This is a genomic window from Caldalkalibacillus thermarum (genome assembly GCF_014644735.1).
Classification (GTDB): Bacteria; Bacillota; Bacilli; order Caldalkalibacillales; family Caldalkalibacillaceae; genus Caldalkalibacillus; species Caldalkalibacillus thermarum.
In genome coordinates this window covers 1-45250 of record NZ_BMKZ01000025.1, presented here as the reverse complement: position 1 = coordinate 45250, position 45250 = coordinate 1, and the positions used below count along the sequence as shown (strand labels likewise).

Here is a 45250-nt window from a genome sequence, read left to right as displayed (position 1 = left end):
CAGGGTATCTAATCCTGTTTGCTCCCCACGCTTTCGCGCCTCAGCGTCAGTTACAGGCCAGGAAGCCGCCTTCGCCACTGGTGTTCCTCCCGATATCTACGCATTTCACCGCTACACCGGGAATTCCACTTCCCTCTCCTGCACTCAAGCCTCCCAGTTTCCAGTGCATCTCCACGGTTGAGCCGCGGGCTTTCACACCAGACTTAAGAGGCCGCCTGCGCGCGCTTTACGCCCAGTGATTCCGGACAACGCTCGCCCCCTACGTATTACCGCGGCTGCTGGCACGTAGTTAGCCGGGGCTTTCTCGTCAGGTACCGTCAAGGTACCGCCCTTGTCGAACGGTACTTGTTCTTCCCTGACAACAGAGCTTTACGACCCGAAGGCCTTCCTCGCTCACGCGGCATCGCTCCGTCAGGCTTGCGCCCATTGCGGAAGATTCCCTACTGCTGCCTCCCGTAGGAGTCTGGGCCGTGTCTCAGTCCCAGTGTGGCCGGTCACCCTCTCAGGCCGGCTACGCATCGTCGCCTTGGTGAGCCGTTACCTCACCAACTAGCTAATGCGCCGCAGGCCCATCTGTAAGCGGTAGCCTTGCGGCCACCTTTCAACCAACGGTCATGCGACCGAAGGTCCTATCCGGTATTAGCCCCGGTTTCCCGGGGTTATCCCGGTCTTACAGGCAGGTTGCCTACGTGTTACTCACCCGTCCGCCGCTCGATCCACTCCCGTCCGCCCGAAGGCTTCTGGAAGCTTCACGCGCTCGACTTGCATGTATTAGGCGTGCCGCCAGCGTTCGTCCTGAGCCAGGATCAAACTCTCCATCAAAGCTCATCCCAGAGGAATGAGCCCCGCACGCTTGTGCTTTGTTCAGTTTTCAAGGTTCTCTTTTTGAAAGACGTTTTCGATCATAACACACAAAAGAAAGTGTGTCAATAAGCAATCGCAAATTTAAATTTTAAAAGCTGTTCATGTTGGCAACATTATATAATATACCACAGTATACATACCAATTCAATCATCATTATTTTGCCAAAATGATTGGTGGAGCCAAGCGGGATCGAACCGTTGACCTCCACGCTGCCAGCGTGGCGCTCTCCCAACTGAGCTATGGCCCCATATTTCAACAAAAAATAACACCAAACAGACTGGCGATTCAAAATATCATGGTCGGGGAGACAGGATTTGAACCTGCGACCCCCTGGTCCCAAACCAGGTGCTCTACCAAGCTGAGCCACTCCCCGACAATGGCGGGCCCTGAGAGACTCGAACTCCCAACCTTTTGATTCGTAGTCAAACGCTCTATCCAGTTGAGCTAAGGGCCCACAATCCACTATTTTCAAATGGTGCCGAGGGCCGGACTCGAACCGGCACGGTTGTCACCAACCGCAGGATTTTAAGTCCTGTGCGTCTGCCAAATTCCGCCACCCCGGCAATTAACATGGAGCGGAAAACGGGATTCGAACCCGCGACCCCCACCTTGGCAAGGTGGTGCTCTACCCCTGAGCTATTTCCGCATTAGCATGTTGGCCAAACAATATTCATTTGAACACATAGTATCTCAAGCATTTACAATGCAATGGTGCGGGTGGAGGGATTTGAACCCCCACGCCCGTAAAGGGCACTAGACCCTGAACCTAGCGCGTCTGCCAGTTCCGCCACACCCGCATAAAAATGGAAATGGTGAGCCGCGAAGGATTCGAACCTTCGACCCTCTGATTAAAAGTCAGATGCTCTACCAGCTGAGCTAGCGGCTCACGTGTTCTGTCCCAACGGACAACTGATATAATAACACGTATTTTAGCCAAAATCAACCCCTTTTTTTCATTCCACTTTCTGCATCATGAAGGACACACAACTGTTAAACATATCACACCGAATCCTCTCAATCATAACTGACAATTATGATATACTTAATGTCAGCGGGAGGGACGACGATGTTTGGAAAAGGTAAAATCAATATTATTCGCACGTTTGCCTTGGGGCTTGTTTTTGGTGGCATGATTGTCATGTACGGCTCGTTTTTTGTCCAGGCCCAATGGGCGATGTGGCTGTTTATCATTTTAGGATTACTGATGGTTTTGGCCAGCACTTTAGTTTACTTTTGGATCGGATACATTTCTTCAACCAGAGCAGTATATGTCCTTTGCCCCAATTGCGATAAAACTACTAAAATGCTGGGTAAGGTAGATGAATGTATGCACTGTAAGCAAAAGCTTACTCTAGATCCCCAAAAGGCCACAGACGTACATTCAACACAATCAACAGACATCAATTCTACACAATAGAACTACAAAAGAACCACAAATAAAAAAGGTCCTGAACCAGGACCTCTTTTATCTCAGCTTTTAAATACCGTTTTCGAATTCTGCTACACTCAAAGAACTGCAAAAACTTTAGATCTTAATTCATCCAGTTAACCTGTTTATCTTTAAGTTTAACTTGTTCTTTACACTCAGTGCAATAGCCGTAAAACTCCATGCGGTGAGATTCAACCTGAAACCCTGTTTTTTCAGATGCCACACGCTCGACATCATATAGAAATGGATAACGGAAGTCCACTATTTTGCCGCATTCACGACAAATCACGTGATAATGTGCCTCAACGTTAGCGTCGAAACGACTAGATGCATCGCCATAGGTCAGTTCGTGAACCAAACCAGCCTCTTTAAACAAACGTAAATTATTATACACAGTGGCCACACTCATATTTGGAAACTGATCGGCCAATGCTTGATAAATCTCATCGGCTGTCGGGTGACCCATGGTATTAATTAAATAGGATAAAATTGCATGACGTTGAGGGGTCATACGGACGCCTTTTTTCTTTAATGTGTCAAGCGCTCGTGCTAATTGATTGGACACAGCCATGATCATACACCTCATTACGAATAAACCAATCCAAAAATCACACCTCTATTTACTAACATACTACAGGCACCGTGCTTTTTTGTCAATGCTGATGCCCCCAAAAGCGAACCAAACGGTTTGCAATCGAGGATTAACATGATACACCAATGCCACCTTAGTTTCTTTTTTTGCGACGAGAGTTTATTTACTTTAAACTCCACATCAATATTTGTCGAGCGTTCGCATATTTCCGCGGAAATAGTCTTTCCCTGTTTAACTTAACGATACAAATGATCATTAAAAGATTATTAAACATTGGGGTATTCTTGAATTAATGGATGAAGCATGACTTCATCTATCACCATATGTTTTGGTGCACTGGCCATATAAATGACAGCATCAGCCACATCCTCCGCTTTAAGCCAGTCTCTTTTTTGCGGATCACCTTGAATACTGTTATTAAAGTACGTATCCACCATTCCGGGATTAATGGTTCCGACCCTGATGCCCAGTTTGCGCACTTCCTGGGCCACCGCCCCAGTAAATCCCTGCACGGCGTATTTAGAAGCCGTATAAGCTGCTCCGTTTGGAATTGTTCTTCTCGCCACGTCTGAAGCAATATTAATAATTGTGCCCTGCCCCCTTTCTTTCATGTAAGGCAAGACCGCTTCCGTAAATAAAAACACCCCTTGCACATTGACTGCAAACAAGCGCTGCCATTCTTCCAGAGAGGTCGCTTCCACCTCTTTAAAGAAACCAATGCCGGCATTATTCACTAAAATATCCACTTTCCCATATTGTTCAATGGTTTGAGTGACACAAGACTGAACATCACTTTCCCGGGCCACATCCCCGCGAACCGCTAACACCCGGTGCCCCAGATGCTCCAGCTCCTGGGCCGTCTCCATCACTTCCTCTGAACTGCTGAATAAAACCACTTGCACTTGGTGTTGGGCCAATTTAAAAGCTGTCGCCTTGCCGATCCCGCGGCTGGCACCGGTGACAATGGCCACTTTGTTCTTTAACATGCGCGTTGCCTCCTTATCTTTCTGATTACTAGTATCTCCAATATAGCCCATGATACAATAATAACGCATTAAAAAAGGAGGAGATCAAGTTGGAAGACAAAAAGACTAATCATAACAGGACATATGATCAATCCGGGGCATACTATCGAGAAGCTTGCGAATATATTGTCGGCGGAGTGAACAGCCCGTCCCGCTCCTACAAGGCCGTTGGCGGAGGAACACCTGTATTTATAGAGAGGGCGGAAGGCGCCTACTTGTGGGATGTGGATGGGAATCGTTACATTGACTATTTGGGTGCATTTGGCCCGATTATTACAGGACATGCCCACCCCCACATTACGCAGGCGATTGCCGAACAAGCTGCCAAGGGGACCTTATACGGCACGCCTACACCTTTGGAGGTTAAATTCGCCAAAATGCTAAGGGAGGCTATTCCGTCCCTGGAAAAGATCCGCTTTGTGAACTCGGGAACCGAAGCGGTGATGACAACCATCCGCGTGGCTCGCGCTTACACCAACCGGACTAAAATCATCAAGTTTGCCGGGTGCTATCACGGCCACTCCGATCTTGTCCTGGTGGCTGCCGGTTCAGGTCCGTCCACTTTAGGTATCCCAGACAGCGCCGGGATTCCGCACAGTATTGCCCAAGAGGTTATTACCGTGCCGTTTAATGACCTGGCCTCCTTTGAAGAAGCCATAACTACCTGGGGCGAGGAAGTAGCTGCCGTCCTAGTTGAACCGATTGTGGGCAATTTTGGCATCGTCATGCCTGAACCAGGCTTCCTGGAAGAGGTACACCGGCTGGCACACCAGAAAGGGGCCTTGATTATTTATGACGAAGTGATTACCGCCTTCCGCTTTACCTATGGCGGGGCTCAAAACATTCTTCAACTTGAACCAGACATGACCGCCATGGGTAAAATCATCGGTGGCGGAACACCGATCGGCGCCTACGGCGGAAAGAAGGCAATCATGGAGCAAGTAGCCCCGTTAGGACCAGCATACCAAGCCGGAACAATGGCCGGGAATCCCCTTTCGTTGGCAGCAGGCATCGCTTGTCTGGAAGTGCTGCAAGAGAAAGGAACATACGCTTATCTGGATCGATTAGGCCAGAAATTGGAAGAAGGGATTCACCAATTAGCGCAGCAGTTCAGTATTCCTGTGACTATCAACCGGTTTAAAGGAGCGCTTACGGTTTATTTTGGTGTTGACCAGGTGAAAAACTATGAGGATGCGGCCAAAAGTGATGACCGCCTGTTTGCCACATTCTTTAAAGGCATGCTGAAGCAAGGCATTAATTTAGCCCCTTCCAAATACGAAGCCTGGTTTTTAACCATCCGGCACACGGATCAAGATGTGGAAGACACCTTGCAAGCCGTGGCCAACACATTTAAAACATTGGCCGCACAAGTTGATTAAAACATTGCACACACTATAATGAATAGGATATGCTGAGCAGAGAAAATCACCTTGTTAAAGGGAGCATTCAAGTTCGATGAGACTGGGAGCACGGATTATTAAAACAGGAATCGCGGTTACCCTCTCCTTATATTTGGCCACCTTGTTTAAAATGGAACCTGTGATTTTTGCTGCATTAGCCGCCGTATTGGCTATCCAGCCCTCTTTGTACCGTTCATGGCAAAATGTGTTAGAACAGTTGCAAGCCAATGTGATCGGGGCGGTGTTAGCCGTTTCCTTTACGTATTTGTTAGGCAACGAACCGATTGTCGTCGGCTTGGTTGTTGTCATTATCATTGCCATTAATCTCCAGTTGGGCTTTGAAAGAAGCATTCCCTTAGCCATTGTGACCGTGATTGCCATTATGGAATGGTCAGAGGGAAGCTTCCTCCTTTTTGCGCTGGACCGCTTTTTGCTTATCTTGCTCGGGATTGGCTCAGCCGTGATTGTCAATGCGGCCTTCTTACCGCCTAAATACGAAGAACGTTTATACCATGAATTAAATAAAGCCAACTATGATATTCTTTCTTATTTGCGCTCCAGCACGTTGGATGAACTGAACGACCGGAAATACCGGGAAGAAGTGAAGCGCATCAAGGATCTGTTGAAGAAAATTGACCAGTTATATTCGCTGTACAAAGAAGAGCGCACCTATTTCAGGAAAGTGACTTATACCAAACAACGCAAGCTGGTTCTGTTCCGCAAAATGATTCAGGCTAACCAAAAAGGGTTTGCGTTGCTTCAAAGCATTGAGAAACATAAAACTAAACTGGCCTATGTTCCCCCGGATTTAAAAGCACTGCTGCAAAAAGAGATCGATATATTGACCAATTACCACGAGCGTATTCTCTTAAAATACGAGCGGAAATTGCGGCCACACCATCCCCATGTGATTCCAACTGATGTCGTTAGCGGCAGAGACCAGGTGTTAACCCAATTTATGGCCTTATATAAGGAAAACCAAGAAAAGCAGGATGAAGACTGGATTCATTTATTTCCCCTTTTCGCCCAGCTGATTGATTATGCTGACACATTGAAACGCCTGGATAAATTGGTGGAAAGCTATTATTCCTTTCATGAAGCATAATTAATGCTCAAGCTCCTGAATTTGATACAGACGATAATAAGTGCCTTGCTTGGTCATCAGGGACTCATGGGTGCCTTCTTCCACAATCTCCCCATTCTCAATGACCACGATGCGGTCAGCATGGGCAATCGTGGATAAACGATGGGCCACAATAAATGTCGTTCTGTTCTTGGCCAGTTTTTCAATAGCTTCCTGAATCATCCGTTCTGATTCAAGATCCAAGGCTGAAGTGGCTTCATCTAAAACCAACACAGGAGGATTCTTCAGAAACAGGCGGGCTAAGGCAATGCGTTGCTTTTGCCCGCCGGATAATTTAACCCCCCGCTCCCCGATTTCCGTATCATATCCGTGGGGCAGTTCCATAATAAACTCGTGGGCATTGGCCGCTTTGGCTGCTTGAACCATCTCTTCCTCAGAAGCCTGGGGATTCCCCATCATAATGTTCTCACGCACTGAATCACTGAACAAAATACTGTCCTGTAACACCATCCCAATCTGCTCCCGCAAGGAACGCAGCTGATAATCCCTGATATCCACCCCGTCCAGGCGGATGGACCCTGCTGTCACATCGTAAAAGCGGGGCAACAAGCTGATTAACGTCGATTTGCCGCCTCCGCTCATGCCCACCAAGGCCACCGTTTCCCCCGCTTGCACATGCAGGTTGATATTCTTCAACACATACGGTGAATCCTCATGATACCGGAAACTGACCTGCTCAAAGCTGACCTCGCCTTTTATGTTGCGGGCCGTCCTGGCCCCGGGGCGATCCGTAATCTCATAGGGTTCGTCCAACAGCTCAAAAACCCTGTCCATGGAGGCTATCGCTTGGGTTAAAATGGTGGAAGAGTTAACAAAACGGCGCAGAGGACCGTAGATACGTTCCAGATAACCGTAAAAAGCGGCCAATGCTCCCGGACTCAGCTGACCCTGAATCCCCAAATAACCGCCGTAGGAGATCACCAATAATGGCGCCAAGTCGGTAATGGTATTAATCACTGCAAAGGTTTTGGCATTCCAGCTGGTATGGGTCAAGGCCCGGTCCAGAAAATGATCATTGTACTTGGCAAAATGCTGTTGTTCATGCTCTTCCAAGGCGAAGCTTTGGGTGACAGCCATGCCCTGCACCCGCTCATGCAGATGTCCCTGCAACTCAGCCAAGGCTTGTGACCGCTTTCTGGTTAACATCCTCAGCCGCTGGTAAAAATACTTGACCGCAAAGCCATACAATGGAAACACCGCGATGGCCACCAGCGTCAGACGTGCATCCAAATAAAACATAATCCCAACAGCAATAAACAGGGTGACAAAATCCAGCCACAAGTTCATCAGGCCCGTCATGACAAAATTTTTCGTTTGTTCCACATCATTGATCACCCTGGAGATAATCTCCCCCGCTTTGCGGTTGTGATAATACCTGAGGGATAATTTTTGCAAGTGTTCAAACAACCGGGCCCGGATATCGTATAAAATTTTGTTGCCTACCCATTGGGCAAAAAATTGGCGGTAATACTCCACCGGTGCACGGATCACCGTAAAGATAAAAAAGCTGGCTGCCATCACCAGGACTAACTGGTTCAGTCTTTCTCCCTGACTTAATGTCTTGGCCTGAATCAGCTCATCAATCACATACATCAGGAGCAGCGGCAACAACAAGGGGATTCCAAACTTCAAGATCCCAACAAGAATCGTAATGCCAATCATTTTCCAGTATGGCCTGACAAATTGAAAATAGCGCTTGATACTCTCCACCCGTCTTCCCCTCTAGCATGCCAATTTTTATTTATACGACAGAAACCGTTCGTACCAGCGTTCAATGTAATCGGCTTCAAAAGGACCTTTTTGCTGATGAATGAGAGAAAGAAGCTCTTCCAATCCTTGGCGCACCTTACGCACAATGTGTTCCGGGTAGTTCAGTTCTTGTCTATGCAACTCAAACTCTTCCTCATCTAAGATTACGTAAGTCATGTCTGGAAAGACTTTTACATCTAAGTCATAATCAATATATTGTAAACGGTTGTTTTTCCACTGATAAGGCGAACCGATGTTGCAATAATAATACACACCGTCTTCTTTTAACATGCCAATCGTATTAAACCATTGCCCTTTGCCAAACGTGCAGATTGCCGGTTCCCTTGTGCGCCACTCCCGTCCGTCCGCTTCTTTGACCAGCACCTGGTCATTGCCCACAATCCAGCTTTGGGAACCTGTTTGCAAGACTGTTGAGCGTTCCCAGACACGATGGACCGATCCGTCATGTTTAAAACTCACGATTTCAATTTCCTGTCCTGGATGGGGAAAACGCATTGCTAACTCCTTCCACTACGATCAATGTTACTGATTATTATACTCTTTATGTGGACAAACTGCTAATTTTTTTCATAAGAAGAGGAGTGGTTGATTACCACTCCCCACAAAAAAGCATTTGGCGTTATGCTCAGGTTTGCTGGCGTTATTGTTGTCTTTGCTGTTTCTTAGCTTCAGCTTGCTGGTTTTGCTGGCGTACTTGCTGAGCATCAGTTTCAGCAGCAAACTCAGCTTGTTGACCACCAGCAGCAGCTTGGTTTTGTCTTCTGACTTGTTGGACATTGGTTTTTTGTTGTTCGGCCACTTTTATCACCTCCACATGCCTTATGTTAGCCATGCAGATAAAAAATATGCATTGGACATTCATAATCTTTTCCAAATTTCCTTTTTGATTTTCTGGTGAGAGACAGGAAAAGGGTAGCGCTCAAGATCCTCTATGCGTTCCCAACGGGCTGCAGAAAACGGCTGGTCCTCTTGAGGGAAAACAAAACCATTTAATTTGTCCAGTGGTTCAGCTAAGTACAAACGATAGACTGAAATCTCCCAAATTAAATGGGTAAAGGTATGCTGCACCGAAGGCCATTGCTCCACCGTTGCAGTACGCAAACCGTACATGTCAAACAGATAACGGCTAATGGTCTCATCCGGTTCCTGATCGTCCCACTGAACATTTGGAAATTCATACAGCTTGGCCAGCAAACCGTTGTCCGGTCTCTGCCGGATCAGCACATGGCCCTTTTCCATAAGCACACCAGCCACAATTTTTACCGTTTTTGGCTTCTTTTTCTTTCCTTTAACTGGCAATTGATCTTGCATCCCAGCCTGATAGGCCCGGCACACCTCTTGTACAGGGCAGGTTAGACAGTGGGGAGATTTGGGGGTGCAGACTAATGCCCCCAGTTCCATTAAACCTTGATTAAAGTATGATGCCCGTCCTTTAGGGATTAAATGCCTGACAATCTCTTCAAACAAATGGCGCGTTTTTACCTTCTGAATATCTTCCTCAATATGTAAAAGCCGTGAAATAACCCGCAACACATTACCATCCACGGCCGGTTCCGGCTGGCCATAAGCAATGCTTAAAATGGCCCCTGCTGTATACGGTCCTACCCCTTTGAGCGAAGCAATTTCTTTCCTGTTGTCAGGAACGCGCCCCCCATACCGCTCTTTTACCTCTTTGACAGCCTGATGCAAGTTACGGGCCCGGGAATAATAGCCCAGCCCTTCCCAATATTTCAGGACCTCTTCCTCCTCTGCTTCAGCCAGCGCTTCCAGGGTGGGAAAGCGGGAAATGAACCGTTCATAATAAGGGATCACAGTATCCACTTGCGTTTGTTGCAACATGACTTCAGAGACCCAAATTTTATAAGGATCCTGGTCTTTACGCCAAGGCAGCTGGCGCATATTGCGTTCAAACCAATACAGCAGCAACTTCTGAAAGGTACCAACAGGAAATGTGTTTAAATATTGTTGTGCCGCTTGCTCCAATTTGTCCCTCTCCCTTGTCATTTTTTACGACATTCTTTACAATAAGATAAGATGATTACATACGGATGGGGTGTCTGATGATGAATAAAGTACTTGCCTTTATTGTCTCCATCATTGTTGCGACCGCCTTAACCCTTGTTGTCGGCTTTGTGGTGGCCAGCATCAACGGGTATGCGTATAATTTCAGCGATGCGGTCCCTTACGGAATTATCCTGGGGCTTATTATTTATTTCTTTGGTTCATTGATTACGGCCAACGAACACTCCTGACAGCGCTGAAAAAAGAGCCTGGCGACAGGCTCTTTTTCAATTAATAGGCACCTATGGACATATTTAGAGTGTTGCCTTGCAGTCTCTATAAACACCCCAGCACAACGAGACCTGCGCTATTGGTCTGAATCTGAACCGGTACGGTCCGATGGTTTCCCATTATCTTCCTTTTGAACAGTGGCAATCTCATACTCCTCATGAAATTTTCCTGAAGCAATATGATAAATGGCCCAGCCGATGGCGCCTACAATGGACACAGCCAAAATAATGCCCATAATAAACATGGATATAAAAGCAGGGCTTGAAAACATGACAGACATATTCTGCGCTCCCTTCCGATCGGCGTGCTTCATACTCTGTTGCTTTCAAAGCTGCCGTCACTGTTCCATTATACCAGATCACGCAAAGCCTCTTCCAGACGGGGGAATTGAAACTTAAAACCCGTCTTAAGCAGCTTGTCAGGTTTGACACACTGGCCCTTCAGGATGAGGCCGGACATTTCCCCCAATAACAGCTTGAGAGCAAAACCAGGGGCGGGGAGCCAATAGGGACGCCCCAATACTTTGGCTGCCGTTTTGCCAAAAGTTTTCATTTGCACCGGATGAGGTGCTGTGACATTAACCGGCCCATCAAGATCAGGATTGCTAATCGCAAATCGAATGGCACGCACCACGTCCTGGATATGCACCCAAGATACCCATTGCCGTCCGCTGCCCACCGTACCTCCAATATATAAGCGGTAAGGCAAGAGCATTTTCTCAAGGGCACCTCCGCTTTTACCCAGTACGACCCCCAATCTCATTCTTATCACCCGAACACCCAATGGAACAGCCTGAACTGCTTCCTGCTCCCAGGCTTGTGTCACCTTAGCCAAAAAATCAGTGCCAGGCCCAGATTCTTCAGTAAATACATCCTCAAAAGAGGTGCCATAATAACCAATAGCCGAAGCATTAACCAATACTTTGGGCTTAAGCTTCTGCTCCCTGATCAACCTGACCAAGTGACGGGTGGTTTATTTTCTTGAGTGACAGTTAACCGTATGTTACCATAAGTATAGCGGTTTTAAACCCTGTGAGAAAGGAGATGGTAGGCATGACTAAAAAAGTGCTGATCTTAACCGGAGATGCTGTTGAAGCGTTGGAGGTGTTCTATCCCTATTACCGTTGCCTGGAAGAGGGATTGGAGTGTACCATCGCATCCCCCACTAAAAAGAAACTGCAAACGGTTGTTCACGATTTTGAACCCCACATGGAAACCTTTTCTGAAAAATTAGCTTATGGAATCGAGTCCCATGCCTCTGTCGATGACATTAATCCGGCTGACTATGATGGCTTAATCTTGCCCGGCGGGCGTGCACCGGAGTATATTCGTATGAATCCCAAAGTACAGGAGATCACCAAACATTTCTTGGAAACCAAAAAACCGCTGGCTGTTATTTGCCACGGCGCCTTGATCTTGACCACCATTAGAGAACATGTGCAGGGGAGAGAATTGACGGCATACACTGCATGCCGGCCAGAGGTAGAAGCGGCAGGCGCAACCTATATCGAAGAACCTTTGCATGTGGATGGCAACATTGTCTCGGCTAATGCCTGGCCTGATCTCCCAGGTTTTATGAGAGAGTTCTTTAAAAAATTGGGTGTCAAATAAGGTTAGGTAAGTCAATATAAATAATTGGTGGCTGCCCTTTGGCTCTTGGAACGCAATCGGGGCAGCCTCAAAACTAATGCAGTATTTGTGGTGATTTGGTTTGAAACAGGAGCGTTTCCGTAACTCACAAAGTTTCTACGTTACCCACCATCAATATCTTGATTCTCCTTTTTGGCGCACTTCTGCTAACAGATCAACCACATGAACTGCCTTCATGTGATCGGACAGCCCTGCACGCTGGATACCTGCCTTCATCTGTAATAAACAGCCAGGATTTGAGGTCACCAGGATATCAGCTTTCGTGGCTCTCACATGTTTCATCTTTTCATCCAATATGCGTGCTGACATCTCGGGTTGCGTCAGATTGTAGATGCCGGCCGAACCGCAACAACGATCTGCTTCAAACAGCTCCACATAAACCGCTCCCTTGATTTGGCGCAACAATTGGCGTGGCTGTTCCCTGACTTGCATCACATTCTGCAAATGGCACGAGACTTGATAAGTAATTCTTCCTTCAAGTGTTCCCCACTTGCCCACTGGACCATGATCAAGCAAAAGTTCACTGATATCTTTCACCCGCTCTGAAAACCAGCTGGCCTCTTCCGCTTCACATTCATCCTCCAATAAATGCTCATACTCCTGTAAAAAAGCCCCGCATCCTCCCGCATTAGACACAATATAGTCCACCTCTATTTCTTTAAAAGCCTGGATATTCCTGCGGGCCAATGAGCGGGCCATCTCCCGTTCTCCGCTATGAGCGTGCAAGGCCCCACAACAGGTTTGTTGCGGAGGAATGACCACGTCAAACCCTGCTTCACTCAGCAGTGTAACTGTATTTATATTAGTTTCAGTAAACAACACATCCATGACACACCCTCTGAACAAACCCACTGTTCCTTTCTTTTTTCCTTGGGCAGGGATAAAATTACCCAACTGTTCGGCCACACCCTTGGACGTAGCGGCAGGCATCACCGCCTCCATCTCCCTTAAATAAGATGGCAAGAGTTGCAAAAGCCTGCTCTTGCGCAACAGCCATTGCAAACCCGTTTTTTGGTAGATGACCAGCAATCGTCCCAGCCAGCGCAACCGCTTGGGATGGGGAAATAGGAAGTGGAAAAAGAAGCGTCGCAAAACCCGCACCCAAACCTTATGGCGGGCATGATCTTCCAGTGCATCGCGCGCTTGCTCCAAGAGTTCCCCATACTTAACACCAGCCGGACAGGCTGGCTCACAAGCCCGGCAACCCAGGCACTGATTAAGCTGATCTTCTAACTGCTTTCCATTCTGCAGGTGACCGTCAACAGCGGCTTTCATCAAGGCAATCCGTCCCCGGGGAGAAGATGCTTCCCGGCCTGTCTCCCTGTAGGTGGGACAGGCCGGCAGACAAAAACCACAGCGCATACAATTGGATAATTCGTCATAATTGAGCCTGTCCTGCAGACGCCGTGTGACCGGAGTTTTTTCAACTTGAGGCATTTTGCCTTGAATCTCCTTTGTCTTCATCTGTTAATCACCACTCTCTTGCGGGTTTGGCCGGCAAACATTTTTCCAGGGTTTAGAATGTTTTTCGGATCGAATGCCCGTTTAATCCCTTTCATCACCTCTATACCAGCCGGGCCCACTTTCCATTCCAAAAAAGGAGCCTTGACGATACCTACACCGTGTTCGCCTGTAATGGTTCCTCCCAGCTCCAATGCAGCGGCAAAAATCTCTTCAAACGCTTCTTCCACCCGTTCAATTTCGTCTTGATCCCGGGCATCGGTCATACATGTCGGATGAAGATTGCCGTCACCTGCATGGCCGAAGGTACAGATACGGACGTTATATTTGGCGCCAATCTCTGCAATTTTTTCCACCATGGTCGCAATCTGAGAACGTGGTACTGTAGCATCTTCCAAAATGGTGGTCGGTTTAAGGCGTGCCAAGGCGGACAAGGCACTGCGGCGTGCAGTCATAAGTTCCTCTACTTCCCGCATGTCTTTGGCCACTTTGATTTCCCGCGCTTCTTCCATACAAATTGCCCTCATTTTTTCCATATCCTCTTCCACCACAGCAGGATGTCCGTCCTGTCCGATCAATAAGATGGCTTTCATGTCAGTGGGAAGGCCGATCTTAGCATAGTCTTCTACCACCAAAATGGTGCCATGATCCATAAACTCCAGCGTACTGGGAATGATACGGGCAGCGATAATTTTGGAGACCGTCCGGGCAGCAGCATACATATCATCGAAATAGGCCAACATCACGCTTGTGGCCTGCGGTTTAGGCAAAAGCTTCACCGTTGCTTCTGTGATGACAGCTAAGGTGCCTTCAGATCCGACCAGCAATTTCGTTAAATCGTAGCCGGCCACATCCTTCATCAATTTGCCTCCCGTATGAATCACTTCCCCGTTGGGCAAGACAGCTGTTAAACAGATCACATAATCCTTTGTGGTGCCATATTTCAGTCCGCGAAGCCCCCCGGCACACTGGGCAATATTTCCACCTAACGTAGAGACCAACATACTGCCTGGGTCGGGGGGGTAAAATAATCCTTTAGCTTCGACTGCTTGATGCAGCGCTTTGGTGGTGAGACCGGTTTCAAAAGTAGCTGTTAAGTTTTCCTCATCAATTTCCAGCAAACGGTTCATACGTGTGGTCACCAGGACCACCCCACCATGGACCGGAACGGTGCCACCGCACAAATTGCTGGCCGCCCCCCTGGTGTAAACAGGGATTTCATACTGATGACATATCTTCAACACGGCACTGACTTGGTTGGTCGATTGCGCATAGATCACTGCCTCAGGCATGGCCTGCAGCATGGGTGTAGCATCATAGGAATGACTGAGCAAACTTTCCTCATCGTCAAAATAAGCACTAACCCCGGCTGCTTCAATGAGCTTGGCACGAATCTCCCCAGTAATGCGACGCAATTTTTATTCATCTCCTTTTTGTCAAACCTTAAAAATACATATATCGGGCCATTGTGTATAAATCAGGTCATATGATGATTTTGGCCGACACAAAATGAGTATGCTCTCCACCATGATTATAGCTGAACCCAAATGTGTTGTAAATTCATTCTTGCTTGATCTGTCAAACAATCATTTTTTTTTAAAAAAGAGATTGAAATCAATGTGACATTTTTTTTATGATTATTTATAGATCTGATGACCTTATCATACTATGGGTGGTTTGAAAGCTTGACCCAGAGAAGGAAGTGAAAAACAAACATTAATTTTAAATAACAATTTGAAAGCGTTCTAAATGTGCCGTCTGTCTTTGCCACGGACCTGTTTTGTCCAAACTGAATAACTTAAGGGAGTGAATTGATGTGAGCGTTGGTTTATTATCCCTGTTTGCATTGACACCTATCGCCACTGTATTTATTTTTCTCGTCATTTTAAAATGGCCAGCCAAAAAAGCCATGCCACTGGCCTACATCATAACCGTACTTATGGCGCTGATCATTTGGGGTACACCCTCAAACAAAGTATGGGCTGCCTCCGTTCACGGACTGGTCACGGCATTAAACATGCTGTTTATCGTTTTTGGGGCTATATTGCTCCTTAATACGTTAAAAGAAAGCGGTGCCATCCAAGCCATCCGTAAAGGTTTTACTGATATTTCTCCGGACCGGCGCATCCAAGCCATCCTCATTGCTTGGCTGTTTGGTGCGTTCATTGAAGGATCAGCCGGGTTTGGCACTCCTGCAGCCATTGCAGCGCCATTGCTTGTTGCCATTGGCTTTCCGGCTATGGCTGCGGTCTTGGTGGCACTGATTGTTCAAAGCACACCCGTTTCTTTTGGAGCTGTAGGAACACCCATTCTGGTCGGTGTCAACAGCGGCCTTGACGGGCAAGAAAATGTACTAGCAGCCATTGGCTCAACACCTTTTTCAGAATATTTATTTCAAATTGGGGTTAAAGTGGCCATGATCCATGGTTTGGTTGGCGTATTGATCCCCTTGATCATGGTCGCAAAGAAACATTCGACTTTGAAGAACGCAGCAAGTGGGAACCCCAATGGATTGGTAAATTAAATGAGGTTTCCCAGCAATCAACCGAAACGCCTGCCATGTCCCTGTTAAGAGCTTGGTCCCCTTATATTATCGTTGCCGGTTTGTTGGTTATCACACGAACCGTTGATACGGTTCAGGCTGCATTGCGGCACGAGTATGTGACTCTTTCAATTACCGATATCTTTGGTTCAGGTATTTCAACTTCGTCTCAACCGCTTTATTTACCTGGATTTATCTTTATCGTGGCTTCTTTAGCTACCTACTTCATCCATAACATGTCCAAAAAAAGACATTACATCCGGGCCTGGTCTGATTCGTTGAAGACCACGTTTAGTGCTGCTACAGCCCTGATATTTGCTGTCCCCATGGTGCAAGTGTTTCTCAATTCTGCGACAGATGAGCTGGCCAGTATGCCGCTTGTTTTGGCAGAAGGGGTCTCTAATATGGTCGGGGGTTTATGGCCAATGTTTGCCCCGGCCATCGGTGCACTAGGCGCGTTTATCTCAGGCAGTAATACGGTCAGCAATATGATGTTCTCGTTATTCCAGTTTGGAACAGCTGAAAGTATTGGACTCGGAGCGACCGGAGCAGGCATTGTCGTGGCCTTGCAAGCAGTCGGGGGGGCTGCCGGAAATATGATTTGTGTCCACAATGTGGTCGCTGCTTCAGCCACCGTTGGTCTCGTGGACCGTGAAGGGGATTTGATTCGCCAAGCTTTAATCCCGATGACCTATTATATTCTTGCCGCTGGTGTATTGGGTATGGCTCTGATTACCGGAGGGGCGAACCCCTGGTACTTGGCTTGGCTGGTCATCATCGGTTTATTCCTAGCCTTCATGCTTACCAACAAAGGTGCAGTTGGTGAGCAGAACATAAGCCACTCTCTTCAAAAATAACATCAGCTCGACAATGGAGGATCCATTTTTTCCTTCCCTGGTTCGTAGAGACGGCCCAGGAAATCGTGTTCCCAGCGCCACCTCTATTGTGATCATTTCTGTCATTGGTTACAATAAGAATATGTAGGTTATTCTAGGGGTGGCATTATGGGATATAAACGTGTCAGAACAAAAAAAATCTATGAAATTGTAGCTGAACAGTTAATAGAGATGATCAAAAACGGGGAATTAAAACCTGGGGATAAACTGGATTCGGTTGAACAGCTGGCCAAAAACTTTAATGTTGGCCGTTCAGCCATTCGGGAAGCATTAAGTGCATTGAGGGCCATGGGCTTGGTGCACATGAAGCAGGGAGAAGGAACTTTTGTCAATGCCTATGACTTTTCCAAGCTTTCCTTGCCCGCTACACCGGCTATTTTACTAGATAACAAGAGCATGCTGGAGTTTTTTGAAGTGCGCAAAATCATAGAAACAGGGGCCGCAAGTCTGGCAGCAACCAAACGAAAGGAGTCCGATTTAGCCCAGATGAAAGCGGCCCTGGACGAAATGAGCCGAGCGGCAGGAGATGAAGATCTCGGGGAAAAGGCCGATGTCAAATTTCATCTGGCAATTGCAGAAGCGTCTCAAAACAGTGTTTTAGTCAAGCTCATGAACCAAATTGCCGATACGATGGTAGAAACCATGAGGGAAAGCCGGCGCATCTGGCTCTATGCGGAAGAATCCACCTTTGAACGATTATATCAAGAGCATGTTTCCATTTATCAGGCCATCGTTGACCGCAATGCGCCACTAGCTGAACAACTGATGCTTGCCCACCTCGTCAAAGTTGAAGAGGTATTGATTCGTTTTAACAAAGATCTTGAACACACAAATCCGGATAAACAAACATAATTCCCAGGCTATCTTTCAAAAAGCATAGGTTTCACTTTTTCTAAGCCTCTCGTGTTGTTTTGTTCTTCTTTTTTGAACAATCATCAGATGATCATACTTTTAAATCTCAACTGAGGAGGGATTTGACATGCGCGTTTCTCTGTTCATCACCTGTCTTTCAGATTGTTTTTTTCCACGTGTAGGCCAGGCGGTCGTTCATTTATTGCGCCGTCACGGCTGCGACGTAGATTTTCCTCTCGAACAGGTCTGTTGCGGTCAGCCTGCCTATAACAGCGGTTACCATGAAGAGGCCCGGACAGCAGCGAAACAATTGATCCGCGCCTTTAAAAACGCCCAGTACGTGGTGTCCCCCTCTGGTTCCTGTGCAGCCATGATTCGCCATTATTATCCTACTTTGTTTGCAGCCGATGACGAGTGGCGTGATAAGGCCCAGCAATTTGCCGACAAAGTTTATGAATTTTCTCAATTTATGGTTAATATTCTAAAAGTTAGCTCTGTTGATGCCTGTTACGAAGGCAGAGCCACCTATCATCATTCCTGCCATATGATGCGGGGCCTGGGGATATACCAGGAGCCGCTTCAACTTTTACAGACCATAAAAGGACTGGAAGTGGCCGAGCTTCCTTATGAGCAGGACTGCTGCGGGTTTGGCGGCACATTTGCTGTTAAGATGAAAGAAATCTCTGAACAAATGGTTGATGAAAAAGTGGAACATATCCGCTCCACCCAAGCCGATATCCTGGTCGGCTCTGATATGGCTTGCCTGATGAATATCGAAGGGCGTTTGAAACGTCTTGGATATCCGGTCAAGGTATTCCATGTGGCCGAGCTGTTATATGAGGGGGTGCAGCGCTATGAGTCTGTCCAATCCCCTGCCGTTTAAAGAACGGGTGGAACAGGCCTTAAATGATCCTTTTCTTCGCCAGTCTCTCAAAAATGCCCAAGCCCGCTTCAGAGAAGGAAAACAAAAAGCTGGCCAAGCTTTAGGCAATCTTGAGGAATGGCGGACACGGGCGGAAGCGATTCGCCGCCATACCATTGAGCACCTGGATTACTATTTAGACCTATTTGCCACCAATGTGGAGAAAAACGGCGGTACCGTCTTTTTTGCCGAAACAGAACAAGAAGCAGTGGAGTACCTTATCCGTCTGGCTAAAGCAAAGCAGGCTCAAACGGTGATTAAATCCAAGTCGATGGTCTCCGAAGAAACGCATGTTAATCATCGGTTAGAAGAAATTGGAGTTGAGGCCATTGAATCTGATCTTGGAGAGTACATCATTCAATTAGCCAAAGAGATGCCTTCCCATATTATTGCCCCGGCTATTCACAAAAACCGCAAGCAGATTGCCCAGTTGTTTTCAGCGGTGGCGGGGGAAGAACTGCCTGAGGACACCTCAGCATTAACCCGCTTTGCCCGTCACCAGCTGCGGGACAAGTTCTTAAATGCCAATATAGGGATTAGCGGCTGTAACTTTGCCGTGGCGGAAACCGGTTCTATTGTGCTGGTGAGCAATGAAGGCAATGCCCGCCTGACCACAACTTTGCCTAAGACCCATGTGGTCATGATGGGCATGGAGCGCATTGTTCCCACTTGGGAAGATCTTGATGCCGTGCTTTCACTTCTGCCGCGCAGTGCCACCGGGCAAAAAATAACCAGTTATGTCACAGCACTCACCGGGCCACGGCGGGAAAATGACCAAGACGGACCGGAAGAGATGCATGTCATTATTGTAGACAACGGCCGTTCAAATGCGTTGGGCACCGATTACCAAAGCATTTTGCATTGCATCCGCTGCGGAGCCTGCCTGAACGTCTGTCCTGTTTACCGGCACATTGGCGGTCACGCCTACGGTAGTGTTTATCCAGGACCTATTGGTGCAGTGCTAACCCCTGTTTTAAAAGGATTTGATCAATGGGAAGAACTCCCCTATGCTTCCAGCTTGTGTGGCGCCTGCACAGAAGCGTGTCCGGTCAAGATCCCGCTGCACGACATGCTGATCGATCTGCGCCGGGATGAAGTGGGCCAAAAGCGGAGCCCGTGGATAGAGCGGCTGGCGTTCCGCTTGTTCGGGGCAGCCATGAAGTACCCTGCCCTCTACCGCCTGGGCCTGAAAATGGCCAAATATCTGTTAAGACCGCAAGCCGGTGAGGAAGGATTCCTGAACAAAGGACCGGGTCCCTTGAAAGCTTGGACTCAAGCCCGTGACTTTCCTGCTCCCGCACCGGAGAGCTTCCGGGAATGGTGGGAGCGGCAAGGACGCCACGGAGGTGAACCCCATGGCCGATAGACAAGCATTTTTACAGAAGATTGCCCGTAAATTGGGACGCCCCACCCCCACCAAGGTCAACCGCCCCCGTTGGAATCACCACCCTTGGGATCACCTAAGTCAAGGACGCACGCATAGAGAGCTGGTGGATCAGTTTGAACAAGAATTAAGCGCGCTTACGGGTGAAGTGGTGCGCGTCCCTGCCCTGGAAGAACTCCCGCAAACTGTCAGCCGCTGGATTCGTGAGCAAGGTTTGAAACGCTTAGTGGCCTGGCAGCATCCTTCTGCAGCAGGACAAGCCCTTGTCCAAACCCTGAATCAGTTGGCAGACATCCACACGACCTTTTGGTCTTCCTCAGCAGGGCGGGAGTCGCTGATTGCAGCAGCCGAACAAGCTGATCTGGGGGTGGTGGTGGCTGAATACGGTCTGGCTGAAACAGGTACCGTTGTGCTTTACAACCGGGGAGAACAGGGAAGATTGGTCAGCTTGCTGCCAGCTGCATGCGGGGTTGTCCTCCGCGGCTCTCGTATCGTCCCTCGCCTCACCCAGGTTTTAAGCCAGCTTAAAGGCATCGTCTCGGATTATTCCTGCATTAATTTTATTACCGGTCCCAGCCGCAGCGCAGATATAGAAATGGATCTCAGCATCGGTGTGCACGGACCGGGGCGCCTTGTGGTCTTTCTCATTGATGATCATTTGACTTAAAATGATGGTAAATCTCCCTCGCAAAGGAGTTGAACCCATGGCTAAACCGTACGTATTTATTACCATGCAAATACCCAAGGAGATTGTTGCCCTTTTGGAAGACGTCGCTCACGTAGGCATGTGGGAAGCAGATACTCCCTGTCCCCGGGATAAATTGCTGGAAGAGGCGGCCAAAGCAGATGCCCTGTTCACCATGGTGGTGGACCGCATCGACCAAGAAGTGTTAAAGAGAGGACAAAATTTAAAAATAGTAGCTAACATGGCTGTCGGCTATGACAACATTGACGTGGAAACAGCCAAGCATCTAGGCATCATGGTGAGCAACACCCCTGATGTGCTGACCGAAGCAACCGCAGACCTCACCTTTGCTCTGCTCATGGCCACCGCCCGCCGGGTGGTGGAAGCCTCTCAGGCCGTTTATGAAGGCAGATGGCAGTCATGGAGTCCCATGTTTATGGCCGGCCAGGATGTGTACGGCAAGACGCTGGGCATCGTCGGCATGGGCCGTATCGGTGAAGCGGTGGCCAGGAGAGCCAGAGGCTTTGACATGGAGATTCTGTACCATAACCGTAAGCCCAAAACAGAAGCAGAAGAAAAGCTGGGAGCCACGTACTGTTCTTTTGAAGACCTCCTGCAAAAGGCCGACTTTGTAGTGGCCTTGACCCCGTTGACCGACCAAACCCGCCATTTGTTTGGCCGGCGGGAATTTGAGCTGATGAAAAAGACGGCCATCTTTATCAACGTCTCCCGCGGACCCGTCGTTGATGAAGAAGCCTTGTACCATGCTTTGAAAGAAAAGCAAATTTGGGCGGCCGGCTTGGATGTGTTCCATCAGGAGCCTGTGCCAACCGACCACCCTTTGCTCACCTTGCCCAATGTGGTGCCCCTGCCCCATATCGGCAGTGCCAGCATCTCGGCCCGGATGGCCATGGCCCGTCTGGCGGCTGAAAACATTGTGCTGGCCTTGACAGGCAAAAAGCCCAAAACCCTGATTAGCGAAGACATGTGGACCCGGTACCGGTTCAAATAGAACTCGTAACTACCTACACAATTGATGTATACAGGACAAGTCTGAAAAATACAGGGCAAGTCCTTTTGCGATCTTTTTCAACAAACTGACACTCATGCGCTTCTACTCATACCGGAAATATCTCCTCTGATAGCGTTCACACTTCACATTTCCTTTTTCCCAATCAGATCTATATCAATTTTAGATCATTTTCATCTAAATTATATATTGTAAAGATCAATCCAAAAAAACTATAATGGAAAAAAATCTGACAAATCGAAACAATGGGGAGTGGAGCGCATGAGACATACTGGACTGCCTGAAAGACAAGGACTTTATGACCCCCAATTTGAACATGATGCCTGTGGAATTGGCTTTTTAGCACATATTAAAGGGAAAAAATCGCATGCCATTGTGCAGGATGCGTTACACATGTTGCGTAATTTGGATCATCGGGGCGGACAGGGGGATGAATCCAGCACCGGCGATGGAGCCGGTATTTTGTTACAGATCCCCCATGCCTTTTTAGACAAGGTCTGTACCCGGGAAGGGATCAGCCTCCCCGGTCCTGGTGAATATGGAGTGGGGATGATTTTCCTTCCCCATGATCAAGATGTGCGGCACAAGTTTGAAACCATAGTGGAGCGGATAGTTGCGGAAGAAGGGCATTCCGTGCTAGGCTGGCGCACCGTGCCTGTGGAAAATCACTTTTTGGGCCAGAGGGCCAAAGCAGCCCAGCCTTTCATCCGCCAAGTGTTTATCGCCCGTGGAGAGGACATCACTGATGAAATGACCTTTGAACGCCGGCTGTATGTCATTCGCAGACGGGCTGAAAACGAGATTGCAGCCCTTAAAGAGGCAAAAGATCATCCTTTCTACGTGGCCAGTCTGTCCAGCCGGACGATCGTCTACAAGGGCATGCTGACCTCTGACCAGTTAGACCGTTTTTATCTGGATCTCAAAGATCCGGACGTGACCACGGCGGTTGCCTTGGTACACTCTCGCTTCAGCACCAATACTTTTCCCAGCTGGGAGCGTGCCCATCCGAACCGCTATACCATCCATAACGGGGAATTTAACACGCTCAAAGGTAACGTAAACTGGATGTATGCCCGGGAAGCAGTATGTGAGTCTCCCTATTTCGGGGAGGACATGAAGAAAATCCGTCCCGTCATTGACCAGAATGGCAGTGATTCGGCCATGTTTGACAATGCCTTGGAGTTTCTGATGTTATCCGGGCGTTCCCTGGCCCATGCCGTCATGATGATGATCCCGGAACCGTGGCAGCACGATGCCCAAATGGATTCGGAAAAACGGGCCTTTTATGAGTATCACAGCTGTTTGATGGAACCGTGGGACGGACCGGCTGCCATTGCTTTTACGGATGGCAAACAGGTGGGTGCCTGCTTAGATCGCAACGGCTTGCGCCCGGCCCGGTATTATGTGACCAAAGATGACCGGGTCATCATGTCTTCTGAAGTGGGTGTGCTGGATATTCCGGAAGAAAACATTGTCCTCAAAGAGCGGTTGCACCCCGGTCATATGCTGCTTGTTGACCTGGAAGAAGGGCGTATTGTCTCTGACAAGGAGTTAAAGCAGCAAATTGCCACTGAGCATCCGTATCAAGAGTGGCTAAATGAACATTTAATCAACCTTGATGAGCTGCCAGCCGAAAATCCTGAAATGCCCCAGGCTGATTTTGACAGCTTAACCCAGCGTCAAAATGCTTTCGGCTACACCAAAGAGGAACTGGATAAAATGATTAAACCAATGGTGACCGACGGCGAAGATCCGGTCGGCTCCATGGGCTATGATGCCCCCCTGGCCGTGCTGTCCAAAAAGCCGCAACTCTTGTACAACTATTTCAAGCAAATGTTTGCCCAGGTGACCAACCCCCCCATTGATGCCATCCGGGAGGAAGTGGTCACGGCGGTCAGCACCACCATTGGCCCAGAGCGTAATCTGCTCCACCCCGAACCGGAAAGCTGCCGACACATCCGTCTGGAAACACCTATTTTAACCAATGAACAGTTGGCACGCCTGAAAGCCAACATCCGCCAGGGACTCAAAGCCGCCACATTGCCGATCACCTTCCCTGTGTCTGAGGGTGAGAAAGGGCTGGAAAAAGCGCTGGATGCCCTGTTTAAGGCGGCAGATGAAGCACTGGAAAACGGCATAAGCCTCCTGATTCTCTCTGACCGGGGCATCGATGCACAACACGCAGCCATCCCTGCCCTGTTGGCTGCTGCAGGATTGCATCATCATCTGATCCGTCAAGGCACGCGGACCAAAGCCAGCATTATCGTTGAATCAGGAGAACCGCGGGAAGTGCATCATTTCTGCGTCCTCCTGGGCTACGGCACCGATGCCATCAATCCTTATCTCGCCTTTGAATCCATCGCGCACATGGTTGAGCAGCAGGCCCTGAAAGACATCACCGTGGAGCAAGCGATTGCCAAATATATTAAAGCAGCCACCAAAGGGATTCTCAAAGTGATTTCCAAAATGGGCATCTCCACCATCCAGAGTTACAAAGGGGCACAAATCTTTGAAGCGATCGGGATCGCCCAGTCAGTGATTGACAAATACTTTACCTGGACGACTTCCCGCCTGGGCGGCATTGATCTTGAGACCATCGCCAAAGAAGCATTGCTTCGCCACGAACGGGGCTACGGGGATCCTGAACAGGCTCAGCAACTGGATAACGGAGATGATTTCCAATTCAGACGGAACGGCGATACAGAGCACATGTTTGAGCCTAAAGTGATCCACCAGCTCCAAAAAGCCTGCCGGAACAATGACTATGAAGAATACAAAAAATATGCCGAAATGGTTAATGGCTTCCATGAGCGGCAAAATACCTTGCGCGGTTTGCTCAAGTTTAAAAAGGACCGGCAACCTGTTCCCCTGGATGAAGTTGAATCAGTGGAATCTATCTGCCGCCGCTTCAAAACCGGCGCCATGTCCTACGGTGCCTTAAGTAAGGAAGCACACGAAGCTCTGGCCATCGCCATGAACCGAATCGGTGGCAAAAGCAACTCTGGAGAAGGCGGAGAAGATCCGGCCCGCTTCACCCGTGATAAAAACGGTGACTGGCGCCGCAGCGCCATCAAGCAGGTGGCTTCTGGACGGTTCGGTGTCACCAGCCATTACCTGACGAATGCCGATGAAATACAAATTAAAATGGCCCAGGGGGCCAAGCCAGGTGAAGGCGGACAGCTGCCGGGGAACAAAGTCTATCCGTGGATTGCCGAAGTGAGAGGCTCCACCCCGGGGGTAGGGCTGATTTCACCGCCTCCGCACCATGATATCTATTCCATTGAAGACCTGGCCCAGCTGATCCATGATCTTAAGAATGCCAACCCTCAAGCACGGATCAGCGTCAAACTGGTTTCTGAAGCAGGTGTAGGCACGGTGGCAGCCGGGGTGGCCAAAGGCAGAGCAGATACCGTCTTGATTAGTGGTTATGATGGCGGCACGGGTGCAGCAGCCAAAACAAGCATCAAGCATGCCGGTCTGCCTTGGGAACTGGGCCTGGCCGAAACCCATCAAACCCTGGTTTTGAATAACCTACGGGACCGCATTGCTGTTGAAACGGACGGCAAAATGATGACCGGCCGCGATGTGGTCATCGCCACCCTGCTGGGTGCTGAAGAGTACGGTTTCTCCACCGCCCCGCTGGTGGTGCTGGGATGTGTGATGGCACGTGTTTGCCACCTGAACACTTGTCCTGTAGGCGTCGCCACCCAAGATCCGAAATTGCGTGAGCGCTTCAAAGGTGACCCACAGTATATTGTCAACTATATGCGCTTTGTGGCCCAAGAGGTTCGGGAACTGATGGCTCAGTTGGGCTTCCGCACCATTGATGAAATGGTCGGTCGCACCGATGTGCTGGAACCCCAGCAAGCCATTGACCACTGGAAAGCGAAAGGACTCGATCTGTCACCGCTGCTTTATCAACCGCCAGTAGAAGGCCAGCACAAACGCTACAATTCAAAGACCCAAGATCACGGTTTGGATCAAGCCCTGGATAACCAGTTGATTGAGCTTTGCCAGCCTGCTCTGGAGCGTCAGGAAGTGGTGGAAGCCTCCTTCCCGATTAAAAATACCAACCGGGTGGTCGGCACCATGCTAGGCCATGAGGTGACCAAACGCTACGGAGCAGAAGGCCTGCCGGAAGATACGATCCGCCTGCACTTTACCGGCTCAGCAGGGCAAAGCTTCGGGGCTTTCCTGCCCAAAGGCATAACCTTAACCCTTGAAGGAGATGCCAACGACTACTTTGGCAAGGGCCTGTCTGGCGGCAAGCTCATTGCCTATCCTTCACCAAAAGCCACATTCAAACCGGAAGAAAATATTATTATTGGCAACGTAGCCTTCTACGGGGCTACTGGCGGTGAAGCTTACATTCGTGGAGTAGCTGGAGAGCGCTTCTGTGTCCGTAACAGTGGTGCCCGGGTAGTCGTGGAAGGCGTGGGAGATCATGGATGTGAATATATGACCGGCGGCCGGGTTGTCATCTTGGGTCCGACGGGCAAGAACTTTGCTGCCGGCATGTCAGGCGGTATCGCCTACGTGCTGGATGAGCACAACACCTTCAAAGCCAAATGCAATACGGAACTGATCGAGTTTGAATCTCTTCAAGATCCGGAAGAAATCAAAGCAGTGAAAACCATGATCGAAAAACACGTCTACTACACAGGCAGCGAACACGCCAAGAAAATCTTAAAACAGTGGGATCTGGTTGTTTCCAGCTTTGTCAAAGTCATTCCAAAAGATTACAAGCGGATGATTGAAACCATTGCCCGTGTGGAACAAGAACAAGGTTTAAGCGGTTATGAGGCAGCCCTCGCCGCCTTTGAAAAAGTCGTCGGAACACAGACAAAGAAAAAGACGAAAAAGCAGGTTGCTGTCTCCGCTCAATAAGCTAGATGGCCAGTTATAAATTTACAGACAAAAAAACGGACTCTGTCTGCTGGGTAGAGTCCGATTTCTTTTCAATTCTTGATTTCCTTCAAACGTCCGATGGGAAAACCCCGTTTCTCCGGTGATGTGTCCAGCTTGCCCCAGGCAAATACGCCGTTTAAATACTCCACGGTAAAGATACCTTCTTCGCCGGCCACTCTGTATTTGCCCCCTATTTTAATCTCAGCCGGATCCATGAGATATGATTTGGCCATGTAGAACTTCTGCTCCAGAACATTCGCTTCAGAAATAAACCCGGCTTGCTCCTTTTTCCGTGCTTCAGCCAACAGGCGCTGCATTTCCCGCTCCAACTCTTCCCTGCTCATGTCGCTCATTCTGGTCATCAGCTATCCCATCCTCTCTGCAGACCCTTTTCCTTTAGTTGTCCATGACCTAGAATTCCTTAAATTCATATTTTATTTTACACGAAATCTGGGATTAAATCAGGGCAGAGGATCGGGAAATCCATCTGCTGCATAACCCCACTCTTCATCTGTAACCAGACATTGGTCAAGGGTGGCTTTAATCCGTTCCAGCCTGAGGGAACCCCGCTATTTCAAAACCTGGCTAATCCGCATCTTAATTAATGAGTCGTATGCCATTTTGGATATTCCTCCTTTACCATGCTTAAGCTTAAATAATTTTGAAAATAATTGTGTGGTTCTGTTTCAGCCATAAGGGTGACACCGGTTAGCAAAACAACATTGCCACCGTTTAACTTTTCATCTCATCAGCAAAGCGCAACATTCCACATGGCTGGTATGGGGAAACAAATCAAAGGGTTGAATTTCCTGAAGCTTAAAGCCGGCGTTAAAGAGAACACGGCAGTCTTTAGCCAATGTCGAAGGATTACAGGACACATATACTAGTCGTTTGGCCTGGCTTTGCACAATGGCATGTAAAAGTTGATCATCACATCCCGTTCGCGGCGGGTCAACCACAATCACATCCGGCTTGAAACCCTGCTTTAACCAGCGCGGGAAGCACGTTTCAGCCCGTCCCACTTCAAAATGGGCATTAGCCAGGCCGTTCAGTTTAGCATTCAGTTTGGCATCCTCAATTGCTTCTTTGATGGTATCCATTCCCCGTACTTCTTTTGCTTCCCTGGCTAACCACAGACCAATTGTTCCTACACCACAGTAGGCATCAACCACATTTTCCTGTCCTGTTAAAGCGGCATAAGCTTTCACTTGGTCATACATTTTAATGGTCTGCAGCGGGTTAAGTTGAAAGAAAGCTCTGGGGGACAACTTAAACGATAAATCTCCTAAACGCTCGATGATGTGCCGCTCTCCCCACAACAGCTTAAACTTTTTACCAAAAATCTTAGAACTTTTAGCGGGATGAATGTTTTGCCATATGCTGGTCAGTTGAGGGATATGATAACGAATCTCCAGCAACAGCTCTTTTAAACGGGGGATCTCTTCAGTCCGTGTAATCAGCACCAGCTGCAATTGTTCAGTCTGAAAGCCAACCCGGACCATGATGGTACGGATCACACCTGTCCGCTTGCGCTCATTGTATACGGGGATATTTAAGTGTTGAATGATCTTTCTCACTTTGGCAACCACATCATTAATGAGGGGATGCTGAATCATACAGTCCGATAAATCAACCAAACGGTGGGAGCCCGGTTCATACAAGCCGGCCATAACCTGATTCCCAGCTGTGCTGATTTGCAGTTGCCCCTTGTTACGGTATCCCCAGGGATTGACCATGCCGATGGTGGGTTTAATGGGCAAAGTGTCTGCCGTCAAGTGGGTATAACGTTCAAAAGCTTGAATCACGCGATCCTTCTTCGCTTCCAATTGGGCCTCATAGTCGAGATGCTGTAATTGACATCCACCGCACCGGTCATAGAGGGGACACGGCGGTGTTATCCGTTCAGGAGCCGCCTGGCGGATTTTTTTTAACTTAGCTGTGGCATAATTGGGAAAAACTTTGTCAATTTTGGCGACGATCACTTCACCAGGCAATGAGCCCTCTACAAACACCACTTGCTTTTTGTAGTAACCGATCCCTTCACCGTTAATGCCTAACCGCTTGATGGTGAGTGTGACTTCTTGTCCAGGTTTGACTTTCATGTTCATTCTCCTAACCAAGTGAACCCCATAAATAGATGGTGATATAGCTGGCCCAGTCCGCATAAGGTTTAACCCACTCACGGCATTCCTCAGGCGTAGGCCGCTTCTCAAGCTGCTCAAGCTTTTGCAAGGCATTGCGCAAACCGATGTCTGCTGCTGGAAACAGGTTTGGACGGGCCAAGCAAAATAATAACACACATTCGGCGGTCCACAACCCAATGCCTTTTTCTCTGGTTATCCGCTCAATAAAGCCTTCATTATCCAATTGTGCCAGTTCTTCCAGTTTTAATTCACCGGAAGCGACCTTGCGCCCTACATTAATGATGTATTCTGCCTTGCGTGCGCTAAATTTAAGTTGCCTGAGCTCATCCACACTCAGACGGGCCAGCTCTGAGGGTGTGGGCAAAAGCAGGTACTCCCGGCCATCACAAGCGATCGATTGTCCATAAAAACGAGCCAAATTCTTGGCAAGTTGCCGGGAAAAAGAAAAGTTAAGCTGCTGTTGAATGATGGTTTGCACCAGCCCCTCGTAAATCCCCTCATCTTGTACCAGAGGAAAACCTCTCAATTGACAGGTTAAGCGGCGCAGTGGTTCGTACGACTGAACAGCGTCATAAAACCTTTCCAACACATCAGTTTGCCACTGAAAGCGCTGGTTAAGGTGGCGTTGCAGCCACTTTTGATCTGCTTCGGTCAATGGACTTCCTTTCACTGTCACCCGTATCCGGGGGGTATCCACAGTGCCCTCATTGGCCAGGATGCACACGACAGGTTGCCAGTCCTCTTCCCCAGGCCTGCGTTTGATACGCACGGCAAATGACAGCTCTTCTCCTTCCTCATTCACATGATAAAACGGCTCCCTCATACAGCGCTGAATGACCCGGGTAAAATCATAGGGAGGCCGCGGCCGGACTACAAACTCCATGTTATGCCTCCTCATTCCGTTAATGACAATGGACGCTCGAACAAGCAGATCGTTGTGTGTTTGTCCCTCCGTTACCTTTAACTACTAGTGATTGACAAGCAGCACTTCTGATACAATGATTTTATACTGAGTACACAGCTCGGATCAATAACTGGAGGGAAGTTTATGTCGGTTGAGACTGATGTAGCGTCCCTTGGCGCCATAGCTAAAGTGATCCGAAACAGGGATCTTAATCAAACCTTTACAGAAGTTGCCCGAACCCTGCAAGAGAAAGTCCCTTATATTGATTGGGTCGGTATATATTTAAATCAAGGCAACGCCACAGAATTGGTAGCGGCATCGGATCAAGCCAATCAACTGGAATGGGAAGCGAATGCCGAACTACGCATCCCCATTGAAGACCCGGCTCAACAACAGGAATTAGGAAAAATTGTGGTGAAGAGCCGGGAACCCCTGTGCTTTGATGTAACGGACGTCTCCACCCTTAAGATATTGGCTGATGAGCTTAGCCAACGGTTGAGCCTGCACTAAATTCCTTACGCTTGTTACCATGTTCTTTTTAACATGTTCTTGCTAAAAATGGGAGAGACTTCTGCAAAGTCAAACACTGGAGATCCAAGCTAAACCGTTAATAAAGAAGAGGCGAAAAAATCAAGGGTGGAGTGGCTGTTATCAGCCTTCCACCCTTTTATCATAAATTATCCAAGAAGACCCCCACTTCTAAACGAAGTGTAAGTGGGGGATGAATCGGGCACAAACATATATTCCCTATATGAACTGGAAGTGATAAGATTAAGGTTAGGAGGGGGAAGCCATGCAGAAAGCCTATCGCTTTCGCCTGTATCCTAACCAAAAACAACAGACCCTGATCCATAAGACGTTTGGCTGTTGCCGTTTTGTTTTTAATCACTTCTTGGCCAAACGAAAGGAAGTGTATGAGGCTGAAAGGAAAACGTTAGGGTACAACGCTTGTTCATCCATGCTCACACAACTCAAAAAGGAGCTTGAATGGCTGAAGGAACCGGATGCCACAGCCTTGCAAACAGCGTTGCGACACTTGGATGATGCATTCAAACGGTTCTTCCGGGAGAAAAAAGGCTACCCCCAGTTTAAAAGCCGTAAAAACCCGGTACAATCCTATACCTCTAAAAACAACAACGGCTCCATTGCCATTGCAGGCAACCGGATTCGTTTGCCTAAACTGGGTTGGGTGAAATTTGCCAAGTCCCGTGAAGTGGAAGGGCGTATCCTTTCCGCCACCATTCGGAAAAATCCATCGGGCAAATACTTTGTGTCGGTGCTGGTGGAAACAGAGATTCAACCGTTGCCTGTCTGTGACAGCAAGGTAGGCGTTGATCTCGGTGTCAAAGATTTTGCAACTCTTTCCACAGGGGAAGTCATTCCCAATCCCAAGTATTTGCGAAGGTATGAGCAAAAGCTGATTCGCTGGCAACGGAAACTCTCCCGCCGGAAGAAGGGCGGTTCCAACTGGCACAAGGCCCGTCTTAAGGTGGCCCGTCTGCATGAAAAGGTGGTCAATTGTCGCAAGGATTTTCTGCACAAACTGTCCACAAGGTTGATCCACGAAAACCAAGTGATCTGCCTTGAGGACTTATCTGTGCAGAACATGCAGAAGAACCATCGTTTAGCCAAAAGCATCGCTGATGTGTCGTGGTCAACGTTTTGCACCATGCTGGCATACAAGGCCAAGTGGTACGGACGAACCGTGATACGGGTGGACAAGACCTTCCCTTCCAGCCAGATATGTTCTGCTTGTAGCTATCGCCATAAAGAAGTAAAAAACCTCGGCTTGCGGGAATGGACGTGTCCATCGTGTGGTACACATCATGACAGGGACATCAATGCCGCAAAAAATATTTTGCAGGAAGGCTTACGCTTGTTGTCTTCCTAGTCAACTGAACCGTGGGACACACGGGGATCGCTTGGTCAATAAACGGCTGGTAGGCTGTTGTTCCCAAGAATCCCCCACCTCTAAGCGAAGCGTAGGTGGTGGGAGTGTTCAATACTGATGAATGATTCGTCATAGTGCTCAACTTGATGCAATAAATCAATTTTTCGATTTGGATGATGCTTATTTAAATACCGGCTCTTTAAACTGTGCCAGGCGCTCCAGCGAGGATTTTTCCACATCTTCATGCAAGCTGTTGCCATGGGCGTCCATGGTGACAATAGCGGCAAAGTTCTCAACCTCAAGATGCCACATGGCTTCGGGAATGCCAAACTCTTTCAGGAAATAAACGCCTTTGACCTCTTTGATACACTTGGCATAGTACTGAGCAGCTCCTCCGATGGCATTGAGATAAACGGCCCCGTGCTCTTTCAGGCCGGCCAGTGTTTTGGCACCCATCCCGCCTTTACCTATTACGGCACGGATGCCAAATTTCTTGATAATGTATGCCTGGTAAGGCTCTTCCCGGATACTGGTTGTTGGTCCGGCCGCTTTCACTTGCCACTTGCCCTTGTCATCCTTCAGCATAACCGGTCCACAGTGATAGATCACTTGACCATTCAGATCAACCGGAGCGTCATGGTCCATCAAATACTTGTGAATCGCATCACGGCCAGTATACATGGAACCGTTGATGATGACCACATCGCCCACCTTCAGCTGGCGAATCTGTTCTTCTGTGATCGGCGGTGTCAAGACCACTTCCCGGGCGCCCTCCGTTTTGGCCTCTTCAACGATTTGCTTGACTTCCATCTCAATCGGCCGCTCATCTTTATACAGCCAGCGTTTAATCTCTCCAGTTGCAGGATCTACGACTACACCCAAACGGCGGAAAGCCCAGCAGTTGTAGGCGACAGATACGAAGAAGCTGGCCGGAATGCGGTTCATGGCCCCGATTTTACAGCCGAGTAACGTCGTTTCACCACCAAAGCCCATGGTGCCAATACCTAGCTTGTTGGCATTTTCCATAATATACTCTTCCAGCTTGGCCAGAACCGGGTTAGGATTGACATCGTCCACTTCCCGGAACAGTTGTTTTTTGGCCAGTTCATAACCGGTGGCCCTGTCTCCTCCAATGCCAACCCCGATAAACCCGGCACTGCAACCCTGTCCCTGGGCTTGATAGACACTGTGTAAAATACATTTGCGGATGCCGTCCAGATCACGGCCCGCCCGGCCTAGCCCTTCCAGTTCGGTAGGCAAGCTGTATTGGATGTTTTTGTTTTCACAGCCGCCGCCTTTTAAAATCAGGCGGACATCAATTTCATCTTTTTCCCACTGTTCATACTTAATGATCGGAGTGCCTTCTCCCAGGTTGTCCCCGCTGTTCTCTCCGGTTAAAGAATCCACTGAATTTGGCCGCAGTTTGCCATCTTTAGTAGCCTGGGCAATCGCCTCACGGATCGCTTTGGTCATCTCCAGCTGGTTGGCTCCCACCGGAGTTTTGATCAGGAAAGTGGGCAAGCCAGTGTCCTGGCAGATAGGAGACACGTTTTCTTCAGCCATGGCAATGTTTTCACTAATAGTGGATAAAGACAAGGCAGCACGCGTACCCGCATTTTCCCGTGCTTTCGCTTTAGCAATAGCCGCTCGCACATCAGGCGGCAAATTGGTCGATGTTTCTACAATCAACTTGTACATGCTTTCCTTAAAGTGTTTCATCGCCAAAACTCCTTTCTATGGATAGACGCTCCCATGCCTATGATTTGCAACTGTTCAGAATGATCTCTGTTTTTATTGTGACATACTCCCACCACCTACGCTAACGCTTAGAGGTGGGGGCTTCTCGGGTAATCCCATCTCATGATGGGAAGTTGACCGGGCTATCCCCGTGTGTCCCACGGTTCAGTTGGCTAGACGGCCAACAATCGCAATCCTTCTTGCAAAATATTCCTTGCGGCATTGATGTTCCGGTCATGGAGTGTACCACACGATGGACACGTCCATTCCCGCAAGCCGAGGTTTTTAACTTCCCGATAGCGATAGCCGCAGCCGGGAGTGGAACACAACTGGCTGGAAGGGAATGTTTTGTCCACCACCACAATGGTTCGTCTGTACCATTTGGCCTTGTATTCCAGCATGGTGCGAAACATGGACCACGACGCGTCAGCGATACTTTTGGCCAAATGCCGGTTTTTCTGCATGTTTTTGACCTGCAGGTCTTCAAGGCAGATCACTTGGTTTTCGTGAATCAGCCTCGTGGACAGCTTGTGCAAAAAATCCTTGCGACAATNAGCGTTGTACCCTAACGTTTTCCTTTCAGCCTCATACACTTCCTTTCGTTTGGCCAAGAAGTGATTGAACACATAGCGACAACACCCAAATGTTTTATGGATCAGAGTTTGTTGTTTTTGATTGGGATACAGGCGAAAACGATACGCTTTCTGCATAGATTTTCCCTCCTGGTTTTAATATACCATTTCTGTTTCAGAAGGAAAACATATGTTTGTCCCGATTCATCCCCCACTTACACTTCGTTTAGAAGTGGGGGTCTTCTCGGAAATTTATGATAAAAAGGGCTTAGCCCGCTCCCAGCTTTTGGATTTGCCCTGCTTCCAGCTGCAGGTGGGGCTGTTCATTAACCCCCAAAATCATGAACTGCCGGCTGGAACGGAAATCTATGGTCGTCATACTTGTATTGCCAACCGCAAAAATCCGTTTTCCTGGCCACTTAATGTTTAACAGGGCCATGAGCAGGCAGCCGATGAACGTCCCATGTGAGACGACCACGACCCGTTCCCCAAAGTGACGCGCTAACAGATCTTCAACCACACGTAGGGCCCGTTGATAAACCTGCTCCGCCTGTTCCACATCATCCAGGCCACAAGACAATAAATCAGCTTGGTAATAAGCGGGATATTTTTGTTTTATCTCAGCGGGGGTCAGCTTTTCAAACCGGCCCAGCTTAATTTCCCGCAGGTCCTCCCTGGTTTGAACAGATAGATCATGATAACGGGCAATGGCCAGAGCGGTCTCGTAGGCCCGGCTTAAATCACTGGAATAAATCGCGTCAATCTGGTCAGCTGACAGCCATTTGGCCAACAGCTGAGCTTGTTTTTTTCCCTCTGGGGAAAGAGGAAAGTCAGACTGGCCCTGCATCCGCCCTTCCCTGTTGGCTACAGTTTCCCCATGCCGGATCAAACGTAAATGCACACTGTCTCTCCTCTCTTTTTTCTTTTATTCTAACATATCCCGACACAAGACAAGGACGCTGGTGTGCAAACCAGCGCCCTGAAACACTAAGCTGATGGCTCAGATACGTGAAATTCGGCTTCTTCATACTTGCCATCCACTTTTAACAACAGGACGGGATAAGTGATCACGGTCAAATACATATCACCGGGCTTCGGATCTGTATACACCGCTTCAACGATGAGCTTGTGACCCTGGGCCTGCACGCGTACGGGTTCGATGCCATAGCCGGAATTTACGCTTTCACCACGGGCGATCAAGATATAGGTACCCCCGTCAGCCTGTTTAAGGCCCTGATACTCTGTTTTTCCGTTTTGCTCCAGCCAGGATTGGATGTCTGCCGGCAGTTGCACTTGGGTAGCCGCTTGTATATCCTGATTAAGCACCGTTTCATACTCCACTTCTATGGCCTCCAGACTGTCTGGTTGGGGCTCACCAGATCCAGAGCGTGACGTTTCAGTAGCGAAAAAGCCGCTTACCGCCAACATCCAGCCCCCTAGAATGAGAAGAGCCAGTGCCGTCAAGCCCCAAGTTTTCATTCCTTTTAATCTGCTCATTTACCATCACCTGTTTATCACTTGTTTACTTAATAGACAGGGATTATATTGAGAATGTTGCACCTGGAAAATTTTTTCTTTTTCCATTATATCTATTTTCTATAAAAATTGCCTGGCAAAAAGACTATCTGCCTCCCTTTGGACATATATATGTTCCAAAAGGAGGGACAAACATGGAGTGGTGGTTACTGGCCTTTATTAAAATTGTTTTCATTAATATGATTTTAAGTGGAGACAATGCCATTGTCATTGCCATGGCCAGCCGCAATTTGCCCGAAACCAAGCGGCGGCTGGCCATCTTTTGGGGAGCATTCGGCGCCATCGCTTTACGCGTCATTCTAACCGTAGTGGCCATTCAATTGTTAAATATTCCCTTTTTAATGGCTAGCGGAGCGCTCCTATTGTTGTGGGTGGCCATCAAATTGTTGGCTGATCAAGAGCAAGAAAAAGACATCCAAGCATCAAATGTGCTGCTAACCGTCGTGATGACCATCATGATGGCTGATTTTATCATGAGCCTGGATAATGTGGTGGCCATCGCCGCAGTGGCCAAGGGTGACCTGCTCTTAATTATATTGGGTTTAATCCTTAGCATTCCCATTATTATTTGGGGAAGTCATCTGGTGTTGGGACTGTTGGACCGCTATCCTGTTTTTTTGTATTTAGGTGCCGCCATCTTGGGCTTCACGGCTGGAGAAATGGTGTTGGAAGATCAAAAAGTATCCCCCTGGCTCGAAAGTGTGTGGCCATTTCCTCACTGGGGCCTCCCGGTGTCCTTAGCAGTGTTGGTCATCGGAATAGGACATATCTCTAAAAATGGTAAAACGTGCTATTGACGAAACATGGTTTCCGCATATGATAGAAAGTAGAATCGACTTCGTGACTTGGAGAGCGGAGTGGAGCACGATGAAGCTGGTCACCTTTCAACCGTTGCGTACCATTGGCCTGCCCAATGTGTCCTATATTAAGCCGGAACACCTTTTCAAAGAGAAACAAGCCATTGTGGAAGCGGATTGGGTCTTATTTCCTGAATATTGGCAAGTCAATAGCCTGGTTTACGGCCTGAAAAAGCGTATTTTCCCCAGCATCCAGTCCTATCATCTGGGGCATAACAAAATTGAGATGACCAGGGCCTTATGGACCGTTTGTCCCGAGCATGTGCCCTATACGCAAATCCTGGCCAATACGGAAGCTCATATTGAGCAAATTCTGGAAGAGTTCCCCTTCCCCTTTATCGCCAAGGAAGTGCGCAACTCCATGGGCCGGGGGGTCTTCCTCATTGAATCTGAAGCTCAATTCCGGGACTATGCCCGGCACAACGACATCTTATATGTCCAGGAATACCTGCCCATTGACAGGGATCTGCGCATCACGTTTGTGGGTGATGAAGTGATCGGTGCTTACTGGCGGGTAGGCCGGGAAGGGCATTACCTGAATAACGTGGCCCAAGGAGGAACCATCTCCTTTAAGCATGTCCCGCCGGATGCCATTCGCCTGGTGGAAAAAGTGGCCAAACAACTGGGCATTAACCATGCCGGCTTCGATGTAGCGGTTGCGGGGGACAAGCTGTATTTCCTGGAGTTTAACGTGTTATTTGGCAACATGGGCTTCAGGGACACTCAGCAGCTGGTGGAGAAAAAAATTTGGGAGTACCTCGTCACACACCGCTCCCCAGATTCTCCGCCCATTAAACCGGACACTCCCGCTCCCCGAGCGTCATAAACTCTTTTACACAGCGTGAAAACCAGTCCCGCCTTTGCACACAAGCAATGGCAATGGCGTCATTCATGGCCATCTTTTCAATGGTTCGGGCTTTCATTTGTCCTTGCGCTTGAGGCCATTCCCTGCTCGGGGGCCTCTGTTGTGGATTAATGCCGTCTGGCAAAGTCAACAAATTGAAATTTATCCGGGCGGTGGCGGGACTCGGTATATTGGAACAAGGTGGCATCGTCCAGATAAACATAGTTTTTGACCAGCACAATGAAATCATAGCCTTGCAGATCAAGGTAACGCCTGTCTTCTGCAGTGGCTTCTTCGATGGAGATCACTTTCTTGGCGAAGCTGATTTTCAAGCCCAGATCCTGTTCCAGATATTCATACAGGGACCGTTCACAGATCTCTTTGGTTAAGCGGGGGACATGCTGGGCGGCAATAAAATCCCGGTCCAGAATCATTGCTTCCCCATCAATCTTGCGGCTGCGGATAATTTTCCACACTTTGTCCTTGGAGGAGACCGGCAGATGTTCCTTCAGCCACGCGTCCGGTTGAATCAGGGCCAACTGGTGGCAAATGGTTTCGGCCTCTCTGCCCATCTTTTCAGCCAACTCTTTAAAGCTGACCAAACCTGACACCGGAAAGTTAATCCGGGGAATATCCAGGACAATGGAGCCTTTGCCCTGTATTTTTTGGATATATCCTTGCTGGGCCAACAGGTTTAAGGCCTTGCGGACCGTTTCCCGCGACGTTTGATACAGCTCACACAGCTCATGTTCTGAAGGGAGTTTGGTCTGGGGCTTGAGCTCCCCCGATTCTATTTTTCTGGATAAATCGGCATAAATGCGCAAGTATTTGTTCTCCATCGGCCACACCCAATCTCCATTTTAATTCCTTCTGAGATGATACACAACCGATTCGTAAGGACGCAGCCTGATTTGTCTGAAATCGGCCGGTGTGTCCGGATAATTGGAGATCAGGATGCGGCTGTCTGCCCCGTCCACGTTTGCATCGCCAGGCAGTTCAAACAGCGTCTCTTGCGGGTAGAAGTTGTTAATTACCAGCAACATTTCATGGTTATAGGTGCGCAGATAGGCAAAAATCTGCGGATGATCTGCCAATATTAAGCGGTAATCCCCGTAGGTGATGATGTCCAGCTCTTTGCGCAACTTGATTAACTTTTGGTAGTGGTAAAAAATCGAGTCTGGATCGGCTAGTGCCTGCTGCACATTAATCTGCTTGTAATTGGGCGCCACGTTAATCCAGGGCGTTCCGTCGGTAAACCCGGCGTGCCGGCTGTTATCCCACTGCATTGGTGTACGGGAGTTGTCCCTGGATTTCTTTTTAATCATGTCCATAATTGCCTGTTCGCTGAGCCCCTCTGCCTTTTTCATGCGGTAGATGTTCAATGTCTCAACGTCACGGTAATCGCTGATGTCCTCAAACTTGGGATCCGTCATGCCAATCTCTTCCCCCTGGTAAATATAAGGGGTGCCCTGCATCATATGGATGGTGGTGGCCAGCATTTTGGCCGACTCCCGGTGATACTTTCCGTCATCCCCGTAGCGGGAGACCACGCGAGGTTGATCATGGTTACACCAGAACAAGGCATTCCAGCCGTTGCCTTCATGCATTTTGACCTGCCATTCGGACAAAATGCGTTTTAAAGCCAGAAAATCAAAGTCAGCAACCGCCCATTTTTCTCCGCCGGGATAATCCACTTTCAAATGATGGAAGTTAAAGGTCATATTCAATTCCTTCCGCTCAGGGTTGGTGTATTTGAGACAATGGGCAATGGTTGTGGAAGACATCTCCCCCACGGTCATGATGTCGTATTTTGAAAAAACTTCCCGGTTCATCTCCTGTAAAAATTCATGTACCCGGGGGCCATCCGTATAGAAACGGCGTCCGTCTCCAGGGGGCACGGTTCCGTCATCATTGGGGAAGCGCTGGTCTTTGGAAATCAGGTTGATCACGTCCAGCCTGAAGCCGTCAACCCCCTTTTTTAACCAAAAATGCATCATCTCATATATGCGGCGGCGCATCTCTTCATTTTCCCAGTTCAGATCAGCCTGGGTCACATCAAACAGATGCAAATAGTACTGCCCGGTCTGAGGATCATATTCCCAAGCCGGACCGCCAAATTTAGATTGCCAATTGTTCGGTTCCCGTCCGTCTTTCGGGTCTTTCCAAATGTAAAAGTCCCGGTAGGGGTTGGTTCTGGATTGGCGGCTGGCTTTAAACCACTCATGTTCGGTGGAGGTATGGTTGACGACCATATCCATGATCACTTTGATGTTGCGCCGGTGGGCTTCATCCAAGAGCTGCTCAAAATCGGCCATCGTGCCATAACGCTCGTCAATTTGATAGTAATCACTGATATCATAACCGTTATCCCGCTGTGGGGATTGATAGATCGGGGTTAACCAAATGACGTCAACCCCCAATGTTTTAAGATAGTCAAGCTTGTGGATGATGCCTTGCAAATCCCCTTCACCGTTTCCTGTGGTGTCCTTAAAACTTTTGGGATAAATTTGGTAGACGACTGCTCTTTTCCACCAGGGTTCTCTCATACTTGGCCACCTCTCAGTTTGGCATAGCCCAACGTTAGGGCAAATGGAACAATTAAGGCAATCGCCATGCCGATGAAAAACGCACCCCACTGCTGCGGGAAGATGGAGAGGAATCCCGGCAGCCCGCCGACACCGATGGATGCCGCTCTCACTTGATTAAGGGTAATAAACGCTGCGGCCGTAGCGGACCCGATCAAGGCACAAATGAAGGGATACTTAAATCTCAAATTCACACCAAACATGGCCGGCTCCGTAATACCCAGATAAGCCGAAACTGAAGACGTCAACGACAATCCTTTTATTTTTTTATCCCGGCTGGCAAACATCATCGCCAAAGCCGCCGAGCCTTGAGAAATATTGGACAGCGCCAGGATGGGCCATAAGAATGTTCCGCCAATGGTGCCAATCAGCTGTAAATCGACTGCTAAGAAAGTATGATGCATCCCTGTCACCACAAGCACAGCATACAAACCACCATAAATCAATCCGCCCAAGAGAGCAAAATGCTCGAACAGCGTCACAAAAGCAGAGGTAATGGCATTGCCAGCTGCAAAAGTGACTGGACCAATCAAGGTAAAGGCCAAGAAGCCTGTTAACAACAAAGTAACGGGGGCCACCACCAGCAGTTTAAACGCATCGGGTACTCTCCTGTCTAAAAACTGCTCCACTTTGGCCAGAACATAAGCGGCAAAAAGCACAGGAAGGACTTGCCCCTGATAACCGATTTTGGACACCTCTAATCCGAATAAATTCCAGGTCGGGACCGTCCCCTCTTGTACCGCTTCAGCATAAGCCCATGCATTTAACAAGGCCGGGTGCACCAGCATGAGGCCAAGCACAACCCCCAACAGCGGGCTTCCGCCAAATTTTTTAACCGCAGACCAGCCAATCAAGGCCGGCAGGAAAACGAAGGCCGTATTGGCAATCAGGTTAATGATGTCGGCTAAATCAGCCCACTGGGTGTGAACGTCAATCAAAGCTTGATCCTCATAGAAAATGCCCGGACCAGCCAAAAGATTGTGAATACCCATTAACAAGCCAGCCGTGACAATGGCAGGCAAGATGGGAATAAAAATGTCGGCCAAGGTTTTAATGGCCCGTTGTAAAGGATTGAGCTTTTTCTCCGCTGCATCTTTAACGTCCTGTTTGGTCGCGCGGCCGATGCCCGTGATCTCGGTTAATTCATGATAAACTTTATCGACCACTCCTTGACCGATGACGACCTGAAACTGGCCGTTGGCAGAAAATGATCCTTTGACCAAGTCAATGCTTTCCAGTTTCTCTTTGTCCACTTTACTTTCATCTTTTAAAGCAAAACGCAAGCGGGTGACACAGTGGCTGGCCGCCACAATATTGTCTTTACCCCCAATCGCCTCAACAATCTGTTCTACCGATTGTCTGTTTACTGCCATCATTCTTCCTCCGTTTCCTATATCCAACAGATATTTTTGAAAAAGCGCTTCCAATTCTTGTTACACATGTAATTGGTCTTGTATATACAAGTACCACAACACTTCAAAAGTGTAACTTGTATATACATATTCGTCAATATAAAAAGTTACCAAACCCCATATTAGCGAATGTGCTTAAACTAAAGTTTTCTTTCCGCACTTGGGCCAAATGTATCCTGTGCCTGGATTGTGGATAAGGCTGTCATGCCTGCTGCCCCAAACATCATTTGATAGGCATTCACTTGTATCCGGTCTTGACCAGAGAATTTAAGTTGATAATAAATGGTAGCCACTGCCCAGCACAAGGAGGCGAGCAGTATCAGACTTTCTCCCCATATCACTGAAGGGGTTTGCTGTTTCCATAAGTCAACTCCCAAGATCAGAAAGAGTCCTGTCATACCTAAAGACAGGCCCGCAACCTTTCTCTAGCCCAGTTTTTCATTTAAAAAATAACTGGCCAGCAGGCTGCTCCAAATTGGCATCGTATACAAAATAATGGATGACTTCCCAGCTTCAACAAAACGCATCCCATACATGATCAGGGCATAAACCAGCGTTGTTTGCAACAGGCCAAGGATAAGCAAGGGTTTCCAATGCAAGTTTTGAAATGTAAGCCGGCGCAGCCCCCATAAAAGCAGGAGCAATGTTAACGCTCCAACGCTAAAACGGAGGGCTGAAAACGTCAACGGGCCCATATAATCCAGTCCTATTTTCATCCACACCCAGGCATAACCCCAGATGATTGTCAAGATCAGGATCAGCATGACAACAAATATCCTGGATGCCGTAAATGAAGCCAAAGCTGAGAACCATTTATTCCCCATTGGGATCCACTCTTTGCCGTACAGTCCTGAAACATATTTTTACAAGCTGTTGATATTTTTAATCATCACACCTTTTTCATAAAGAATACTCGCAGCGGACCGGAAATTCCACTACGAGCACTCATTTAAGCATATATTGTCAACGTTTAACAAAACAATTAGACTAATAATACCATTCTTAAGGAGGCATTTTTGGGAATGACGGCCAGTTTCAGAACCCCTTTTTGCACAATAGGAGCAACCGGATCTTCCGGTGGAGCCCGGCGATCCTGCGGACGGTCTTGCGCCAGTTGTTGGAGAATTTCTTTTGCACGCCGGTCAATGCCGATTGCGGGCACAAGTCTGGGGGCGGGGTCGGTGATTTCCAGTTCCACCTGAAAGGTCAACATAATAATAGAAGGCAACAAACTGACTAGAAGATTTGGATGAGATTCTCTCACCTGGTAGTCAGATAATTCAATCCCTTTCGTTTGTTCAAGAATGAAACGAGCATATGACCTTTTTGTCCCCATAAAATTATGTATTAGAACTTCGGTTATGCTATAGAATTTTACTGTTCTGCTATCCTCAATTTCCACAAAAAAAAGCAGATAGCCTTAAAAAGGCTTCTGCCCTTGCAACTTATCATTTTGATTCTTACTACCGAATCAGTCAGCCTTTAAAACATCTTCGGCCATTTGAGCTAACTTTTGAGCATTACTGCTTACTTCTTGCATAGTAGCTGAAATTTGTTGGATGGCCGCTGCCTGGCTATCTGTCAGTTGATTAACACCGGCAAAAGATTTCTCCAAACCAGCTAATAATTGGTGGATCTCTTTCGTGATTTGATCTATCTTGACTACATTCTGTTTTGAAAAATTAGCCAGTTTCCGAATCTCATCAGCAACCACTGAAAATCCTCTTCCCGTTTCCCCAGCCCGGGCAGCTTCAATTGCTGCATTTAATCCAAGCAAATTACTTTGTTCCGAGATTTCCTTTACCGTGACAGAAATTTTTTCAATTTGGCTGGCGCTATTGCTCACTTCCTGGACTTCTTGAGAGATTGAATTGACTTGATCAGCCAGTTGACTAATCGATTCGGCTATTTCTTGTATTGTTGCCGTGGTTTGCTCGACAATGGCAGACAAATTTTCTGCAACTTGGTATAATTGATTGGCTTTTTCCAGACTTGTTCCAATCCCTACTCCACCAATGACCTCACCGTTTTCATTATGCAGGGGAATGGCACGAGCGATTAATGGGAAACCAAACAGTTCCTTTGGTACGACTGCCGCCATTGCTTTGTTTTGTTTAATTGCTTCTGTGATAATATCCCCCTCTTTAAGCGGATCGCCCTTTTGGACATTTAACGAAAAAGTTTTCCCCGGAACGTTTAACAAAAGCTTCTCTGTATTATAAATACCGACTGTAATATCGTCGTTGATTAACTGGTTTAAATAAGGTGCAACCTTGATAAAAGCCTCTAAAATATCAGCATTGTCCGCCTTGCTATCGGGAGTGATACTGTCTGTCTCTTCCGTTTCCGTGAACGTTTGGTCTTGACTTTCTTCCGTTACTTCTGTGCTCAAAGGCTCACTGATCGTATTGTCCATGTTATAACCCCTTTCGCTCGTTTGTATTTAATTTAATAAGGAAAAGTACGTTTCCCGAAATTTACTGAAACCCACTTTAATGTGGTGAATTCCTCCAGACTCCATTGACCGTTTAGTCTCCCAATACCAGATTGTTTTTCCCCTCCAAAAGCCACAATAGATTCATCATTAATCATAATGTCATTGACATGAATCATACCGGTATCGATTTTTTTGGCCAATTGAACTCCCCGTTCTACATGACCCGTATGAATTGCCCCACTCAGCCCATATCGTGAATGATTGGCCAGAGCAACGGCCTCTTCTTCGGTTGCAAAAGGGATAACAGAGACAACAGGGCCAAACAATTCTTCCTGAAACACATCCATATCAGGTTTTATCTTTGTTAACACAGTGGGTTCGACCATGGTTCCTGACACCTTGCCGTGCAACACAGCTTGTGCACCTTGCTTAATGGCTTGAGCGATCATCTCAGACAATCGGTTGGCTTGCCCTTGATGAGTAAATCGGCTAAATACGGCTGCATTAACAGCATATTCCAGATCCGCATCCTCAAGAATCATCATGGCACTGTTTCCGCCTAATTCTAATAGGGGCTTTTTAAAATTTTTCATGGCCAACTGCCCGATATATCTTCCGACAGTGGTTGATCCAGTAAATGAAATCACGCGCGGAATCGGATGTTCCACAAATGAGTCACCAATTTCTTCTTTGATCATATCCTTGACTAAATTGATTTCAAATGCTGCTTTTAACCGGGTTCCTCCCAATTCCTCAATGATAATCTCTGTAATCTCCTCTTCATGTTTCTCAATATATTAAATCGCCTGTTCTAATATCGCCCGTTTCTGATATGGATTCACTTGATCCCACTTTTCCTTTGCTTTCAAAGCCGCTTATAGGCCAAATCGACATCTTCTTTGGATGCCATTTTAAATTCAGCGATAATTTCCCCATTGTAAGGGTTATAGTCCTTCAGGATATTTTGGCTCTTCCCGTCTCTCCACTCTCCGTCAATGTACTGTTTATGTAGTGCTCTGAAGTTTGCCATGAAGCCTGTCCTCCTTGTGTTAAATTTGTAAAAGTTACTGAGAATAATCCTTATAGTTTTTATCGGTAATAATATGGTCAGTGTTTAATTTTTTGGTATATACTCGGTGAACCTCGTGACTTTGTGAAGTAAACCTGGATATATATAATAATGATGGTAGTCTAAAAAGTGGACACAGATTTTAGAGATCACATCTGGATAGGAGAGCCTCCCTATAAGTTGTTATGGAGGTGGGGGGACATAGCCCCATAGGTGATCCTGACCGAAAGGGAAGGCGAGCAAGGGGAAATCCTTAGGCATCTTTAGCTTTATTCCATGCATTCTATCCGGTTATAATTGAAATGATCTTAAAATCGAGGTGTCTATAATGCGAACGCAGCGTCATTATGATCTGGAATACAAACGTCAAACTGTTGAGTATATCCTAGAGGAAAGGAAGTCAGTGGCTCAAGTTG

39 protein-coding genes, 7 tRNA genes, 1 rRNA gene and 2 pseudogenes are annotated in these 45250 nt (G+C 48.0%); 16 read left to right on the top strand and 33 right to left on the bottom strand.

What is annotated here, in order from left to right:
* The 8 genes from IEW48_RS10785 to IEW48_RS10750 all read right to left on the bottom strand — a co-directional run.
* Positions 1 to 822: ribosomal RNA gene (locus tag IEW48_RS10785) — 16S ribosomal RNA — on the bottom strand; the annotation flags it as partial.
* A 214-nt stretch (positions 823 to 1036) separates the two neighbouring features.
* Positions 1037 to 1112, bottom strand: a tRNA-Ala gene (locus IEW48_RS10780).
* 49 nt (positions 1113 to 1161) lie between these two features.
* Positions 1162 to 1238, bottom strand: a tRNA-Pro gene (locus tag IEW48_RS10775).
* A 4-nt stretch (positions 1239 to 1242) separates the two neighbouring features.
* Positions 1243 to 1319, bottom strand: a tRNA-Arg gene (locus IEW48_RS10770).
* Positions 1320 to 1338: 19 nt separating this feature from the next.
* Positions 1339 to 1428 (bottom strand) — tRNA-Leu (locus IEW48_RS10765).
* Positions 1429 to 1436: 8 nt separating this feature from the next.
* Positions 1437 to 1511 (bottom strand) — tRNA-Gly (locus tag IEW48_RS10760).
* 63 nt (positions 1512 to 1574) lie between these two features.
* A tRNA-Leu gene (locus IEW48_RS10755) sits at positions 1575 to 1662 on the bottom strand.
* A gap of 13 nt (positions 1663 to 1675) precedes the next feature.
* Positions 1676 to 1751 (bottom strand) — tRNA-Lys (locus IEW48_RS10750).
* 180 nt (positions 1752 to 1931) lie between these two features.
* Between IEW48_RS10750 and IEW48_RS10745 the strand changes: the two genes are divergently transcribed.
* Positions 1932 to 2282, top strand: coding sequence for a DUF2614 family zinc ribbon-containing protein (locus IEW48_RS10745; protein ID WP_188623756.1), 351 nt, complete (start codon positions 1932 to 1934; stop codon positions 2280 to 2282).
* 115 nt (positions 2283 to 2397) lie between these two features.
* On the opposite strand, the gene perR is transcribed toward IEW48_RS10745, so the two are convergent.
* A complete protein-coding gene (perR, locus tag IEW48_RS10740) occupies positions 2398 to 2865 on the bottom strand; it encodes a peroxide-responsive transcriptional repressor PerR (RefSeq protein ID WP_276529781.1) in 468 nt (155 codons plus the stop codon).
* A 287-nt stretch (positions 2866 to 3152) separates the two neighbouring features.
* Positions 3153 to 3872: an SDR family oxidoreductase gene (locus tag IEW48_RS10735; protein ID WP_188623754.1), complete on the bottom strand. Its 720-nt coding sequence runs from the start codon at positions 3870 to 3872 to the stop codon at positions 3153 to 3155.
* Between the two features lie 89 nt (positions 3873 to 3961).
* Here IEW48_RS10735 and IEW48_RS10730 point away from each other — a divergent pair, with 89 nt between their 5' ends.
* Positions 3962 to 5290 (top strand): glutamate-1-semialdehyde 2,1-aminomutase, encoded by a 1329-nt coding sequence (locus tag IEW48_RS10730; protein ID WP_188623753.1) that lies wholly within the window; start codon positions 3962 to 3964, stop codon positions 5288 to 5290.
* 76 nt (positions 5291 to 5366) lie between these two features.
* The gene (locus tag IEW48_RS10725) at positions 5367 to 6416 is read left to right on the top strand and encodes an FUSC family protein (RefSeq protein WP_188623752.1); all 1050 of its coding nucleotides are present in this window, start codon (positions 5367 to 5369) and stop codon (positions 6414 to 6416) included.
* On the opposite strand, the gene IEW48_RS10720 is transcribed toward IEW48_RS10725, so the two are convergent.
* The 4 genes from IEW48_RS10720 to mutY form a co-directional block, all read right to left on the bottom strand.
* Positions 6417 to 8165, bottom strand: coding sequence for an ABC transporter ATP-binding protein (locus IEW48_RS10720; protein ID WP_276529780.1), 1749 nt, complete (start codon positions 8163 to 8165; stop codon positions 6417 to 6419).
* 27 nt (positions 8166 to 8192) lie between these two features.
* Complete coding sequence (locus IEW48_RS10715; RefSeq protein WP_007502556.1) at positions 8193 to 8720, bottom strand: DUF402 domain-containing protein; 528 nt, start codon at positions 8718 to 8720, stop codon at positions 8193 to 8195.
* A gap of 145 nt (positions 8721 to 8865) precedes the next feature.
* Positions 8866 to 9057 carry a gamma-type small acid-soluble spore protein gene (locus IEW48_RS10710; protein WP_083813803.1) on the bottom strand — a complete coding sequence of 64 codons (192 nt, stop codon included), beginning with the start codon at positions 9055 to 9057 and terminating at the stop codon, positions 8866 to 8868.
* Between the two features lie 26 nt (positions 9058 to 9083).
* On the bottom strand, positions 9084 to 10229 hold the full coding sequence (gene mutY, locus IEW48_RS10705; protein ID WP_371874863.1) for an A/G-specific adenine glycosylase: 1146 nt from the start codon (positions 10227 to 10229) through the stop codon (positions 9084 to 9086).
* A 59-nt stretch (positions 10230 to 10288) separates the two neighbouring features.
* Here mutY and IEW48_RS10700 point away from each other — a divergent pair, with 59 nt between their 5' ends.
* On the top strand, positions 10289 to 10477 hold the full coding sequence (locus IEW48_RS10700) for a DUF2929 family protein (protein ID WP_188623750.1): 189 nt from the start codon (positions 10289 to 10291) through the stop codon (positions 10475 to 10477).
* Between the two features lie 116 nt (positions 10478 to 10593).
* Here the strand turns inward: IEW48_RS10700 and IEW48_RS10695 are convergent, their stop codons facing one another.
* Positions 10594 to 10797: a hypothetical protein gene (locus IEW48_RS10695; RefSeq protein WP_007502552.1), complete on the bottom strand. Its 204-nt coding sequence runs from the start codon at positions 10795 to 10797 to the stop codon at positions 10594 to 10596.
* Positions 10798 to 10865: 68 nt separating this feature from the next.
* On the bottom strand, positions 10866 to 11477 hold the full coding sequence (locus tag IEW48_RS10690; RefSeq protein WP_188623749.1) for a TIGR01777 family oxidoreductase: 612 nt from the start codon (positions 11475 to 11477) through the stop codon (positions 10866 to 10868).
* Between the two features lie 92 nt (positions 11478 to 11569).
* On the opposite strand from IEW48_RS10690, the gene IEW48_RS10685 reads away from it, so the two are divergent.
* Positions 11570 to 12127, top strand: a complete 558-nt coding sequence (locus IEW48_RS10685) for a DJ-1/PfpI family protein (protein ID WP_188623748.1) — start codon at positions 11570 to 11572, stop codon at positions 12125 to 12127.
* Between the two features lie 150 nt (positions 12128 to 12277).
* Here the strand turns inward: IEW48_RS10685 and IEW48_RS10680 are convergent, their stop codons facing one another.
* Entirely contained in the window at positions 12278 to 13630 is a 1353-nt protein-coding gene (locus IEW48_RS10680) for a (Fe-S)-binding protein (protein WP_188623747.1), read from the bottom strand.
* The gene (locus IEW48_RS10675) at positions 13627 to 15042 is read right to left on the bottom strand and encodes an FAD-linked oxidase C-terminal domain-containing protein (RefSeq protein ID WP_371874862.1); all 1416 of its coding nucleotides are present in this window, start codon (positions 15040 to 15042) and stop codon (positions 13627 to 13629) included. Before IEW48_RS10675 ends, IEW48_RS10680 begins: the two co-directional genes overlap by 4 nt.
* 401 nt (positions 15043 to 15443) lie before the next feature.
* Between IEW48_RS10675 and IEW48_RS17760 the strand changes: the two are divergent.
* The 7 genes and pseudogenes from IEW48_RS17760 (at position 15444) to gltB (ending at position 26825) form a co-directional block, all read left to right on the top strand.
* Positions 15444 to 17026 (top strand): annotated as a pseudogene (locus IEW48_RS17760) (L-lactate permease).
* Between the two features lie 147 nt (positions 17027 to 17173).
* On the top strand, positions 17174 to 17917 hold the full coding sequence (locus tag IEW48_RS10665; protein ID WP_188623746.1) for a FadR/GntR family transcriptional regulator: 744 nt from the start codon (positions 17174 to 17176) through the stop codon (positions 17915 to 17917).
* Between the two features lie 127 nt (positions 17918 to 18044).
* On the top strand, positions 18045 to 18800 hold the full coding sequence (locus IEW48_RS10660; RefSeq protein ID WP_188623745.1) for a (Fe-S)-binding protein: 756 nt from the start codon (positions 18045 to 18047) through the stop codon (positions 18798 to 18800).
* Positions 18772 to 20205, top strand: coding sequence for a LutB/LldF family L-lactate oxidation iron-sulfur protein (locus IEW48_RS10655; protein WP_188623744.1), 1434 nt, complete (start codon positions 18772 to 18774; stop codon positions 20203 to 20205). The genes IEW48_RS10660 and IEW48_RS10655 overlap by 29 nt, the downstream gene beginning before the upstream one ends.
* Complete coding sequence (locus IEW48_RS10650; RefSeq protein ID WP_188623743.1) at positions 20195 to 20890, top strand: LutC/YkgG family protein; 696 nt, start codon at positions 20195 to 20197, stop codon at positions 20888 to 20890. Before IEW48_RS10655 ends, IEW48_RS10650 begins: the two co-directional genes overlap by 11 nt.
* Before the next feature lie 37 nt (positions 20891 to 20927).
* The gene (locus IEW48_RS10645) at positions 20928 to 21920 is read left to right on the top strand and encodes a 2-hydroxyacid dehydrogenase (RefSeq protein ID WP_188623742.1); all 993 of its coding nucleotides are present in this window, start codon (positions 20928 to 20930) and stop codon (positions 21918 to 21920) included.
* Between the two features lie 279 nt (positions 21921 to 22199).
* Complete coding sequence (gltB, locus tag IEW48_RS10640) at positions 22200 to 26825, top strand: glutamate synthase large subunit (protein ID WP_188623741.1); 4626 nt, start codon at positions 22200 to 22202, stop codon at positions 26823 to 26825.
* 71 nt (positions 26826 to 26896) lie between these two features.
* Here the strand turns inward: gltB and IEW48_RS10635 are convergent, their stop codons facing one another.
* From IEW48_RS10635 to IEW48_RS10625, 3 genes are all read right to left on the bottom strand, one after another.
* Complete coding sequence (locus tag IEW48_RS10635; protein ID WP_188623740.1) at positions 26897 to 27208, bottom strand: YfhH family protein; 312 nt, start codon at positions 27206 to 27208, stop codon at positions 26897 to 26899.
* Positions 27209 to 27586: 378 nt separating this feature from the next.
* The gene (gene rlmD, locus IEW48_RS10630) at positions 27587 to 28948 is read right to left on the bottom strand and encodes a 23S rRNA (uracil(1939)-C(5))-methyltransferase RlmD (RefSeq protein ID WP_188623739.1); all 1362 of its coding nucleotides are present in this window, start codon (positions 28946 to 28948) and stop codon (positions 27587 to 27589) included.
* Between the two features lie 10 nt (positions 28949 to 28958).
* Positions 28959 to 29873, bottom strand: coding sequence for a DNA-3-methyladenine glycosylase family protein (locus tag IEW48_RS10625; RefSeq protein WP_188623738.1), 915 nt, complete (start codon positions 29871 to 29873; stop codon positions 28959 to 28961).
* A 165-nt stretch (positions 29874 to 30038) separates the two neighbouring features.
* On the opposite strand from IEW48_RS10625, the gene IEW48_RS10620 reads away from it, so the two are divergent.
* Together IEW48_RS10620 and tnpB are read left to right on the top strand one after the other, a co-directional pair.
* A complete protein-coding gene (locus tag IEW48_RS10620; protein ID WP_188623737.1) occupies positions 30039 to 30404 on the top strand; it encodes a GAF domain-containing protein in 366 nt (121 codons plus the stop codon).
* A 283-nt stretch (positions 30405 to 30687) separates the two neighbouring features.
* Positions 30688 to 31785, top strand: coding sequence for an IS200/IS605 family element RNA-guided endonuclease TnpB (gene tnpB, locus IEW48_RS10615; RefSeq protein ID WP_188623736.1), 1098 nt, complete (start codon positions 30688 to 30690; stop codon positions 31783 to 31785).
* A gap of 180 nt (positions 31786 to 31965) precedes the next feature.
* On the opposite strand, the gene IEW48_RS10610 is transcribed toward tnpB, so the two are convergent.
* From IEW48_RS10610 to IEW48_RS10595, 4 genes are all read right to left on the bottom strand, one after another.
* Positions 31966 to 33504, bottom strand: coding sequence for a fumarate hydratase (locus tag IEW48_RS10610; protein ID WP_188623735.1), 1539 nt, complete (start codon positions 33502 to 33504; stop codon positions 31966 to 31968).
* Positions 33505 to 33695: 191 nt separating this feature from the next.
* A complete protein-coding gene (locus IEW48_RS10605; protein ID WP_188623734.1) occupies positions 33696 to 34232 on the bottom strand; it encodes an RNA-guided endonuclease TnpB family protein in 537 nt (178 codons plus the stop codon).
* Positions 34233 to 34362: 130 nt separating this feature from the next.
* On the bottom strand, positions 34363 to 34995 hold the full coding sequence (locus IEW48_RS10600; RefSeq protein WP_188623733.1) for a histidine phosphatase family protein: 633 nt from the start codon (positions 34993 to 34995) through the stop codon (positions 34363 to 34365).
* An 86-nt stretch (positions 34996 to 35081) separates the two neighbouring features.
* Positions 35082 to 35591: a protease complex subunit PrcB family protein gene (locus IEW48_RS10595; protein WP_188623732.1), complete on the bottom strand. Its 510-nt coding sequence runs from the start codon at positions 35589 to 35591 to the stop codon at positions 35082 to 35084.
* A 173-nt stretch (positions 35592 to 35764) separates the two neighbouring features.
* On the opposite strand from IEW48_RS10595, the gene IEW48_RS10590 reads away from it, so the two are divergent.
* Together IEW48_RS10590 and IEW48_RS10585 are read left to right on the top strand one after the other, a co-directional pair.
* Positions 35765 to 36427 (top strand): TerC family protein, encoded by a 663-nt coding sequence (locus tag IEW48_RS10590; RefSeq protein ID WP_188623731.1) that lies wholly within the window; start codon positions 35765 to 35767, stop codon positions 36425 to 36427.
* A gap of 70 nt (positions 36428 to 36497) precedes the next feature.
* Positions 36498 to 37313, top strand: coding sequence for an ATP-grasp domain-containing protein (locus tag IEW48_RS10585; RefSeq protein ID WP_188623730.1), 816 nt, complete (start codon positions 36498 to 36500; stop codon positions 37311 to 37313).
* Positions 37314 to 37459: 146 nt separating this feature from the next.
* Here IEW48_RS10585 and treR read toward each other — a convergent pair whose 3' ends face one another.
* The 8 genes and pseudogenes from treR to IEW48_RS10545 form a co-directional block, all read right to left on the bottom strand.
* Positions 37460 to 38170, bottom strand: coding sequence for a trehalose operon repressor (gene treR / locus IEW48_RS10580; RefSeq protein ID WP_188623729.1), 711 nt, complete (start codon positions 38168 to 38170; stop codon positions 37460 to 37462).
* A gap of 21 nt (positions 38171 to 38191) precedes the next feature.
* Positions 38192 to 39877 (bottom strand): alpha,alpha-phosphotrehalase, encoded by a 1686-nt coding sequence (gene treC, locus IEW48_RS10575; RefSeq protein ID WP_188623728.1) that lies wholly within the window; start codon positions 39875 to 39877, stop codon positions 38192 to 38194.
* On the bottom strand, positions 39874 to 41289 hold the full coding sequence (gene treP, locus IEW48_RS10570; RefSeq protein ID WP_007503721.1) for a PTS system trehalose-specific EIIBC component: 1416 nt from the start codon (positions 41287 to 41289) through the stop codon (positions 39874 to 39876). Before treP ends, treC begins: the two co-directional genes overlap by 4 nt.
* 179 nt (positions 41290 to 41468) lie before the next feature.
* The gene (locus tag IEW48_RS10565) at positions 41469 to 41705 is read right to left on the bottom strand and encodes an EamA family transporter (RefSeq protein WP_188623727.1); all 237 of its coding nucleotides are present in this window, start codon (positions 41703 to 41705) and stop codon (positions 41469 to 41471) included.
* Between the two features lie 48 nt (positions 41706 to 41753).
* The gene (locus tag IEW48_RS10560; protein ID WP_188623726.1) at positions 41754 to 42152 is read right to left on the bottom strand and encodes a DMT family transporter; all 399 of its coding nucleotides are present in this window, start codon (positions 42150 to 42152) and stop codon (positions 41754 to 41756) included.
* A 158-nt stretch (positions 42153 to 42310) separates the two neighbouring features.
* Positions 42311 to 42592 carry a hypothetical protein gene (locus tag IEW48_RS10555; RefSeq protein ID WP_188623725.1) on the bottom strand — a complete coding sequence of 94 codons (282 nt, stop codon included), beginning with the start codon at positions 42590 to 42592 and terminating at the stop codon, positions 42311 to 42313.
* Between the two features lie 207 nt (positions 42593 to 42799).
* Positions 42800 to 43654 carry a methyl-accepting chemotaxis protein gene (locus IEW48_RS10550; RefSeq protein ID WP_229704014.1) on the bottom strand — a complete coding sequence of 285 codons (855 nt, stop codon included), beginning with the start codon at positions 43652 to 43654 and terminating at the stop codon, positions 42800 to 42802.
* A 122-nt stretch (positions 43655 to 43776) separates the two neighbouring features.
* A pseudogene (locus IEW48_RS10545) lies at positions 43777 to 44795 on the bottom strand (aldehyde dehydrogenase family protein).
* Positions 44796 to 45250 lie beyond the last annotated feature (455 nt).

Bases quoted from the DNA above. Each gene is read 5' to 3' on its own strand.
- IEW48_RS10585 (WP_188623730.1), top strand. From the start codon at position 36,498: ATGAAGCTGGTCACCTTTCAACCGTTGCGTACCATTGGCCTGCCCAAT.
- IEW48_RS10715 (WP_007502556.1), bottom strand. From the start codon at position 8,720: ATGCGTTTTCCCCATCCAGGACAGGAAATTGAAATCGTGAGTTTTAAA.
- treR (WP_188623729.1), bottom strand. From the start codon at position 38,170: ATGGAGAACAAATACTTGCGCATTTATGCCGATTTATCCAGAAAAATA.
- IEW48_RS10725 (WP_188623752.1), top strand. From the start codon at position 5,367: ATGAGACTGGGAGCACGGATTATTAAAACAGGAATCGCGGTTACCCTC.
- IEW48_RS10695 (WP_007502552.1), bottom strand. From the start codon at position 10,797: ATGTCTGTCATGTTTTCAAGCCCTGCTTTTATATCCATGTTTATTATG.
- IEW48_RS10620 (WP_188623737.1), top strand. From the start codon at position 30,039: ATGTCGGTTGAGACTGATGTAGCGTCCCTTGGCGCCATAGCTAAAGTG.
- IEW48_RS10735 (WP_188623754.1), bottom strand. From the start codon at position 3,872: ATGTTAAAGAACAAAGTGGCCATTGTCACCGGTGCCAGCCGCGGGATC.
- rlmD (WP_188623739.1), bottom strand. From the start codon at position 28,948: ATGAAAGTCAAACCTGGACAAGAAGTCACACTCACCATCAAGCGGTTA.
- perR (WP_276529781.1), bottom strand. From the start codon at position 2,865: ATGGCTGTGTCCAATCAATTAGCACGAGCGCTTGACACATTAAAGAAA.
- IEW48_RS10645 (WP_188623742.1), top strand. From the start codon at position 20,928: ATGGCTAAACCGTACGTATTTATTACCATGCAAATACCCAAGGAGATT.
- IEW48_RS10685 (WP_188623748.1), top strand. From the start codon at position 11,570: ATGACTAAAAAAGTGCTGATCTTAACCGGAGATGCTGTTGAAGCGTTG.
- IEW48_RS10700 (WP_188623750.1), top strand. From the start codon at position 10,289: ATGAATAAAGTACTTGCCTTTATTGTCTCCATCATTGTTGCGACCGCC.
- IEW48_RS10745 (WP_188623756.1), top strand. From the start codon at position 1,932: ATGTTTGGAAAAGGTAAAATCAATATTATTCGCACGTTTGCCTTGGGG.
- IEW48_RS10610 (WP_188623735.1), bottom strand. From the start codon at position 33,504: ATGAAACACTTTAAGGAAAGCATGTACAAGTTGATTGTAGAAACATCG.
- IEW48_RS10625 (WP_188623738.1), bottom strand. From the start codon at position 29,873: ATGGAGTTTGTAGTCCGGCCGCGGCCTCCCTATGATTTTACCCGGGTC.
- IEW48_RS10635 (WP_188623740.1), bottom strand. From the start codon at position 27,208: ATGACCAGAATGAGCGACATGAGCAGGGAAGAGTTGGAGCGGGAAATG.
- treP (WP_007503721.1), bottom strand. From the start codon at position 41,289: ATGGCAGTAAACAGACAATCGGTAGAACAGATTGTTGAGGCGATTGGG.
- IEW48_RS10590 (WP_188623731.1), top strand. From the start codon at position 35,765: ATGGAGTGGTGGTTACTGGCCTTTATTAAAATTGTTTTCATTAATATG.
- IEW48_RS10595 (WP_188623732.1), bottom strand. From the start codon at position 35,591: ATGAGCAGATTAAAAGGAATGAAAACTTGGGGCTTGACGGCACTGGCT.
- IEW48_RS10680 (WP_188623747.1), bottom strand. From the start codon at position 13,630: ATGAAGACAAAGGAGATTCAAGGCAAAATGCCTCAAGTTGAAAAAACT.
- treC (WP_188623728.1), bottom strand. From the start codon at position 39,877: ATGAGAGAACCCTGGTGGAAAAGAGCAGTCGTCTACCAAATTTATCCC.
- gltB (WP_188623741.1), top strand. From the start codon at position 22,200: ATGAGACATACTGGACTGCCTGAAAGACAAGGACTTTATGACCCCCAA.
- IEW48_RS10660 (WP_188623745.1), top strand. From the start codon at position 18,045: ATGCGCGTTTCTCTGTTCATCACCTGTCTTTCAGATTGTTTTTTTCCA.
- IEW48_RS10710 (WP_083813803.1), bottom strand. From the start codon at position 9,057: ATGGCTAACATAAGGCATGTGGAGGTGATAAAAGTGGCCGAACAACAA.
- mutY (WP_371874863.1), bottom strand. From the start codon at position 10,229: ATGACAAGGGAGAGGGACAAATTGGAGCAAGCGGCACAACAATATTTA.
- IEW48_RS10655 (WP_188623744.1), top strand. From the start codon at position 18,772: ATGAGTCTGTCCAATCCCCTGCCGTTTAAAGAACGGGTGGAACAGGCC.
- IEW48_RS10560 (WP_188623726.1), bottom strand. From the start codon at position 42,152: ATGGGGAATAAATGGTTCTCAGCTTTGGCTTCATTTACGGCATCCAGG.
- tnpB (WP_188623736.1), top strand. From the start codon at position 30,688: ATGCAGAAAGCCTATCGCTTTCGCCTGTATCCTAACCAAAAACAACAG.
- IEW48_RS10665 (WP_188623746.1), top strand. From the start codon at position 17,174: ATGGGATATAAACGTGTCAGAACAAAAAAAATCTATGAAATTGTAGCT.
- IEW48_RS10650 (WP_188623743.1), top strand. From the start codon at position 20,195: ATGGCCGATAGACAAGCATTTTTACAGAAGATTGCCCGTAAATTGGGA.